The sequence below is a fragment of the Serratia sp. X10 genome, assembly GCF_017811775.1.
Lineage (GTDB): Bacteria > Pseudomonadota > Gammaproteobacteria > Enterobacterales > Enterobacteriaceae > Serratia > Serratia ureilytica.
The window spans coordinates 1-57,671 of the sequence record NZ_JAEIOH010000004.1; the positions used below are offsets into that span (position 1 = coordinate 1).

Here is a 57,671-nt window from a genome sequence, read left to right on the forward strand (position 1 = left end):
GCCTGGCGGCAATAGCGCGGTGGTCCCACCTGACCCCATGCCGAACTCAGAAGTGAAACGCCGTAGCGCCGATGGTAGTGTGGGGTCTCCCCATGCGAGAGTAGGACACTGCCAGGCATCAAATAAAACAACAAGCCTCATGCGAAAGCATGGGGCTTTTTGTTTTGTCTGTTATCTGGCGTTCTGCTCGAGCATGGGCATCCTGAGACGAATTGTGTAGGACAAATCCGCCGGGAGCGGATTTGAACGTTGCGAAGCAACGGCCCGAAGGGGGGCGGGCAGGACGCCCGCCATAAACTGCCAGGCATCAAATAAAGCCGAAAGCCCTGAACTGACGTTCAGGGCTTTTTGCTGTGCGTAAAACGTAAAAAAGCGCAGCGACGCTGCGCTGCTTTCCCCTCCTTATCCTCCGTCAGCGAGCCAGAGAAAAGGCCCCGAAGGGCCTTTGATTAGGGTGTGTTTGCTTTTTTCACTTATTATTCGGTCAATGCGAGCTGCCCTGAGAAATGCCCAGCCCGGTTTGCGAACGAACAAACTGCGCCCGGAAGCGTTCCCGCTCTTGCTGCCCGGCCAGTGAGCTGTCGGTGATCGAGAACAGCCAGGTGCCGACAAAGGCCACGATCATCGAGAACAGCGCAGGGTATTCGTACGGGTAAATCGGTTTATCATGGCCGAGGATCTGCACCCAGATCGTCGGGCCGAGGATCATCAGAATCACCGCTGTCAGCAGGCCTAACCAGCCGCCAATCATCGCGCCGCGGGTGGTCAAACGCGACCAGTACATCGACAGGATGATGATAGGGAAGTTACAGCTGGCGGCGATGGAGAACGCCAGCCCGACCATAAAGGCGATATTCTGCTTCTCGAACAAAATCCCCAGGGCAATGGCGATCAGGCCTAATACCACGACGGTGATCTTGGAGACCTTCAGCTCATCGCGCTCGGTCGCCTTGCCGTTTTTAATCACGCTGGCGTACAGATCGTGGGACACGGCCGAGGCGCCGGCCAACGTCAGGCCCGCCACCACCGCCAGAATGGTGGCGAACGCCACCGCCGAGATAAAGCCGAGGAAGAAGTTGCCGCCAACGGCATTGGCCAGATGCACCGCCGCCATGTTGGTGCCGCCCAGCAGCGCGCCGGTGGCGTCTTTGAACGCCGGATTGGCGCTGACCAGCAAGATGGCGCCGAAGCCAATGATAAAGGTCAGAATATAGAAGTAACCGATAAAGCCGGTGGCGTAGAACACGCTCTTGCGCGCTTCCTTGGCGTCACTCACGGTGAAGAAACGCATCAGGATGTGCGGCAGACCGGCGGTGCCGAACATCAGCGCCAGGCCAAGCGACAGCGCGGAAATCGGATCGGACACCAGCCCGCCGGGGCTCATGATGGCGATGCCTTTCGGATGCACCTTCACCGCTTCGGCGAACAGGGTATTGAAGTCGAAGTTAACCGACTTCATCACCATCAGCGCCATAAAGCTGGCGCCGGCCAGTAGCAGCACCGCTTTGATGATCTGCACCCAGGTGGTGGCCAGCATGCCGCCGAACAGCACGTACAGCACCATCAGGATACCGACCAGGATCACCGCCACATGGTAGTTGAGCCCGAACAGCAGCTGGATCAGCTTGCCGGCGCCGACCATCTGCGCGATCAGATACAACGCCACCACCACCAACGAGCCGCAGGCTGAGAGGGTGCGGATCGGTTTCTGCTGCAGACGGTAAGAGGCGACATCGGCGAAGGTATAGCGGCCGAGATTGCGCAGGCGTTCCGCGATCAGGAACAGAATGATCGGCCAGCCGATGAGGAAGCCGATGGAGTAGATCAGGCCGTCATAGCCCGAGGTATAGACCAATGCGGAGATGCCGAGGAACGAGGCGGCGGACATGAAGTCGCCGGCGATCGCCAGCCCGTTTTGCAGACCGGTGATGCGTCCGCCCGCAGTGTAGTAGTCCTGACGGGAACGGGTGCGTTTGGAGGCCCAATAGGTGATGTAGAGCGTGGCGCCGACAAACAGGATAAACATCACGATAGCCTGAATGTTCAGCGGCTGACGATGCACCTCGCCGCTAATGGCGTCGGCGCAGGCCAGGCCCGGCAGCAACAGCAGCGCGGCGGCGGACAATAAGCGCTTCATTGTTTCACCTCGCGCAGAATCTCTGCGGTGAGGCGATCGAATTCGCCGTTGGCGCGAAACACATAGATCCCGGTCAAGACGAAAGAGATCACGATCAGCCCGACGCCGACCGGGATCCCGCGGGTAATGGTCGATCCGGCGGCGATCGGCGTGCCGAGCCATTGGGGATCGAAGGCGATCAACAAAATGAAGCCGACGTACAGCGCCAGCGTAATCAGCGAAAGCAGCCAGGCGAACCGGCCGCGTTTTCTCACCAGCTCTTTAAAGCGCGGGTTTTCTTCAATCCCTTGATAAATGGTGTCATTCATCAGAGTGTCTCCAGTAGGTATTGATAGAGTACGCCGCGCCAGGGCCGCTCAACGGCGTGTTATCCGAATGAGCGGCCTGAAGCGGCGTAAATTATGACGGCACTTTCATTGATTGTTTTTCTTCCAACAGCTTGTCGACTACAGCCGGATCCGCCAGCGTGGAGGTATCCCCCAGGTTGCTGGTGTCGCCGGCGGCAATTTTGCGCAGGATACGCCGCATGATCTTGCCGGAGCGCGTTTTGGGCAGCGAGTCTGTCCAGTGCAGCACGTCCGGCGTGGCGATCGGCCCTATCTCTTTGCGCACCCAGTTGCGCACTTCGGCATAGAGCTCCGGCGTCGGTTCTTCGCCGTGGTTCAGCGTGATATAGGCGTAGATCGCCTGGCCTTTGATGTTATGAGGAATGCCGACCACCGCCGCTTCGGCGATTTTCGGGTGAGATACCAGCGCGGACTCGATCTCGGCGGTGCCCAAACGGTGGCCGGAGACGTTCAGCACGTCGTCGACGCGGCCGGTGATCCAGTAGTAACCGTCCTCGTCGCGGCGGGCGCCGTCGCCGCTGAAGTACATGCCTTTGAAGGTCGAGAAGTAGGTTTGCTCGAAGCGGTCATGATCGCCGAACAGAGTGCGCGCCTGGCCCGGCCAGGAATCGACGATCACCAGGTTGCCTTCGCAGGCGCCTTCCTGCGGCGTGCCGACATTATCGACCAGCGCCGGCTGTACGCCGAAGAAAGGCCGCGTGGCGGAACCGGCCTTCAGCTCGGTGGCGCCCGGCAGCGGGGTAATCATGAAGCCGCCGGTTTCGGTTTGCCACCAGGTGTCGACGATCGGGCATTTGGCGTTGCCTATCTTGTTGTAGTACCACTCCCAGGCTTCCGGGTTGATCGGTTCGCCGACCGAGCCCATGATGCGCAGCGAATCGCGCCGGGTGCCTTCGATCGCCTTGTCGCCTTCGGCCATCAGGGCGCGAATGGCGGTCGGCGCGGTATACAGAATATTGACCTGGTGTTTGTCGATCACCTGCGACAGGCGGTTAACGCCCGGATAGTTAGGTACGCCTTCGAACATCAGCGTGGTGGCGCCGCAGGCCAGCGGGCCATACAGCAGATAGCTGTGACCGGTGACCCAGCCCACGTCGGCGGTGCACCAGTAAATGTCGCCGTCGTGATAGTCGAACACATACTTAAAGGTCATCGCGGCGTACACCAGGTAGCCGCCGGTGGTGTGCAGCACGCCTTTTGGCTTGCCGGTCGAGCCGGAGGTGTACAGGATAAACAGCGGATCTTCGGCGTTCACTTCTTCCGGCGGGCAATCGGCGGAAACGCCCTGGGTCAGCTCATGCCACCACAGATCGCGCCCTTCCTGCCAGTAACCCGGTTTGCCGGTGCGCTGGAACACCACGACGTTGGCCACGCTGACCACGCCGGGGTTTTTCAGCGCATCGTCGACGTTCTTTTTCAGCGGCACGGCGCGGCCGGCGCGCAGGCCTTCATCGGCGGTGATCACCAGTTTGGCGTTGGAGTCGATAATGCGCCCGGCGACCGCTTCCGGCGAGAAGCCGCCGAAGATCACCGAATGTACGGCGCCGATGCGCGCGCAGGCTAGCATGGCGACCGCCGCTTCCGGCACCATCGGCATATAGATAGCCACCACGTCGCCTTTTTTCACGCCGAGCTTTTTCAGCACGTTGGCGAATTGGCAGACATCATGGTGCAGCTGTTTGTAGGTCACTTTCTTGGATTGGGTCGGGTCATCGCCTTCCCAGATAATGGCGGTCTGGTCGCCGCGCTCGGCCAAATGACGGTCCAGGCAGTTGGCCGCCAGGTTCAACGTGCCGTCTTCAAACCAACGGATGCTGACGTGGCCCGGATCGAACGAGGTATTTTTGACTTTGGTATAGGGTTTGATCCAGTCCAGGATTTTGCCATGCTCACCCCAGAAAGCTTCTGGGTCTTGAACCGACTGTTGATAATACTGTTGGTATTGTGCCGGATTTATCAGGGCGCGTTCTGCAATTGCAGAAGGAATAGCGTGTTTATGCAGTTGGCTCATAGCTTTTCTCCTTGAAGTTGTTAATGATATGTCAACTGAAGGTTAAGTATAGTTTGCTACGATTCTTTGTTTCTTTTTTGCGCGGCAGATCACGCAACAAAGATATTGATTTGTAATAGTTCTGTCGCATTTGCAGTACGTATCTATCTCTTTGGCGTTTAAATCATCATAAACCCGCTTTTTTAGCCAAAAACACTTATCTAAAGAACAAAAAAGAATAAACAAAGGCGAGGGTATTTGCCTTGCGCTTAATAAGGGTGGGAGAGACCGACATTATTTCGCGCTATAAATCTTTTTTGATTATTTTTCGCGATTAATATTCTAAGTTGGTATTAACGCGATATAACGATGGACGGCATATCGTGAAATAACGTTCTATTAACGTTTAATTCCTGATGAAAACTCGGGAAATACCGTGTGGCATTCATCCTGCGGGATCGTTCGATTTTTAATCGAAATATAAAACGGCGCTGCATTTATGGGTGAAAATGTCACTCGGCTAATTCCCATTTATTTGACTTTTGAGTAACAAAATATAAACATTTGATGCGGACTAAATATGCAGAATGGACGAAAAATAACGCATTTTAATCGCGTTCAAAAAAACGCCACCGGCGCGGTTATGTGCTTCATTATATGAAAAATTATGTTTTTAATAACAAGCAATTATGCCATTTGAAATAGTTACGCGAATTTTTTGTGATTCGATTCAGCGCTCAACCCTGACAAATCAAGGCTTGCAGAGCATGCCGCCCGGATGATACAGATTTATACTGCGTCGCACCCAGGGCAGGTGAACGCTTCCACTGAATTAACATAAGCCTGTAATAAATGATTAAGTATTCTTTTCGCCGTGTTGCGACTTTGTACGGCGCAAAGAGTCTTTGAGGACTTTTTGGGTATGAAAAGTGTAAAAATTAGCCTGGCTTGGCAAATCCTGATCGCGTTGGTGCTGGGTATTATTGTTGGCGCGGTATTGCACAACCAGACCGAATCTCGTGAGTGGCTGGTGAGCAATATTCTCAGCCCGGCGGGTGATATCTTTATTCGTTTGATCAAGATGATTGTGGTGCCGATCGTTATTTCCACGCTGATCGTCGGTATTGCCGGCGTGGGGGATGCGAAAAAGCTGGGCCGCATCGGATTGAAGACCATTATTTACTTCGAAGTGATCACCACCGTCGCCATCGTGGTGGGGCTCACCTTGGCCAACGTCTTCCAACCGGGCCACGGCATCGATATGTCGACGCTGACCACGGTGGACATTTCGCAGTATGAGAAAACCACCGAACAGGTGCAAAGCGGTTCGCACAGCCTGGTGGCGACCATTCTGTCGCTGATCCCGTCGAACGTCTTCTCGTCGATGGCCAAGGGCGACATGCTGCCGATTATCTTCTTCTCGGTGCTGTTCGGTCTGGGGCTGTCGTCGTTGCCGAAAGAGACCAAAGAGCCGCTGCTGAAGGTCTTCAAGGCAGTGTCCGAGAGCATGTTCAAAGTCACCCACATGATCATGCGCTATGCGCCGATCGGGGTGTTTGGCCTGATTGCGGTCACGGTGGCGAACTTCGGTTTCGCTTCGCTGCTGCCGTTGGCCAAGCTGGTGGTGCTGGTGTACTTCGCCATCGCGTTCTTCGCCCTGGTGGTGCTGGGGGCGGTCGCTCGGCTGTGCAACCTGCGCATCTGGACGCTGATCCGCATCCTGAAAGACGAACTGATCCTGGCTTATTCCACCGCCAGTTCGGAAACGGTACTGCCGCGCATCATCGAAAAGATGGAGGCTTACGGCGCGCCCAAGTCGATCACCAGCTTCGTGGTGCCGACCGGTTACTCCTTTAATTTGGATGGTTCGACGCTGTACCAGAGCATCGCCGCCATCTTTATCGCCCAGCTGTACGGCATCGAGCTGTCGTTGGGGCAAGAGATCGTACTGGTGCTGACGCTGATGGTGACCTCGAAAGGGATCGCCGGCGTGCCGGGCGTCTCGTTCGTGGTGCTGCTGGCGACGTTGGGCAGCGTCGGCATTCCGCTGGAAGGCCTGGCGTTTATCGCCGGCGTGGACCGTATCCTGGATATGGCGCGCACCGCGCTGAACGTCGTGGGCAACGCGCTGGCGGTACTGGTTATCGCCAAGTGGGAGCACCAGTTCGATCGCAAGAAGGCGCTGGCCTACGAAACGGAGTTCCTGGCGCAGAAGGTGAAGCCGGCCAATCAAGGCTAATCACCGGCTAGCGGGATATGAAAATCGCCCCGGGCATCCGTGCCCGGGGCGTTTTGTTTTTATGCCCTTTCAGCCTGCCACTTTCTTTTCTCTGCCCCCAATGCGTCGCTTGCATCCCCGCTTAACAGAATCTAAAGTGTTACCAAATTATTGGAAATGATAATAGATGTTATTATCATTTTCATTTGATGATGTATGGAGACACACAAAGGCCGTTGAACGGCGGGGTATCACCCGTTCGGCGCTTTTATTCAGGCTTATCAAAGGTAGGTAACATGTCGGACACCGCTTTGGCCTCTGAATGGTTGCCGCTGGCGCCAGCGCAGCTTGATTTCTGGGAAGAATACACCTTGCACCCTGGGCAGACCTTATCCACCGTCGCCCATTGCACCGAACTGTGCGGCGCAATAGAGGAAGCGGCGCTCTGCCGGGCGATCGCCGCCACCCTCGCCGAGACGCAGGCGTTTGCCCTGCGCTTTGGCGAACGGCGTGGCGACCATCCTCCGCCGCTACGGCACGAGCCACAGCGCATACCGTCATTGCAACGTATCGATCTGCAAACGCATCGCGATCCCTGGCAGGCGGCGCAAAGCCTGATGCACGAGGATATCGCGCAGCACCGGGCGCTGCACCGCGAACCGTTAGCCGCCGCCTGGCTGCTGAAGCTGGGACCGGAGCGTTACCTCTGGTACGTGCGTGCGCACCATATTCTGGTCGACGGTTTCGGCATGGCGCTGATCGAACACCGCTGCGCCGCGCTATATGCGCACTACCTCGGCCAGGGGAGCGCGGGCATCCCTTTGGGTGCTTTCGCCCCCTTTCAACAGGCCGAGTTGGCCTACGTCAATTCTGAACGCTGCGAGCGCGATCGGCGCTTTTGGCAGGCCTATCTGCCGCCGTCGCAGGCGCTGCCGACGGTGCGTAAGGGTGGCGGGGAGTATGGCGTGCGACGCCTGAGCGTCAACCGTCGGTTGCCGACAGAAGTCGCGCAACGTCTGGCGCAGCAGTCGGAACGCAGTGGCATCAATTGGCCCGACTTGCTGGTAGCGCTGTCGGCGGCCTGGCTGTTTCAGGTCATGCCGCGCCACGTCCGGCAGGGCGATGCGTTGCCGATGTGGATGCCGGCGATGAATCGCCGCGGGCAAGCCGCCACCAACGTCCCTTCGTTGGCGGTTAATACCCTGCCGCTGCTGGTATCGCCGTCGCCAACGGAGACGCTGGGGAGCTTTCTGACCACCCTGACGCAGCAGCTGCGCGAGCTGCGCAGCCACGCCGGCTATCGTCTGCGCCAACTGGCCGCCGATCGCGGCGTGGATCCGGACTCGCGCTTCTTTATTTCTCCCTTCATCAACGTGCAACCCTTCGATGCGCCCCGTTTTGTCGGCTGTCGCGGCGCCCGGCGCGTATTGGCCGGCGGTTCGGGCGACGGTTTCAACCTGACGTATCGCGGCCGCACCGACGCCTGCGATCTGCAGGTGGATATCGATATTTATCTGGAACAGTTCCCGACGGAGGATGCGCTGGACTATGGCGAGGCGCTGCAAGAATTTCTGCTGCGCGCGCTGCAGCGGGAAGCCTGGGAGCAACCGCTCGCGGCCCTGACGGCATTGCCCGCCTGATAAGATGCGGGCGGGGGATGTCCCCGCCCGAGTGATGTGGCTTCAGCTGGTCAGCAACGCCGCCACTTCGCGCGCATTCTTGCATGGCAAGAGCGCACTGCTCACCAGCCGGGTGCCGAAAGCGTCATTGAGGCGCTCCGCCACCTGTTTGATATGCGGCAGTTTCAGCCCCATGGCGATAAATGCCGTCTCTTCTCCCCATTCCGGGCGCGGCGTCACGCCGATCGCCTGCCAATAGATGGTCAGGATCTCTGCGCTGCGCGCCAGAGGCGCGTTCGGCGGCGGGGCTGCGCAGGCGTTTAACGCCGGCGCGGTTTGCTGGTGGCTCAGGTCGGCGCGGATGCGATGGCGGTCGGTTTTGCCGTTGGCAGACAGCGGCAGCGCCTCGGCGTGGATAAAGCGCGTGGGAATATGGGTACAGGGCAGATAGCCGGTGGCGAAGGCGCGGATCTCGGACAGCGGCAGCGGCTTGCCGTCGCGGGTCAGATACAGGGCGCCGAGCGCCGCCTCGTTGTTTTCTCCGCTGGGATAATCCACCACCACCATATCCCGGATCGCCGGATGGCGGCGCAGCACGTCTTCGATTTCCGGCAGCGAGACGCGCACGCCGCGGATCTTCACATAGCCGTTCACCCGGGTGGCGAACATGATGTTGCCGTCCGGACGGTAATAGCCTTGATCGCCGGTGCGGAAAGCGCGCAGCGGTTGCCCGTCCGGCCCTGCAAGGGTGACGAAGTCGTGCTGCTTCAGCTCCCCCTGCTCCAGGTAGCCCAACGCCAGGTTCACCCCGGCGGTATGGATGCGGCCGACCACGCCGGCCGGGCAGTGGCTGCCGTCGTCATGGCAGATGAAATAGCGGTTGGCCGGCAGCGGGCGGCCGTAAGGCACGGTGCCGCTCTCCTGCGGGGCGATCGGGTGCCAGATGCTCCAGATGGTGGTTTCGGTCGGCCCGCCGAGTGAGAACAGAGTGAGATCCGGGCGCAAGGTGCACACGGTTTGCACCGTCGCCGGCTTGATGTAGTCGCCGCCCTGCGCCACCAAGCGCAGCGAGCGCAGGCTGTCGGCCGTCTTGCAGGTGAGTAGCATCTCCAGAATGGCGGGCACCGAGCACCACAGGCTGACCCGATGTTTTTCCACCAACTGGTTCCAACTGATGGCGTCTTTTTCCTGATGCGGCGCCGGCAGCACCAGCGTGGCGCCGGCGCACAGCGAACCGAACAGATCGAACATCGACATGTCATGGTGCGGTGGCGTCACGGAAATAAAGACGTCGTCGGCGGTGACTCTCCAGCGCTGTTGGGTTTGGTGCACGACGTTGGCGGTGGCGCGGTTGTTGAGCACCACGCACTTGGGTTTACCGGTGGTGCCGGAGGTATACAGGTAATAGCTCGCGGCCTGGCTGGCGCTGCGTTCCATCAACGCCTGTTCATCCGGCAGCGCGGGCGCGCGATCCGTCGGCGTCAACAGGGTAGCCGGCGTCACGCCGATCGGCGTCTCCAGATCGCCGCCGTGCACCACCAGCGTCGGCCGGCAGTTCTCCAGCAGATAGGCGGTGCGCTCCGGCGGCGAGTTGATGTCGATAGGCACCCAGATCACCCCCTGCAGGGCGCAGGCGAGGCTGAAGATGATCTGTTCCGGGCTGCGCGGCAAATACAGCGCCACCACGTTGCCCGGCTGTACGCCGCGGCTCTGCAGGTTGGCGATCGCCGTGGCGATCCGCTGGCCCAGCTCGCGATAGGTCAGCGTCTGCTCGCCGCAGATCAGCGCGTTGCCGCCGTTATGCGCGCCGAACAGCCGCTCGGCCAGCTGCGCCAGATAAGGATAAGGCGCGTAATTCGCTTCGCTGTCGTTGTGGCGGTAATGCGCCAGATCGATGAAATCTCGCGGGGCGATCGCCAGATCGGCGCGTTGGCAACTGTGCAGGATGCGCCGCTGCAAGGCCGCCAGCATGGCCGCTACCTGCTCGCCGTGCAGCGCCTGCTCGGCGTAATCCACGCACAGCTGCAGGTTTTTTTCGCTGTCCAGCGTCAGACGGATATCAATGGCGACCTGCGGCGTTTGGGTCAGGCCATCGTGGAAGCGCACCGGCGCCTCGGCCGGCAGCGTTTCCCAACCTAAACAGTTGGTCAGGATCACCGGCAGCGCCGGGCCGCCCTGGCTTTGGCCGAGCAACTGCCGCGCCAGATCGACGCCGGAAAACGCCAGGTGATCGAGCGCACCAAGCACGTCGTCCTGCAAGGCTTGCGCGCGCTGGATAAAGTCTTCGCCATAGCGCGAATAGCGCACCGCCACGAAGCTGGAGGCGTTGCCCAGCGCGCCGTCGGCGGCGGGGAACGCCACCGGCACCCCGACGCACAGCTCCCCGTCGGTGGTCCAGTGGGCCAGCGTATCGAGGATCAGCGCCGAGAGCAGGCTGTTGCGCAGCAGCGCATGCGGCGATCCCAGGCGGCCGAGTTGTTTGACCGTGTCGTGCGGCAGCGTCAGGGTGGCGCGGCGATAGCGTGATGCGGTGAGATTGGCGAGCGGGGCGCGCCACGGCAACGCCGACGGGGTGGTGACATCCTGCAGCTTGTCGCGCCAATAGGCGGCATCGGCCTGGCGCTGCGCCGCCGATGCCGCAGGGGGCGGCAGCGCGGCGGCGGTCGGCGTCAGAGGGCGATCGTCGAACAGGCGCGCGATCACGGTGGAGATCCCCTGGCCGTCGAGGATCAAGGCATCAAAGCTGGTAAAGATCAGCGTATCGTACGGCGATCCCGTCGGATCCTGCTGTTCGGTAAGTTGGATCACGGCGATGCGCCACAGCGGTTGGCTCGGATCGTGGCGCTGGTGGGAGTAACGCTCGCGCAGTTGTTCCGTCTGGCGCTGCGCCGCTTCGTCATCCAGCGAGCGCAGGTCGTGGCGATCCAGATGCAGCGTGATTTCCGGGCGCACGTGCTGCGTGCCGCGCTGCACATCGATGCAGGTGCGAAGCGCCGGGTAGTGCTGTACCAGCTCGGCCAGGCGCGCTTCAAGGCGCAGCACATCCCGCTGTCGGGCGCGGTATTCGCGGAAGTCGTGCATCGCCACGCCGCCGAGCGGCCATCGATCGCTGCGGCCGAGAAGATAGGCCTGCTGCAGTGCGGTTAATGGTGTCTCCATGGTGCTTCCCTATAGTCGCTAACCGATTAAAACGTGCCGGACGTCGCGCGCCCGGAAACCGATCTCAGTGCTGCGGCGCCAGCGCGGCGAGCAGCGTTTTCGCATGCCGTCCTGCCTCGGGCGATCGTTGGCAGATCAATGCCGCCAGCGCCGCCGGAGAGGGATGCGCCGCCAGATCCTGCGCCGTCAGCGCCGCCGCCAGATATTTGTTGAGCACCGCCAGCAGCGCGTTCACCCCAGCATCCGGCAGGGCCAAGCGGTGGATATCGTCGTGGTCGTGCAAGCTGGCCTCGGGAGCCACCCGTGCCAGCAGCCGGTGCAGCACCTGGCGCACCGGTGCCTGCTGCGCCAGCGCCTCGGGCGTGCATTGCGCCAGCAGCTGCGACAGTGGGCGATCGAACACCCCCGCTTGCCGCGCGGCCAGGTGCAGCAGCGCCCGGTAACAGGCCAGCAGGCGTGGCAACACGTGCTCGGGAAACGCGTCCAGCCGCACGTCCCAGTTGATCAAAATGCCGTCGTCGACGTGGGCGACCTGCGCATCCAGCGCCACCTGCGGCCCCTGAGAGATGACCCAGCCGAGAGGACCGAAGGTGTCGGCGACCCGTTCGGAAAACAGCGTCTTGCCGCGGATGCCGAAACCGGCGGTAAATACCACCGGCGAAGGCTGCAGGCTGCCGTGCAGGCGTGACAGATCGCGCATCACACTGACGCCGGGATAATCCGCATGCTCGATCAGCTCCGCCAGCTGCGCCATCAGGCGTTGGCAGAAGGCGTTCAGGTTTTCCGTCGGGTTCAATTCCACGCCGAGCAACACCAGATTAGAGAAGTCGCCGACGAGGCGATGCGCGTCTTCCCGTTCGCTCTCGCGGTGGAACAGCGGCACGTTGAGCCGGAAGCGCGTCATGTTCCAACCCTGGCCGACGGCCAGCGCGAACAGCGCCAGAAACAGCGTCGAGAGGGAGGTGTGGTGCCGCTTGGCCACGCTCTCGAGCGCGCGGCTTTCTTCTGCATTCAACTGGATGGCCAAACGATCGCTGCGGCAGCGATCCGGCGTGCGCAGCAGGCGCGGCGCCGGCGGCACCTGCGCCAGGCGAGCACGCCACCAACGCTGGCCGCGTTCGCGCCGCTGGCGCAGCGCCTCGTCGGCGTTGCGTCGTTCGAGGTGATCGAAATAGGCCGGCGGCGCGTCATGGGCAGGGGGCGGCGGGCATTGGTGATAAAACGCTGTCAGATCTTCCATCAACAGGCGAAAGCTCATGGCATCGCCGGCGATCATGTCGAGATCAACGTGCAGGCGGCTGCGTCCCGCCGGCAGCAGGCTTAGGCTGATATCGCAGGGAACGCCCTGTTCCAGCGGCAGCAGCTGGGTGCTTTTCGCCTGGCGTTTGGCGGCGAGCGCGGCCGCCAGCGTCGCTTCATCGGCGTGTCGCCAGTCGTCGAGATGCAAGGTATGCCGGGGACCGGGGGGCGCGATCGTCTGTCGGCCATCGTCGGTAATGCGCAGGCGCAGCAGCGGATGATGCAGGTACAACATCTCTACGGCCTGGCGGAGCCGAGCGGTATCCAGCTCGCCGCCGTCGAACTCCGCATACAGATGGGCGGCCATGCCGCCCAGAGGGGGAGCGGACTGTCGGCCAACCCAATAGGCGGCCTGCATCGTGGTTAACGCTTTCATCGGGTATCCATTTTGATTCAGCCAACGAGACTGCAAGAATATATCCAAATGTTAATAGGAATGAAAATTATTATTATTTGATCCATTTGGCGCACGGGTGCTATCTATAAGGTGTTTTAGCAATACTGAGCAGAGAGGCCGTTGGGTGTGAATAATTTATCTATATTATTCTTAGCATTGAAATGATTGCTTGTTATTGCAGCGCTCGTTTTTCCTGCGAAAGCATAAGGGTTTCTGGCAGTTATCTTGTCAAGCTTCACACCTTTATTGATAATGATTTGCATTAGAAAATGCAAAATATTATCATTCTTAACATTATTTTACGTTTTTATACAAGCTGCCGGCCGCTCCGCCGGCGGCTTGGCCGTGGACGGGGCCGCGCCCGTTCGGCCGCGAAAGACATGGGTTTGCCGCAGGGATAAGCAACAGCAAGGCCGGGAAGGCCACAGCGTCATGATCTGTGTGAGTGTCGATGTAGGTTGTGTAAAAAAAATCAAATTTTGTGCACCTCTGGGATGAAAGGAGAAGACATCTATGGGCAAGCATTTTGCGGCTCAACGGCATGAAAGCGTAGGAAACGGGGAAAAGACGGGGTTAAAAGCCATTGGGGCATTTTCCTCCGTATTTTTAGGGGTTTGTTCACTGGCGATCGGTAACGTCAACGCGGCGGAAACGAAGAGCAACGAAACCTACCAGGACGCGGAAACGCTGCTGGTCACCGGTGAGAAGATCAAACGGTCCATTTTCGACACTGGCTCCAGCGTGCAGGTGTTCGACAGCAACCGCATCGCCTCGATGCCCGATGCGGTGCAGATCCCCGATCTGCTGCGCATGACCCCCAACGTGGTGGATCTGGGCATCGGCAACGAACTGCCGACCGTGCGCGGCATCGACGGTTCCGGCCCGAACGTCGGCGCCAACGCTTTCCTTAGCGGCACCCGCCCGCGCCTCAATCTGTCGTTGGACGGCCGTTCGCTGACCTATAACGAACAGGCGTTCGGCCCGCAGTCGCTGTGGGATCTGGATCGTGTCGAAGTGTTCCTCGGCCCACAAAGCTACATCCAGGGGCGCAACGCCATCGCCGGCGCCATCGTCATGGCCAGTAAGGATCCGACCTTCGAGTGGGAAAGCGCCTTCAAGGGCGGGGCCGGCAACCAGCACTCGTCACAGTTGGCCGCCATGGCGTCCGGCCCGCTGGTGGAAGATCAGCTGGCGTTCCGCGTCAGCGTCGATCGCCAGCGCCGCCGCAGCGAAGTCGATATGCCGTCGTATGCACCGGTGGGCGATCCGCGTGAAGTGGAAGCCACCACCGCCCGCGCCAAGCTGTTGTTCAACCCGGCCGGCCTGCGCGATCTGACCACCAAGCTGACCTTTACTCACTTCGGCAGCAACGCGCCGCAAAACGAAAGCCTCAACCCGCAGCCGCATCCGACCAACCCGCGCTACGAGTCGCGTCGGCCGATATTCAAAAGCAACATGAACAGCACCATCTGGGATCTGGCCTGGGAGCAGTCCGATGCGCTGACGTTGGAAAACCGCGTGATCTACACCGACTTCAACATCAACCGTCCGACTGCCTACAACATGCCTTATGCCGCCGATATCCAGGGCCAAGAAGTTCACGTGGAACCGGTGGTGCGCTTCGGCGGTGCGGACAGCCGCCTGCACGGGCTGGCGGGGCTGCGTTATTTCCACGGCACGCAGGATGAGTACGTCAATATCTATGGCGGTTCGCGCTTCAAGGATAAAACCGATACCCATTCGGCGTTCGCCGAGCTGACCTATGCGCTGACGCCGCAGGTGGACGTGACCGCCGCCAGCCGTCTGGAACGCGAACACCGTCGCCGCGACGGCGGCAGCCAGGCGGTGCGCATCGATTTCGATGAAACCTACACCGTGTTCCTGCCGAAGCTGGACGTGGCCTGGAAGCCGACGGATACCCAAACCTACGGCGCCAAGATTGCACGCGGCTATAACGCCGGCGGCGGCGGGATTACTTTCGGCACGCCGGTGGTTAGCTACACCTACGGTTCCGAGTATGTCTGGAACTACGAGCTGTACACCCGCCATCACCTGAAAGACGCCAACGTGGTGCTGACGGGTAACATCTTCTACAACGATTACAAGGATATGCAGCTGCCGTACTCGCTGGGCGAGAACTCCAGCGTGATCCGCAACGCCGACAAGGTGGAAACCTACGGCGCGGAAATCGGCGCCACCTGGCAGCCGCGCTGGGATTTCGAACTGTTCGGCAACCTCGGCCTGTTGAAAACCGACATCAAGAAGTTCTCGGGCAGCGGCGTGGAAGGGCATGAGCTGGCGCGCGCGCCGGCTTACACCGCCAACATGGGCGCCAAATATCAGTTCCTGAAAGGGTGGGAGCTGAGCAGCAACGTGGCGTTTACCGACTCCTACTATTCGCAATACGACAACGACTCGCGCGGGCGCATCGGCTCCTATTGGACGGCCAATGCCCAGCTGGCTTACACCTTCGACTACGGTCGCGCCACGCTGTATGCGAAAAACCTGTTTGATTCCGACCGCCGCGAGATGGTCAGAAGCAATGACATTTACACGGCGACGCTCCAGCGAGGCCGTCTGGTCGGCGCAGCGGTTGAGCTGACTTTCTAACGCTATCGCGGTGACGGGGGACGAATGTCCCCCGTTTTATGCGCTATCCCGGCACGGCCGGGCAAAGGAGATAACGCAGTGATCGGTGATTTTGACAGCATTCTGAGCGATGAAGAGGCCCAGCGGCTGGAGAGCGCGTTTCAGGCGCTGGGCGCGGGGGCGGCGAACGGCGAGCGGCCGGTAAGCGAAGCCGAAGAACGGGCATGGTTTGCCCATCTGCAGCAGGGTGACGCACGCGGGCAGCGGGCGCTGGCCTGGCGCCTGACGGGAGAGGTGGATATCGCCCAACTGACGGCGGCGCTGCAGGCGCTGGTGCGGGAAACGCCGGGCGTGAACGTGCATTACGTTTTTGATGACGAAAACGGTCTGATTAAACGCGCCGCCGATTCGGCGCCGTTGCCGGTGAGCCTGCGTCAGGTGGCGGATGAACAACACGCCATGGATTGCCTGCTGCAGGCGCAGGCGGCGCCGTTTGAACTGGAAGGCGAAGCGCCGCTGCGCTTCTTGCTGTTGCTCACGCCGGGCGGTGACGTGATGTTGGGCGCAGTATTGCATGACATCCTGGCGGAAGCGCTGCCGTGGCGCCACCTGCCGGCGATGCTGTCCGCCCGCTATAACGGAGATGCGATGCCTCTGCCTTTCGCGGCGGAGCCGGTCGAGTCGCCGGAAAGCCCGGGGCCGCAGCTGCCTTGGGCGCGCCAGGCGGTCTCGCTGCAGGATTACCGCAGCCCGGCGCAGCGTGCTGAAGCCTTGCCGCCGGTGGGTGGGCGCGTGGTCACGCGCATTGCGCGCTCGCTGTTGCCCGCCAACGACACGCCGCAGGCCTTGCTGGCGGCGGTGGCGGCGCGTTTTGCCGAGTTCATCGCCGCGCAGGCCGGCGGGCAAGCGGTGCAGCTGTGCGTGCCGGCGGCAGAAACGACGGCGTTCGTCGGCCTGGAGTTGGGCCTGACGGCAGCGCCGCTGATGCGTCTGACCGTGCAGCATGGCGAGGACGACGTCGGGCAGCGGCTGCTGGCGCAGGCCGTGGCTGAACAGCCGGACCCGCAGCGGGCGCAGCTGCTGGTGGCCTGGCGCGACGATCTGGCTGCAGAGTGGCGGTTGGAAGGCGTTCACGCCGAACGCCTGTTGCTGCCGCCGCTGCATACGCCGTTTGAACTGGCGCTGCTGCTGGGCTTGCCGGAAGCGGAGGCGCTGACGCTGGAGCTGGTTACCGATCCGCGTTTGTCCCCACATGCCGCGCCTTTCCTGCTGGAGCAGTTCAGCGCCTTCCTGGCCGGGCAGCAAATTGCCGTCGCATTGCCGGTGGCTGAGGCCGCTTCCCCGGCGATTACCGCGCCCGCGGCGAACGGCGATGCGGACGAAAGCGTTGCGCCGCTGATTTTGCAGGAGTTCCGCGAGGCGCTGGTGGCGCCGGAAATGAGCCTGGATGAAGACTTCTTCGATCGCGGCGGTCATTCGCTGGTCGCCACCCGGGTGATCGGCCGCTTGCTGAGCCTGCATCAGTTAGAGATCAACATTAACGACCTGTTCAGCCATCCGACGGCGCGTGGGCTGGCGGGGTATGCCAAACGCCTTAACGTCGCGCAGCCGAATGCCGCGGTGGTGACCGCCGACGATCATGATCGGGCGCAGGCGCCGCTGTCGTTGGCGCAGGAATCGTTGTGGAAGGTGTATGAAGCCTTTGGTCATGACGAGATCTTCAATCTGCCGTTCTCTCTGCGTTTCTTCGATGAGGTGGATGAAACGGCGCTGCGTCAGGCGTTTATCGACGTCATGACTCGCCATACCGTGCTGCGTTCACGCTTCGTCGAGCAGCAGGGGGAGGTGGTGCAGGTGGTGGTACCGGCTGCCGAACTGTCGGATTACCAATGGTTCCGCTTCTCTCAGGAAACGCCGGCGGGCAACGCCGCCGCCCTGTTGGCCGACGCCGGCCAGCACCGGTTCGATCTGGCCGCCGAGCTGCCGCTGCGCGTCACGCTGCTGCGCGATGCGGGCAACGGCCAGCAGCTGCTGTCGCTGCTGTTCCACCATGTGGTGCTGGATGAATGGTCGCTCAACCTGATGATGGACGAGCTGGGCGTCGCCTACCGCCATCGCGTCGTCGGCCAGGCGCCGCAGTGGAGCGGGCAACCGCCGCAGTTCCACACCTTCGCCCGGCAGCAGCGGGCCTCGGGGGTGCAGCAGCAACATCTGGATTACTGGCTCGACGCGCTGCGCGGCGCGCCGGTCGGCCAGCCGATCTTCCGGCAAGAACCGTCCACCCATCCGGCGGTGCCGGCGCCGGCGGATGTCAACGGCGGCTGGCTGGAGTTTGAGGTCGATCCCGCCGTGGCGGAAGGCCTGTATCAGCTCGCTCGCCGCAACAACGCTTCGCTGTTCAACGTAGTGTATGCCGGGATCACCTCGGCGCTGCGCCTGCTGGGCGGCCCGGCGGATCTGCTGGTGGGCACCTCGACCTCCGGCCGTAACGACGCCGAGTTCTTCGATACCGTCGGCTACTTCACCACCGTGGTGGTGCACCGCGTGCGCTTTGACGAAGGGCTGACGGTCGCCGGGTTGGTCAGTCAGGTGAAAAACACCATCAATGGCTCGCTGCCGTACACCGACATTCCGATCGACCTGGTGGAAGAAGGGCTGTTCGGCGTGGACGCCGACCGCAAAAACCACATGTTCGAAGTGTTCATCCAGATCCACAGCCGCATCAAGCTGAACGGCGAGTTCCGGCTGCAGGACGGCAGTGCGATCGCCTACCGTCAGGTGGAGCCGGAAAAAGCCGAATCGCTGCTCGGCCTGCAGTTTGAGGTGATGGAAGACGATCTGGCCGGGAAGAAATCCCTGCGGGTGATGATGACCTATCGCCAGGATCACTACAGCAGGGAGCAGGCCACTCTGATCGCCGATGGCGTTCAGCACGTCTTTACCCAGTTTGCGCAGCACATCGCTGGCGATATCGCTCTGGCGGCGCTGCCGCCTGGGCCGCAGGCATGACGTTGTTTCACTCTAACCGAAAGCATGATTTTCAAGGAGATAAAAGGATGTCTGGAACCCTAGCAACCCCGCGCGCGTTACTGTCGCTGCTGGTGGCGGCCTCTCTGGTGGTCGCCGGCGCCGCGCAGGCGGACGATGCCGGCATCAAACCGCAGGACATCAAGCGCCAGACGCTGTCGTCGGCGGTGGTGGAGATGGCCTACAGCACCTCGCAGCAGGCGCTGTTCGTCAGCGCGCCGGACTGGAAGGAAGAGGCGCGCTCTCGCGTGCTGCGGCTGGATCCCAACACCCTGGCGATCAAGGCGGAGATCCCGCTGAAGGTGAAAGGCTTCGGCGTGGCGCTGAACGATGCGGGCAATCGCCTGTACCTGACGCAGGCCTTCAACGGCGAAGTCGGGGTGGTAGACACCACCACCAACCATGCGCTCGGCAGCATCAAGCTGCTGGACAAAGCGGTGCTGGAGCAGGCCTACAAACAGGCGGGCATCAGCGGCAAGCGCCTGGATTTCCTGCTGGCGGAGCTGAAGAAGTTCAAGATCACTGAGGACTACCTGTACCGCCTCCGCGAGCTCAAGTATGACGCGCAAAGCGGCCGCCTGTTCCTGCCGGGGCTGGGCTTCGGCGTCGACAGCGTGCTGTACGTGGTCGATACCAAGGCCGGCAAGCTGGAGAAAGTGATCCCGGGCTTCGGTTACAACGCGGTGGGCATCACGCTGGATGAGAAGGGCCGCAGGGTGTTCGTCTCCAACATGCAGGGGCAGGTGATCACCCTGAACGCCGACACGCTGGCGATCGCCGCCACGCACGAGGTGCAGGCCGATCAGTTGCTGAACCTGGTGTATGACCCGGCGAGCAACCGCCTGTTGGGCGTCGATCAGGGCATCGACCGCGACGACTACCGCAACCATCATCTGGGGCGCGACTACGTGAAGCGCAGCAGCGGCCACCGAGTGTTCGCGCTGGATGCGGACAGCGGCAAGGTGCTGGCCAGCGAACTGACGGATGAAGTGCCGATCGGTCTGCTGCTCGACGAGCGCAGCCAGCGGCTGTATGTCGCCAACCGCAAGGGCGTGCGCGTGGATCACGGCGCCGGGACGCTGACGGTGTTCGACGCCAAGACCCTCAAGCGTCTGCAAACCGTGGACCTGCCGCCGCACCCTAACAGCCTGGCGTTGGATCCGAAAGGCGATGCGCTGTTCGTAACGGTGAAAAACGACGGCGCTGCCACCAAGGCCGGCAAAGCCGAAAGCGTGGTGCGCATTCAGCTACACACCAAATAACTGAATGGAAAGATAAAAAAAGGGGTGCTGAGCACCCCTTTGTCGTTGGTTCATGTCATCAGAAGTGGGTGTTGATGCTCATGTAGTAGGTGCGGCCCGGTTCGTTGTAGGTGGCCGCGCCCGCACCGGCGATGTTGATCGCGCCAGTGTTCGGGTCGCCGACGTTCTGCGCGTTGCCGGCGCGGAACTGTCGCTTGTCGAACAGGTTGTCGATGCCGGCGGTGAGGCTGACGTTTTTGGTCAGATCATAGGTCGCGCTGGCGCCGACGACGGCGTAAGGGCTAACCTCGCGGGTTTCGCCGCCGGTGGCCGGTTTACCCTGGTAGTTGTACTTCTTCGGCTTCTGCCGGCCGTACCAGGTCAGGGTGGACTGCATCGACAGATCCTGCGTGGCCTGCCAGCTGAGGGTCGAGTTGACGGTGAACTTCGGGATCACCGACAGGTAATCGCCGGTGGTCTTGTTCTTGTTCTCGATCATGTAGGTGGCGTTGTTGCTCCAGGTGACGGTCTCGCTGACCGGCACGTTCAACGAGCCTTCCAGCCCTTGCACCACCGCCTTAGGCACGTTTTCCCACTGATAGACCGCCGTGCCGGTGCTGCTGGTGGCGATGCGGGAGTTACCCGCTTCAATCTTGTTGTGGTAATCGTTGCGGAAGTAGGTCACGCCGGCCAACCAGCCGTCGTTATGGAACTCCAACCCGATCTCTTTGTTGACGCTGGTTTCCGCCTTCAGATCGTCGTTGCCGAGCAGGTAGCAGCCGTTTCTGGTATCGCTACCGGCGCATCCCTGGCCTTTGCTGTACAGCAGATAGTTGCCGTTGGTCTGGAACAGGGTCGGCGCCTTGTAGGAACGGGCGATGCCCATCTTCAGCGTGAAGTAGTCGCCCAGTTCCTGCGACAGGTTCAGCGCCGGGCTCCAGTTGTTGCCGGATTCGGAGTGCAGATCGTAACGCAGCCCCGGCGTCAGCATGGTGGTGTCGGTCAGCTCGATATTGTCTTCGGCGAACAGCGAGAAAATATGCGCGGAAGCGTAAGGGCTGCGCGTACCGGTCGTCATGCCGGGAATGGTGCCGCCCATCAGCGTTTGGCTGGTGGAGGTGCCGTCCTTCATGCGTTGTTGGCTCCACTCGGTACCCAGCGTAGCGGTTTGCGCGACGCCCAGCTCGAACGGCACGCTGACTTCGCTGTGCGCCAGGAAGTCATCCAGCTTGGTAGTGCCGAAACCAGTGTTCTTGGTATCGAAGATGCCTTCGGTACCGCCGGCCAAGCCTTCGTTCAGGCGGGTATTGCGGGTGCGTTCGAACTGCACGTAGTTGTTGGTGCTCACGCCGTTGTCCCAGGCGCCGCGGTGGGTCAGGCCGAAGGTTTCACGGTAGATGCGGTTGGTCTCTTTGCCGTAGTTGCTCTGCACCAGGGCGTTGGTGTTGGTGTTCTGAGTATCGCCGGCGTACAGGTTGCCCTGGCGGCCATAGGCGTATTCGAACTCCAGCGACTGCAGATGAGCGAAATCCCAGTGCAGCAGGGCGTCGATGTTTTTATCGACCACCCCTTCGCGGCCAGCGGGCACGCTGTTGGCGTAGGCGCCGACGCGTTCGGATTTGTGCGATTCGTTAATGTCCCAGGCATCGGCCTGCGTTTTGCTGTAGCCGCCGAACAGGCGGAAGCTCAGGGAATCGCTCAGCGGCCCGGACAGGCTGAAGTCGGTGCGCTTGGTGGCGCCTTCCTGCTTGTGCTGCGGCACGTCGAAGTAGCCGTTCAGCGAGCCGTGCAGCGCATCGCCGGCCTTCTTGGTGATGATGTTGACCACGCCGCCCGCGGCGCCGTTGCCATAGCGCGCCGCAGCCGGGCCGCGCAGCACTTCGATGCGTTCGATCATTTCCGGCGGCACCCAGGCGGTATCGCCGCGTGAGTCGCGTTCGCCGCGCCAGCCCTGACGTACCGAGTTGCGGCTGGAGGCCGGTTTGCCGTCGATCAGAATCAGGGTGTTTTCCGGGCCCATGCCGCGGATATCGATCTGGCGGTTGTTGCCGCGCTGGCCGCTGGTGGAGTTGCCGGTCAGGTTAACCCCGGGCATGGTGCGGATCAGCTCGCTGATGTCGCGCGCCGGCGGACGTTTCTTGATCTCGTCGGCGGTGATAGTGGATACCCCCGGCGCCTGCAGGTTCTGCCGGGCGGCGGTCACGACGATGGTGTCTTCGCCGCGCGGCTTTTTATCCGCTGCGCCGCTGTTTTCTTCCGTGGTGGGGGTGTCGGTCTGCTGCGCGGCGTTGGCGAACGCGGACGCGCCCAATCCCAAGCCGATAAGAGTGGCCAAAGAATAACGTGATAGCTTGCTTTTCATTTGAGTGTCCTACCTTGCTGCCCTCCCTCGCCGAATGGGGGAAAGGCGGTTGTAGTTTTTGTGTAGTCGGAATAGAAAATCGGCTGCGGCAAGGGATGCCATTGATGTATCCCCGCTCCCTGTCCGTTGCGCGCAATACCAGCACGATCTCCAAGCCTTACACACTATTGCAAATGCAAATTATTATCAATAGTATTTGGCCTACAGTGTGTTCGGGCGGTGGCCGGCGATAGGGAAAAGTCGACGTTCCCGGTGCCGCCAACTACAAAATGGGTAGGCGTTGTGAATACAGAACTAGAGTCAGAAAGCAGCAGATTATTGGCCAGCAGTAATGCGGGCAGTCCAGGGTGGTGGTTGACGGTGGCACGACGCGGTACGCCATGGGTAGAACCGGCGGGTAACGGCCGGTGGCGAACCACCTTTTTCTGGCGCGATCCGCAGGGATGCGAATTGACTTCCGCCTACCGCCGGGTGTGGATCAACATCAACTGCCTGACCGACCACCATCAGCCGAATCCGCCGCAAAGCCTGCTGCGTTTGGCCGGTACCGACGTATGGTACTGGCAGACCGAGCTGAACGGCGCCTGGCGCGGCAGCTACTGCTTTATTCCTTGTTTTGACGAGCGGCCGCCGGCGTTCAGCGACGACGACGCGCACGCCAACATGCACAACCTGCGTCACTGGTGGCACCAGGTGTTCGCCTGCGCCACTCCCGATCTGCTCAACCCCTATCGCTCCTGGCAAAGCGCCAGCGGCCACAGCGTTTCCGGTCTGCACATGCCGGATGCGCCGCCGCAGCCGGTGTGGCGCTCGTTCGATGAGTATGAGATCGCCAGCGGGCGCTGCACGCCGCCGCTGCCGGCGCGTTTGCAGCGCCATACCTGGCAGAGCGAGCGTCTGGGCAACAGCCGCGATGTCTGGATCTACACCACCGGCGACAGCAAGCCGGCCGAACGCCCGCTCGCGATCCTGCTCGACGGCCAGTTCTGGGCGAAGCAAATGCCGGTCTGGGCGCCGTTGATGCAACTGACCCGCGAGGGGGCGTTGCCGGAAGCGGTGTATGTGCTGATCGACATTATCGATCTGCCGCACCGGGCGCGTGAGCTGACCTGCAAGGACGATTTCTGGCTGGCGGTGCAGGAAGAACTGATGCCGCAACTGGCCGAATGGGCGCCGCACAGCGACAATCCGGCCGAGACGGTGGTGGCGGGGCAAAGCTTTGGTGGCCTGGCCTCTCTGTACGCCGGGCTGCGCTGGCCGCAGCGTTTCGGCGCGGTGATCACCCAGTCCGGCTCCTATTGGTGGCCGCGGCGCGACATGCTGCAGCTGCCGAGCATTCCCGACGACGCCTGCTGGCTGATGCAACAGGTCGAACGCCACGGCCTGGGCAACCACGGCGCGCTGAAGGTATTTATGGAAGCCGGTACGCAGGAAAAGCTGGTGCATCAGGTCAGCGGGCAAATGGCGGCGCGCCTGAGCGAAGCCGGCCATCGGGTGCACTACCGGGTGGTGGAAGGCGGGCACGACGCGCTGTGCTGGCGCAGCGGCCTGACCGACGGGCTGCAGGCGGTGTGGGCTTCCGCTTTCGCCACCGCTTATCCGGCATCGGTAACGACGGCGGCACAAGGAACGCAGGATGGAAAGCCTGAATCCGTTCGATGATCAACAGCAGCGCAGCCTGGTGCTGCGCAACGTACAACAACAATACAGTTTGTGGCCGGATTTCCGCGCCATTCCACCCGATTGGACGATCGTATTTGGCCCGGCGGCGCGCACCGAGTGCGCCGAGTGGCTGGAACAGCATTGGCAAGATATTCTGCCGGTCGCAGCACGCAAGGCGTGACCGGCGCCTGGTAATCACGGGAGCAATAAGCAGTGTCACACACCCCTAACTCTCTCAGCGGCCCGGCGCTTGCGGGCGAATGGCCGCTGGTCGCGGCGCAACCCGGCATCTGGGTCGCCGATCAAATCTCTCCGCATCGCAATGCTTACGCGGTGGCGCATGCCATCGAACTCAACGGCCCCGTCGCCGTGGAGCCCCTGCTGCAGGCCATCACCCAGGGTCTCGGCGAGGTGGACATGCTGCGGCTGCGTTTTGCGGAACGCGACGGCGTGCCGGTGCAATGGCTGGATGACTCACTGGCGGTGCACGCGCCGGAACTTGTCGATCTGACGACGTCGCCAGATCCCGAAGCCGCCGCTCGCGCGCTGATGGACATCGATCTGGCGAGCGATCTGCGCGCCGGCAGCGGCGCACCGCTGTATCGCCATGTGGTGATGCGCCTGGCGGACGATCGCTGGTTCTGGTATCAGCGCTATCACCATCTGCTGGTGGACGGTTTCAGCTTCACCGCCATCGCTCGCCGCGTGGCGGCGATTTATACCCATCTTTGCCGCGGCGACGCGCTGGAACCGACGCCTTTCACGGCGTTCAGCGACGTGGTGGCGGAATACCAGGCTTACCGGCAGGCGCCGGCCTGGCAACGCGACGCCGATTTCTGGCGCGAAAAAGCGCGGCAGCTGCCGCCGCCGGCCACGATCTGCCCGCAGCCGCTGGCCGGGCAAACGCCCACGCCGCGCATCCACCGGCTGGAACAGCGCTGCGATCCGCAGGCCTTCGCCGAACTGGTGCAGCGTGGCGCGCAGCAGAAGCTGAACGCCGCCGATATGGCGGTGGCGTTGGTGGCGCTGTGGGTGTCGCGTCTGAGCGGCCAACCGAGCTTCAGCGCCGGTTTTATCTTCATGCGCCGTACCGGCTCGGCCGCCCTGTGCGCCGCCGGCCCGGTGATCAACGTGCTGCCGATGGAGATGCATCTCGAGCCGCAGGCCACGCTGTATGAGGCCGCCGCCCGCATCAGCCGCGAGCTGAAAACGGTGCGCCGCCATCAGCGCTACGACGCCGAACAGGTGCAGCGCGATCTGGGGCGCATCGGCGACGGCGAACCGCTGTACGGCACGGTCTTCAACTTCAAAATGTTCGATTACCAGCTGGATTTCGCCGGCATCGAGGGCATTACCCACGATCTGGCCTCCGGGCCGGTGCGCGATCTGGAGATTGCGCTGTTTATCGATGAACACCACCAATTGAAGGTGGAGCTGCTGGCCAATGCCGAGCGTTACAGCCGTCAGGAACTGCTGGCGCATCTGCAGCGGTTGCCGCTGCTGCTGGCGCAGTTCGCCGCGCAGGCAACGTTGCCGATCGGCGAGGCCGATATGCTGACCGCCGACGATCGCGCGCTGCTGGCGCGGATCAACGACACGGCGCATCCGGTGCCGGCGACCACGCTGAGCCAATTGCTGGCGCAGCAGGCGCAAGCCACGCCGGACGCGCCGGCGTTGGCGGATGCGCATTTCAGCTTCACCTACCGCGAAACGCGCGAGCAGGTCACGGCGCTGGCGCGCCAGCTGGTGGCGCAGGGCGTGCGGCCGGGCGACATCGTGGCGGTGGCGCTGCCGCGCTCGGTGTTCCTGTCGCTGGCGTTGATGGCGATCGTCGAAGCGGGCGCCGCCTACCTGCCGCTGGACACCGGTTATCCGAACGAGCGGCTGGCGATGATGCTGGAAGACGCCGCGCCCCGCTTGATCATCACTCACCCGGCGCAGCAGGCGCGTTTCGCCGACAAGGGCGAAATCTTGCTGTATGACGCGCCGCTGGCGGCGGATCACGCCGCCGGGGTGGCGATCGCGGGCCCGACGCCGGACCATGCGGCCTATATCATCTTTACCTCCGGCTCCACCGGGCGCCCGAAAGGCGTGCTGGTCGGCCATCAGGCGATCGTCAACCGCCTGCTGTGGATGCAACACCAGTATCCGCTGGGGGCGGACGACGCGGTGCTGCAGAAAACGCCATGCAGTTTCGACGTCTCGGTGTGGGAATTCTTCTGGCCATTGATGGTCGGCGCCCGGCTGGTGATGGCGCCGCCGGAGGCGCACCGCGATCCGCAGCAGCTGCAACAGTTGATCGCACAACACCGCATTACTACGCTGCACTTCGTGCCGTCGATGCTGGCGGCCTTCGTCGCTGCCCTGGACGACGACGCAGCGGTGGCGAGCTGCGCCGCGTTGCGTCAGGTGTTCTGCAGCGGCGAAGCGTTGCCGGCGGAGCTGTGCCGCCTGTGGCAAAGCCGCACGGCGGTGCCGCTGCACAACCTCTACGGCCCGACCGAAGCGGCGGTGGACGTGACCTGGCATCCGGCCTACGGCGAGGCGCTGGCGAAGGTGACCGGCGCCAACGTGCCGATTGGCCTGCCGGTGTGGAACACCGGGCTGCGCATTCTGGACGCGCGCCTGCGGCCGGTGCCGCCGGGCGTGGCGGGCGATCTGTATCTGACCGGCGTTCAGTTGGCGCACGGCTACCTTGGCCGGCCGGATCTGACCGCCAGCCGCTTTGTTGCCGATCCGTTCGGCGAGGGCGGGCGCATGTACCGCACCGGCGACGTGGCGCGCTGGCTGCCGGACGGCGCGGTGGAATATTTGGGCCGCAGCGACGATCAGCTGAAGATCCGCGGGCAGCGTATCGAGCTGAGTGAAATCGACCACGCCCTGCTGTCGCTGCCGGGCGTGCGCCAGGCGGTGACGCACGCGTTGGTGCTGCAGGGCACGCCGGTGGACGCCGGCGGCGATGCGCGCCAGCTGGTGGGCTATCTGGTGATGCAATCCGGCGCGAGCTGGGATGCGGAAGCCCTGCGCGCGGCGCTGGCCGACCGTCTGCCGCCGCACATGGTGCCGGTGGCGTTGGTGGAAATGAGCGATTTGCCGCTGAGCGCCAACGGCAAGCTGGATCGCAAGGCTCTGCCGCAGCCGCAGGGCGGCGAGCGCAAGGCGGGGCGGCCGCCGCAGGCCGGGTTGGAAAGTGAGATCGCCGCGGTATTTGCCCGCCTGCTGCAGCGCGAGCAGGTGTTCGCCGACGACGATTTCTTCGCGCTGGGCGGCCATTCGCTGTTGGCGATGCGCCTGGCGGCGGAGCTGCGCCGCGATCTGGGCAAGGCGGTGTCCGTCGGCCAGGTGATGGTGGCGTCGCGCGTCGAGCAACTGGCCGCCTTGCTGGCGGAAGATCGCACGCAGGAAGAGGCCGATCGCAGTGGCTTCGACAGCGTATTGCCGCTGCGCGTCACCGAGGGGCCGACGCTGTTCTGTCTGCATCCGGCGTCCGGTTTCTCCTGGCAGTTCAGCGTATTGCCGCGCTATCTCGATCAGCACTGGTCGCTGGTCGGCATCCAGTCGCCGAGGCCGGACGGCCCGCTGGCGCTGAGCGAAGACATGGACCAGGTGGTGGAGGCGCACCTGCAGACGGTGCTGCAGGTGCAGCCGCACGGGCCGTACCACTTCATCGGTTATTCGCTCGGCGGCACGCTGGCCCAGGGCATCGCCGCCCGGCTGCAGGCGCGCGGCGAGCAGGTGGCGTTTCTCGGCCTGCTGGATACCTATCCGCCGGAGACCCAAAACTGGGACGTGATGCTGGACGACAACGTGTTGAAGGAAGTGCAGCGCGAGCGCGAACAGTTCCTGGCGGTGTCGCAGGATACGCTCGATCCGGCGCTGGGCGAGACGCGCACCATGATGTTCGACAACATCGAAGCCAACTACGCCGATTCGGTGCGGTTGCTGTCGCACACGCGGACCGCCCGCTTCCACGGCCAGGCGACGCTATTCGTCGCCAAACGCACGTTGCAGGCAGGGATGGACGTGCAGCAGACCTGGTCGCAGTACGTCGATGCGCTGCAGGCGCACGAGCTCGACTGCGCGCACGTCGATATCGTTTCGCCGGCGTCGTTCAAAGTGCTGGGGCCGCTGCTGAACCGGATTTTGCGCACGCTGTAATGACGCCCGTCATCTCGCCGCCAGGCACGGGGATTGCCCCGCGTTTGGCGGCGTTTCTTGCGTCCGCTCACAATTGAATATCAATGATTTCTATTATCATTATTGATTTCGTTATCTGTGCTAGCATAGCGCTCCGCAACTGCAGAATCCCCGTTTAAAGATGTGGTGAACAACCGATGAGTAGCAAACCCTCCATCCTGCTTGATTTTAGCCTGCTGAAAACCCACCGGGCCTTTCGCGCGGTATTCTGCGCGCGTTTCATCTCCATTGTGGCGCTGGGGCTGATGGCGATCGCCATCCCGGTGCAGATCCAGGCGCTGACCGGTTCCACCCTGCAGGTCGGGTTGGCGGTGACGCTGGCCGGCAGCGGTATGTTCGCCGGGCTGCTGATGGGCGGCGTATTGGCCGATCGCTATGAGCGGCGCCGGTTGATCCTGTTCGCGCGCTCCACTTGCGGCATCGGGTTCGTCGGCCTGTGCCTCAACGCCCTGTTGCCGTCACCTTCGCTGGCGGCCATTTATCTGCTGGCGGTGTGGGACGGTTTCTTCGGCGCAGTGGGGGTGACGGCGCTGCTGGCGGCCACGCCGGCGCTGGTGGGCCGCGAAAACATCGTGCAGGCGGGCGCCATCAGCATGCTGACGGTGCGCTTCGGCTCGATTCTTTCCCCGGCCATCGGCGGCCTGGTGATCGCCCATATGGGCATCGCCTGGAACTACGGCCTGGCGGCGTTCGGCACCTTGCTGACGTTGCTGCCGCTGCTGAGCCTGCCGCAGTTGATGCCGCCGCCGCAGCCGCGGGAACATCCGCTGCGCGCGCTGGCGGGCGGTTTCGCCTTCCTGTTTCAGAACAAGGTGATCGGCATGGTGGCGCTGATCGGCGCGTTGCTGACCATGGCCAGTGCGGTGCGCGTGTTGTACCCGGCGATGGCGGAAAGCTGGCGCATCGACGCAGCCCACCTCGGTTATATGTACGCCGCCGTGCCGCTCGGCGCGGCGATCGGTGCGTTCACCAGCGGGCGCGTGGCGCACGTGGCGCGCCCCGGTTGGGTGATGCTGCTGACGGCGATCGCGGCGTTTGCCGCCATCGGCCTGTTCGGCCTGATGCCGTGGTACAGCCTGGCGTTGCTGTGCCTGGTGGCGTTCGGCTACCTGAGCGCGCTGAACTCGTTGCTGCAATACGGCCTGATCCAGAGCCTGACGCCGGACAATTTCCTTGGCCGCATCAACGGCCTGTGGACGGCGCAGAACGTGGTGGGCGATGCGCTGGGCGCGTTGCTGCTGGGGGCGATGGGCGCCTTTATGCTGCCGGCGATGAGCGCCAGCGGTTTCGGCTTTGGCGCGGCGCTGCTCGGCATCCTGTTGCTGTTCGCCATGACCGGTTTGCGCCAGGTTACGCTGCACAAACCGGAGCCGCAGCCCGCCACAGAAAAGTAGTCGAACGCGTTAAAACAACGCTGTGGGATCAAATAGCAATGCTTATCATCGGCATGCGTAAAACCCACAGCGTTTATGTCATGATTTCGAAATGAAAGAAGTGCTTACGTTTATTGACATAGCAAATATCGGCGAGTAATTTAGCGCGGAATCAACTCAAATGATAATCATTATTATATTGGTTATCACTTCAAATTCTTGAGGGCGAAGCGATGGTTACTGCCGTGAACGACATCAATCGAAAGGAAATGCAGGAGCGCGAAGAACACCGGTTCGCCGCTGATTTTTCTCCGGCGTCGGGCTTCTTCTTTACCTCCCCTTACCGCAGCTTGACCACCACCGGTTGTTTCAGCCGCATTCGCCTGCCGGCCGCAGACGGCGCCAATCTGAACGGTGAGTTCCAGCGCAGCGTACGGCAGGCGTTTGCCGAGGCCCGTCAGGCCGGCATCAAAAAGCCGCTGCTGTGCGGCGCCATCCCGTTCGATACCCGGCAGCCTTCGGCGCTGTTTATTCCGCAGCAGAGCCGTTGGTTCGATCGCGCCGCCTTTATGGCCGGCGTTCGGCCTTCGGCGGACGGGCCTGAACTGGCCGGGGTGACAGAGCTGCCGCCGCAGCAGACGTTCATGAACATGGTCAGCGACGCCGTTGCCGCGATGAAGGCCGGTGAGCTGGATAAAGTGGTCTTGTCGCGCCTGCTGGAGATCGAAACGCGCCAGCCGGTGGATCGCCATGCGCTGATGGCGCGCGTGATCGCCCAGAACCCGCACGGTTTCCACTTCCATGTGCCGCTGGAGCAGGGCGCGCTGTTGGGCGCCAGCCCGGAGTTGCTGCTGCGCCAGGACGGCGGCCGTTTCTATTCCAACCCGCTGGCCGGTTCCGCCCGGCGCGAGGCCGATCCGCAGCGCGATCGCGAAGTGGGGGAGCGGCTGATGGCCTCGGCGAAAGATCGCCACGAGCACCGCATCGTCACTGAAAGCATGCGCGACGTGTTGGCCGGCCGCTGCCGCTATCTGAACGTGCCGCACACCCCTGAACTGCTGACCACCACCACGCTGTGGCATCTCTCCACGCCGATCGACGGCGAGGCGGCATCTCCGGACGAAAACGCCCTGTCGCTGGCTTGCCTGTTGCACCCGACGCCGGCGCTGTGCGGCATGCCGACGGCCCAGGCGCACGCCCTGATCGGCAAGCTGGAGCCGTTCGATCGCGGCCTGTTCGGCGGCATCGTCGGCTGGTGCGACGACGAAGGCAACGGCGAGTGGGTAGTGACTATCCGCTGTGGCACCGTTGACGGCAACCGGGTACGGCTGTTCGCCGGCGCCGGCATCGTGGAAGACTCTTCACCCGAATCTGAATGGCATGAAACAGGTACCAAACTCAGCACCATTCTGCGTGCCTTTGGTATGAATCAAGGATAACGACAAGATGAGCATTGCCTTTACCCCCTGGCCGGCGGAGTTCGCCAGCCGCTATCGCGAGCGCGGCTATTGGATTGACAAGCCGCTGACCGAGATCCTCGACCGCCAGGCCAACAACGACGCTCCGGCGATTATCGACGCCCAGGGCAGCCTGACCTACCGCGAGCTGCAGCAGCGCTCCGATCGCCTGGCGGCCGCTTTGCTGCGCCGCGGCGTAAAATCCGGCGACACCGCGCTGGTGCAGCTGGGCAACGTGGCGGAGTTCTATATCGTGTTCTTCGCGCTGCTGAAAATTGGCGTGGCGCCAGTAAACGCGCTGTTCAGCCATCAGCGCAGTGAGCTGAACGCCTATGCCGAGCAGATCAAACCGGCGCTGCTGATCGCCGATCGCCAGCACGCGCTGTTTGCCGACGATCAATTCCTGAACGCCTTCCGCGATGCGCATCCTTCGCTGCGCGTCGTGGCGCTGCGCAGCCAGGCCGAGGGCGAGCTGGCGCTGGCCGCCTGGCTGGACGAAGCGAGCGACGGTTTCGTCGCGCAGCCTTCCGCGGCCGATCGGGTGGCGTTCTTCCAGCTTTCCGGCGGCAGCACCGGCACGCCGAAGCTGATCCCGCGCACCCACAACGATTACTACTACAGCATTCGCCGCAGCGTGGAGATCTGCCGTTTCGACGCGCAGACCCGCTATCTGTGCGCGCTGCCGGTGGCGCACAACTACCCGATGAGTTCGCCGGGCGTGCTGGGCGTGTTTTATGGCGCCGGACTGGTGGTGTTCGCCGCCGATCCGGACGCCGCGCAGTGCTTCCGCCTGATCGAACAGCATCAAATCAACGTGACGGCGCTGGTGCCGCCGGCGGTCACGCTGTGGCTGCAGGCGATCGAAGAGTGGGGCGGCAATGCCCAGCTCGCCAGCCTGAAACTGCTGCAGGTGGGCGGCGCCAAGCTGGGCGAAACGCTGGCGGCGCGCATTCAGAACGAAATCGGCTGCCAACTGCAGCAGGTGTTCGGCATGGCGGAAGGGCTGGTGAACTACACCCGGCTGGACGACGACGAACGCCACATCCTGACGACGCAAGGGCGGCCGATGTCGCCGGACGACGAAGTGTGGGTGGCGGACGACGACGGCAATCCGTTGCCGGCGGGTGAGATCGGGCGGTTGATGACGCGCGGGCCTTACACCTTTCGCGGTTACTACCAGAGCCCGGCGCACAACGCCGACGCCTTCGACGCCGACGGTTTCTACTGCTCCGGCGATCTGATCAGCATTAGCGAAGACGGTTACATCACCGTGCAGGGGCGGCAAAAAGACCAGATCAACCGCGGCGGAGAGAAGATCGCCGCCGAGGAGATCGAGAACCTGCTGCTGCGTCATTCGGACGTGATCAACGCCGCGCTGGTATCGATGCCGGACGCACTGATGGGGGAGAAGAGCTGCGCCTATATCATCGCCAACGCGCCGCTGAAGCCGGTAGTGCTGCGTCGCCACCTGCGCGAACAGGGCGTGGCGGACTTCAAACTGCCGGATCGCTTTATTCAGGTGGACAGCCTGCCGCTGACTCCGGTCGGCAAAGTGGACAAAAAACGGCTGCGCCAGCAGCTCGACGCGCAACTACAGACTCAGGCTCAGGGAGATTAATTGATGGCCATTCCAAAACTTAATGATTACGCGCTGCCGACGGCGGACGAACTGCCGCAAAATAAAGTCACCTGGCAGGTAGAACCGCAGCGCGCCGCGCTGCTGATCCACGATATGCAGCAGTATTTCCTCAATTTCTGGGGCGAAGACAGCGCGCTGATCAAACAGGTGGTGGAGAACATCGCCAACCTGCGTCGCTACTGCAAACAGCAGGGCATTCCGGTGTTCTATACCGCGCAGCCGAACCAGCAGAGCGATGAAGATCGCGCGCTGTTGAACGACATGTGGGGGCCGGGCCTGAACAAGCACCCTGAGCAGCAGGCGGTGACCGCCGCGCTGGCGCCGGACGAAGACGACACGGTGCTGGTGAAATGGCGCTACAGCGCTTTCCACCGCTCGCCGCTGCAGGAGATCCTGCAGGAGTCCGGCCGCGATCAGCTGATCATCTGCGGCGTGTATGCGCACATCGGCTGCCTGACCACCGCCATCGACGCCTTCATGCGCAATATCCAGCCGTTCATGGTGGCCGACGGCCTGGCGGACTTCTCGCGTGACGAGCACCTGATGGCGCTGCGCTACACCGCCGGCCGCTGCGGCCGGGTGGTGACCACCGCGTCTCTGCTGCCGGCGGCCGGCATCGCCAGCATCGACGCGTTGCGTCAGCAGATCCTGCCGCTGCTGGATGAAGACAGCGAAGACATGGGCAACGATGAAAACCTGATCGATTACGGTCTGGATTCGGTGCGCATCATGGAGCTGGCGACCCGCTGGCGCAAGATCCGCGGCGATATCGACTTTATCGCGCTGGCGCGCAACCCGACCATCGACAGCTGGTGGGCGCTGCTTTCCGAAGAGAAAGCCTGATTTTAATAATGAAAAGAGGGCGGCCGCGCGGTCGCCCCGTTAGCTCTATAAGGAAATCTCGATGAATGCTTTGATCACCAAGGGAAAACGTGCAGCATTCCCGCTGATGCTGCTGTCTACGCTGCTGTTCTCCAACACCTTGCAGGCGCAGACCGCGCCGGACGTGCTGCGCAAACCGGTCGGCAAAGGCGCTTATGAAATGGCCTACAGCCCGAGCGAAAACGCGCTCTACCTGGCGACCTCGCAGAGCCGCAAGCTGGATAAGGGCGGCATCGTCTACCGCCTGGATCCAACCACGCTGGACGTGACCCAGATTATTCATAACGACATCAAGCCGTTTGGCGCCGCCATCAACGCCAAGAGCGGTACGCTGTTCTTCGGCAACACCGTCAATAACTCGGTAACCGCCATCGACGCCAAAACCGGTGACGTGAAAGGCCGCCTGGTGCTGGACGCGCGCCAGCGCTCCGAAACCGTCAAGCCGCTGGCGCCGCGCGAGCTGGTGGCGGATGCCGACAGCGACACGCTGTACATCACCGGGCTGGGGGATTCCAGCGTGGTGTGGGTGGTGGACGGCAAGGATCTGACCCTGCGCGCCACCGTGGCCGACACCGGCAAATACGGCACCGGTCTGGCGCTGGACGCCGCCGCCAAGCGCCTGTTCGTCACCAACGCCGACGGCGAGCTGGTGACCATCGATACCCAGAGCAACAAGGTGCTGTCGCGCAAGAAGCTGGATGAGTCTAAAGAGCACTTCTTCCTGAACATCAGCCTGGATACCGCCACTCACCGCGCCTTCATCACCGATTCCAAGCAGCCGCAGGTGCTGGTGGTGGATACCCGCAACGGCAACATCCTGAGCAAGATCGAGGTGCCGGAATCGCTGGCGGTGCTGTTCAACCCGGCGCGCAATGAAGTTTACGTCACCCACCGCCAGGCGGGCGAAGTGAGCGTGATTGACGCCAAGAGCTACAAGGTGCTGAACACCATTAAGACGCCGACCCATCCGAACAGCCTGGCGCTGTCACCGGATGGCCAGACGCTGTACGTCAGCGTCAAACAGGCTTCCAGCCGCGAAAAAGAGGCGACCGCGCCGGACGACGTGATCCGCGTCGCGCTGAAGTAATCCCGCGCAGAATAACCCTCCTCGAACAGGCGAAGCGGCGACGCTCCGCCTGTTTTTTTTTGCCGTGCGATCTGCGGTATAAAGTGTGGATTGCCTTATTATCCGAAGGAACGTTGGTTATGCCTGCCTCACGCACACCGCGGTTGTTGTCCGTTATCACTCTGCTGCTGCTGGCCGCGCTGATCCACAGCGGCATCAGCCCTTACGATCGCACCACCTGGTTGATGGAGGTGGCGCCGGTCTTGATTGTTTTGCCGCTGCTGTGGCTGACCCATCGCCGTTACCCGCTGACGCCGCTGCTCTATACGCTGATTTTCTTCCACGCGCTGATTCTGATTTTCGGCGGCATGTACAGCTACGCCCGCGTGCCGCTGGGGTTTGAGGTGCAGCAGTGGCTGGGTCTTGGCCGCAACCCGTACGACAAACTGGGGCATTTCTTCCAGGGGCTGGTGCCGGCGCTGGCGGCGCGCGAGATCCTGCTGCGCGGCGGCTATGTACAGGGGCGCAAGATGCTGGGCTTCGTGGTGTGCTGCATCGCGCTGGCGATCAGCGCCCTGTATGAGCTGATCGAATGGTGGGCGGCGCTGGCGCTGGGCCAGGGCGCCGACGAGTTTCTCGGCACCCAGGGCGACCCGTGGGACACCCAGTCCGACATGTTCTGCGCGCTGCTCGGGGCGATGTGCGGCCTGTTGCTGTTTGGGCGCTGGCAGGATCGGCAAATCGTTCGCTTAGGCTGATAAACCTCAAATGATCACATAGCAATAGCCCGCCGTATGGCGGGTTTTCTATGAAAAAAACGTAAAGTAACCAGGCGGGGCTGAAAGGCGCCGCCTTTTCACTCTTCTTTCGCATAGAGATACACCGAAGCGCGGGAAACGCCAAGGTGCTGTGCCACGATTTCCATCGCCTTTTTCACCTCGAGCAGACCTTGCTCCCTCAGTTCTTGAATCAACCGCTTTCTCTCCGGCGTTTTCAGCGCGCGCGGCGTGGTGGCGTGGCGTGCGGCGAAGCGATCGATACGGTTGCGGATGGCCTCCGCGCCGCTGGGCTCCAGGTGTTCCGTCACCGCGCCGGCCGCCGTTTGCGTGAACTGCGCCAGCGCGCTTTGCATGCCGCGGAACAGCGTCATATCAACGTTCAAACAGAGTGCGGCGACGTAGTCACCCTGTGCATTCTTGATGCCGATCGAGGTGCTTTTCGCCGGGCGACCGTCGGCGAACTGGTTGCCGTAGTTGGCGATCACGCTGGGAAACTCCGCCGAAGCGATGCGAGCCAGGCCAAGTTCCGTCGCCGCTTGGCCGACTTCTCGTCCGGACAGGTTGTTGTGGATCGCCAAAATGGCGTGTTCGGGATTTTGCAGATCGTGAACCACCACTTCGCAAAACGGCGCGAAGGTGGCGCTCAGCCCCTCGGCAATCACATTCAACTGGGATAACAGTAAATTTTCCGGCACTTCAGGCATAGGGCACTCCGATCACTCTCTTGGCGGCGTTGGCTCATTTCGAGCCAGATGAAGAACATACCACAAGTGCGGCGCACGGCGGTTTTCATCTGGCGCCTGGCGACACTAAAAATGATCCTGCTCCCAATTCTGCACTTCCCGCTTGGCATTTGACTGTCGCGCAGGTATATAACATCATTATTGGACTTATTTTCTAATTTTAGATTATTTGTTTTGAGTATGACAATGTTCGTGCGTTAAAAGCCGTATCGCACACACCGGGGTTTTTCAGCGCTAGTTTCAACGGCCCGCAAGGGCATGGAGAACAACAATGTCTGCAACTTCAGTCGTCGGTTCTGCACGAAAACCTTTTTACTCCACGCTGACCTTTCAGTTAGTGGTAGGGCTGGCGGCCGGTGGCGCGCTGGGCCTGTTGTGGCCGCAAATTGGCGCTCAGCTCAATCCGCTGGCGGCGGCCTTCGTCAAGCTGATCAAAATGGTGGCCGGCCTGATTGTGTTTCTTACCGTGGTGGCCGGTTTTGCGCAGGTTAAACGCGGTGCCGGCGTTGGTCGCCTGGGCATGATCTCGGTCTGTTATTTCGAAGCGGTCAGCACGTTGGCACTGCTGATCGGCCTGGTGATGGGCAATCTGTTTGAGCCGGGCAAGGGGCTGGCCTTGCATGTTGATGCTGCCACGGCGCTTAAACCGGCGGAGCCCCTGCAAGGCGTGGATTTCGTGATGAGCATCATCCCGAAAACGGTGGTTGATGCGTTGGCCGGCGGCGTCATGCTGCAAATCTTGTTGGTGGCTCTGCTGTTTGGCTATGCGCTGTACGCGATGGGCGATAAAAGCAAACCGGTGGTTGATTTGGTGAATCTGTTTACCGACGCCACCTTCAAAGTGGTCAATATCATCCTCAAACTGGCGCCCGTTGGCGTATTTGGCGCGGCGGCGTTCATGCTGGGCAAATACGGCATTGGCGCGCTGATGCCGGTGATGAAATTGGTGGGGCTGGTCTATCTGGGGTGTCTGTTCCTCATTGTGGTGGTGTTTTCCGTGGTGGCCTGGTTGACCCGTTTTAGCCTGTTCGGTTTCTTAAAACTCATCAGGGAAGAGCTGATCATCGCCTTTACCACCACCTCATCGGAAGCCGCTTTGCCGGGCCTGATGAAAAAACTTGAATTGGCCGGCTGCAGTAAAGCCACCGTCGGTTTTGTCGTGCCGACCGGTTACTCCTTGAATCTGGACGGCTCTTCAATCTACATGACGTTAGCGGCGCTGTTTATCGCTCAGGCCGCCGGTTTGGAGCTGAGCCTGGCGCAACAGGCCGGTCTATTGATGGTGTTTCTGCTGACCTCGAAAGGCGTAGCCGGCGTGACGGGCGGCGCTTTCGTCACGCTGTCCGCTTCGCTGTTGATGTTTCCAGAGATACCGATGGAGGGGCTGGCGCTGATTCTCGGCGTGGATCGCTTGATGGATACCATGCGTACGTTGACCAACGTGGCCGGCAACGGCGTGGCGACCATGGCGATTTCTTACTGGCAGAAAGAGCGCGTGGGTTTTCAGGCGAGGCTGCCTGAAGCTGCCGTGCGCAAACCCGTCTGAATGCCGCCCTGCGCGGTTGCCGCAGGGCTTTTCGAACCTGTGCAAGGATTAAATATGAAGCATGATGTGGTTTACAACGCCGCCGGCGGCTTTCCTCCCGCCGGTCATTATTCGCCCAGCTGCACGGCCAATGGGACGGTCTATATCTCTGGCCAATTGCCGATCGCCTTTTCCGGTGAGAGCCTTGCCGACGAACCTTTCGCGCGGCAAGTCCGTCAGGTGCTGGACAATCTGGATGCCTGCCTGGCAGGGGCTGGCGTCGGCCGCGCGCAGCTGGTTCAAGTCCGCGTCTATCTGACGGATATCGATTTGTGGCCGACCTTCAATGCGCTGTATGCCGAATGGATCGGCGAGTTTCGCCCTGCGCGCGCGGTGGCCGGCGTATCGCAACTGCATTATGGCGCCGCCGTGGAAGTGGAAGCTGTCGCGTTGGCCGCCCTTTAACCCTTACTGACAGGTAACGCTATGACCGATTTGATTTTACCCGTTTATGACGACGTGGCCGCCGCTGCCGCGCGTATCAAGGATTATGCTCACCGCACGCCGGTGCAGACTTCACGCACGGTTGACGACGATTTCGGCGCCAGCGTATTTTTCAAATGCGAGAACCTGCAGCGCATGGGCGCCTTTAAATTTCGCGGTGCGATGAATGCCTTGCTGCAGTTTTCTCCGGCGCAGCGCAAGGCCGGAGTAGTGGCCTTTTCTTCCGGTAATCATGCGCAGGCGATCGCGCTGGCCGCCAGGCTGCTCGACATTCCCGCCACGATCGTCATGCCGCACGACGCGCCGGCGGCCAAAGTGGCTGCGACGCGCGGCTATGGCGGCACAGTGGTGGAGTACAACCGTTATCATGAGGATCGCGAGCAGATCGGCCGGGATCTGGCGCAGCAACAGGGATTAACGCTGATCCCGCCTTACGATCATCCGCAGGTGATCGCCGGGCAGGGCAGCGCGGCTAAAGAGCTGTTCGACGAGGTCGGCGAACTGGACGCGCTGTTCGTTTGTCTGGGCGGCGGCGGGTTGCTGGCCGGTTCTGCGCTCGCCGCGCGTCGGCTGTCGCCGGGTTGCCGAGTCTATGGCGTAGAGCCTTTGGCGGGCAATGACGGGCAGCAATCCTTCCGCACCGGCCGCATCGTTCACATTGAGACGCCGCAGACCCTCGCCGATGGCGCGCAGACGCAGCACCTGGGCCAATATACTTTCCCGATGATCCGTCGCGACGTTGACGACATTCTGACGGTGACCGACGATGAGCTGATTACCGCTATGCGCTTTTTCGCCGAACGGATGAAAATGGTGGTGGAGCCAACCGGCTGCCTGGGGTTTGCCGCCGCCTGCGCGCAGAAATCGATGCTGCGGGGAAAACGCGTCGGTGTGATCATCAGCGGTGGCAACGTCGACATTCGCCGCTACGGCGAGTTGCTGGCAGGTCAATAGAAACAGGCGGATGACGAGAGAGAACCATGGTGACAGACAAGACGGTATTTGAGCAGGTCGTGGCGCTGCTGAGCGCCGGAGAGGCCGCATTCCGGGTGATAGAACATCCGGCGGAGGGGCGCTGCGAAGCGGTAGCGGCATTGCGCGGCACCGAACAGGGGCAGGGCGCCAAGGCACTGGTGTGCCAAACGCGCATCGACGGAACCAAGCATTACATTTTGGCGGTGCTGGCGGCAGACCGTCAGGCGGATCTGCAGCGGTTGGCGTCCGAGTTGGGCGGTAAAAAGGCGTCGTTGGTCAGCCCGGCGGAAATCACGACCCTGACGGCCTGCGTGCCGGGGGCGATCCCGCCGTTCAGCTTCCACCCGCAGCTCAGACTGGTCGCCGATCCGGAGCTGTTTGAGCGCTACGATGAAATTGCGTTTAACGCCGGCGATCTGCAACGCTCCGTGGTGCTCAATGCGCAGGATTATCTGCGTATTGCGGCGCCTGAGTTTATTCATTTCGCGCGTACGGAGACGATGGAGGAGTGAGAAAAAGAGGGGCTGTTCAGACGAGTTGAACAACAACGCTGAACTGCCGTTTACCGTCGGTTCAGCGTTTTTATGCTATATCCTTTGTTCGGAACCGCTGGCTGAACGAGAGACTGAGTTTGATCACCAATCCCCTATCCCGCAAAGAATACGCAGTATGGATGTCGTTAACGATAGGGTTCAGCTTTGCGTGGTTAAATCTTTTAGAGCTCTATAACAACGACGCATTATTCTTTCAGAAATTGACGATTTCCGTCATCAATAACGTTTCGTTCGCCGATGTCATCGCCTCTTATCTGAGGCTGATTCTGTATCTTCCTTTCGGGGTGTTGGCGATCGTGCTGACGCTGCTGTTTTGCGCCCAGCGGTTATGCGATACCCGGTTCTTCGTGCTCGCCTGGCCGGTTTCTCTGGCGATCTTCCTGGCCTTTTGGTTCATCAACGTCGCTTTCCCCGGGCATCTCAATCTGGTGCTGGCCGCCAAATCCTGTGTGCTGGCGCTGATTGGGCTGATCCCACCGAGGAAGCGGAAGACCGAATAATCGAACGCAGTTCGATGGAGAGTCCGTATCCCAGAAAGCGAAAAACCCGCCATAGGCGGGTTCTTCTGAAGATGGTGCCCGGACTCGGACAACCGGCGCTGGCGCCGCGTTGAACAGCGCTTCAGCGCTGGCCCGCAGGGTGAGGCCTCTGGCCGAATAATCGAACGCAGTTCGATGGAGAGTCCGTACCCCAGAAAGCGAAAAACCCGCATAGGCGGGTTCTTCTGAATATGGTGCCCGGACTCGGACAACCGGCGCTGGCGCCGCGTTGAACAGCGCTTCAGCGCTGGCCCGCAGGGTGAGGCCCTTGGCCGAATAATCGAACGCAGTTCGATGGAGAGTCCTGTCCCTGAAAAGCAAAAACCCAGCCATAGGCTGGGTTCTCTAAATATGGTGCCCGGACTCGGAATCGAACCAAGGACACGGGGATTTTCAATCCCCTGCTCTACCGACTGAGCTATCCGGGCAACGGGCAGCATTAAACCGTATTGGCCGAAAGCCGTCAACGGCTTTATGCGTGAAATACGCGAAAATGCCTCCGGTTGCTGGCTTTTCAGGCAAAGGGCGCAAAAAATGCGCCTGCCGGGGAGCGCACCTTGGGTTGGCTGCACCGCCGACCCTGCCGATTCAGCTCAGCGCCCCGTTACGGCGGCATTGCGCCACCTGCAAGATGTCTTCCGCCAGCCGTTTGGCGACCGATACGTCCTGGAGCTGGCGTTTTACCAGCAGTTTGCTCAGGCAACCTTCCTGAATCAGCTCCATTTGCTGCGCCACCATGTCGGCGTCGTCGGCGTCCATGTCGCGCAGCAGTTCGCGGGTCAGCTCCAGCGAAGTCAGCTTTTGCTGCTCCGCCAGTTGGTGGATCGGGTGATCCGTTTCCGGGAAGAAGCTGCAGGCGGCGATAAACAGGCAGCCGGGGTAGCGGTCTTGCTGCACGTATTCCGCCAGCACGTCATAGCGCGCCAGCAGTTTTTGCTGCGGGCTCAGGCTTTCGTCCAGCAGCAGCTGGCGGCGCCAGGTGTCAATCTGTTGGCCGTGGTAGCGCAGGCAGTCGTACAGCAGCGCTTCGCGATCCGGCCAGAACCGTTTGAGATCGCCGGGCTGAACGTCGAGTTTTTCCGCCAGCATCTCTAATGTGGCGGTCGCCAGGCCCTGTTGTTCCAACAGGCCCAGCGCGGTATCAAGGACGTGTTCACGTTGCACTTGTGCTTCCTCCCATTCGCTTCCGATCTTCAGTGTCAGTTATCGCATCACTTTCTGCAAATGCGCGTTGAAGGCTTCCGCCTTCATAAAACCGGTGACCCGCTCGGCCGTCAGCTCGCGGCCTGCCGGATCGAAGAACAGGATCGTCGGCAGCCCCAGCACCTGCAGGTGCTTCAGCAGCGCCGCCTGTTCCGCACCGTTGACGGTCACATCCGCCTGCAGCAGCACCGCGTTGGCCAGGCTTGCCTGCACCGCGGCGTCGCTGAAGGTGTATTTTTCGAACTCTTTACAGGCCACGCACCAGTCGGCGTACAGATCCAGCATCACCGGCTTGCCCCGCGCCTGTTGCAGCGCGAGATCGAGCTGTTCGACGTTGTTGATGCGGGTAAAGGCCAGGTGCGGCTGAGCCGCTTGCTGCGCCTGGTCGGCGCCGAAAGTCCAGTCCTGCAGCGGCCGCGCGGCGATCACCGCCGCTGCCAGCAGCAGCAGTTGCAGGGCGCGCGCCCAGCCGCGTGCGCTTCTCAGGCTCAGGGCGAAGGCCCAGCCGAAGAACGCCAGGCCGAGCAGGCTCCACAGGCGCATGCCCCACAGATCGCCGATCACCCGCTCCAGCAGGAACACCGGCAGCGCCAGAATGACGAAGCCGAAGGCCTCTTTCACGTACTGCATCCATGGGCCGCTGCGCGGCAGCAGGCGGTTGCCGAACAGGGTGACGATCACCAGCGGAATGCCCATCCCCAGCGCGTACAGGTACAGCGTGCCGCCACCGGCCCACAGATTACCGCTCTGGGCGATATACAGCAGGATGGCGCTGAGCGGCGCGGTGGTGCAGGGGGAACAAATCAGCCCGGCCAGCGCGCCCATCAGGAACACGCCGGTCAGCGAGCCGCCGCGCTGGGTGTTGCTCCAGTTCGCCAGCCGGGTTTGCAGCGCCGAGGGCAGCTGCAGGGAATAGAGGCCGAACATCGACAGCGCCAGCGCGATGAACAGCGCCGACAGGCCAATCAGTACGTAAGGATGCTGCAGCGCCGCCTGGAATTGCAGCCCGGCGGCGGCCACCACCAGCCCCAGCAGGGTATAGGTCAGCGCCATGCCCTGCACGTAAACCACCGCCAGCGCCAGAATGCGGCCGCTGCTTTGCGGCCGGTCGCGGCCGAGAATGATGCCGGAGATCAGCGGGTACATCGGCAGCACGCACGGCGTGAAGGCGATACCGATGCCGATCAGCAATGCCCACAGCGGCGAGAACGGCAGGCTGGCCGGTGTTGCGGATTGTTCGGCTGGCTCAGAGGCAGCCGCCGGGAGCGGCGCGGCTGCTGCGGCGCTGACCGCGTCCAACGGGATCACCCGGGTTTCCGGCGGATAGCAGAAGCCGGCCTCGGCGCAACCCTGATAGGTGACGCTGAGGCTGGCGTTGGCCGCCGCCTGTTGCAGCGGCACCTGCAGATTAAGCTGCTGTTTGAAAATCGCCACTTCGCCGAAGAACTCGTCCTTGTGGCTCAAACCTTCCGGCAGGGTAAAGGCGCCGAGCGTCGCCTGTTGCGGCACCAGTTTGATCTGCTGACGATACAGGTAATAGCCGGGGCGGATCTGCCAGTTCAGCGTTACCTGGTTGCCTTGCTGTTTGAAATCGAAAGCGAAGGCCCGATCGACGGGCACGAACTGGCTGCCGCCCGTCGGCGCGAACAGTGAAGCCTGCGCCGCCTGCGGCAGGAAGCACAGGCTGCACAGCAGCAAAATCAGTTTAATGAAGCGTGGATCCATAACAGGTAGTCTTTATCTCCGGCCATCACCGGCAAGACCAGCAGCTCAGGCGTCTGGTAAGGGTGATGTTGTTTCAGGGTGTCGAGCAGGGCCTGCTGACGGCGGCGATCGCTTTTGAACAGCATCTGCACTTCGTATTCCTGTTCCAGTTTCCCTTCCCAGTAATAGAGCGAGGTGGCACCGGGCAGCAGCGTGGCGCAGGCCGCCAGCTTATCGCCCAGGACCCGCGCCGCCAGTTCCTGGGCGCTGGCTTCATCGGGTGCGGTACAGAGTATGACGACAGCTTCGCAATCAGACATCTTCAGCCCTCTCATCGGTTCGAATGGGCACTATACCCTGAAGGCGGATTGGCTAGAAGGCGAGTTTATCGCCAGAAGGAAAACCGGGGCCGCAGCCCCGGTCGAAGCGTTACAGCATGACGCTGCCGAGCAGGAAGCCGAATACCACCGCGAAGATCACGCCCATGGTGCCGGGAATGAAGAACGGATGGTTGAACACGAAGCGGCCGATGCGCGTGGTGCCGGTATCGTCCATCTGCACCGCGGCGACCAATGTTGGGTAGGTCGGCAGGATGAACAGGCCGGAAACGGCGGCGAAGGAGGCGACGGCGGTCAGCGGCGACACGTTCAGCGCCAGCGCCATCGGCATCAGCGCCTTGGCGGTGGCGGCCTGCGAGTACAGCAGCGCCGAGCAGAAGAAGAAGATCACCGCCAGCAACCACGGGTGCGCCTGAATGACGCTGCCGGCCGTCTCTTTGATCCAATCGATGTTGGCCTGGACGAAAGTATCGCCCAGCCAGGCGACGCCGAGGATACAGATACAGGCGCTCATGCCGGCCTTGAAGGTGCTGGAGTTCAGCACCATGTCGGTGTCGACGCGGCACAGCAGGGTGGTCAGCGTGGCGACGCTCAGCATGATGATCAGAATGGCGTTGGTGGTGTTCATCAGCGGCTTGGCCACCAGGCCCAGGCCCGGGCTGTTGATGATGGCGTAGGCCACCACGCACAGCACGCCGAGCAGGAACAGCAGCACCGAGGCTTTGGCGCGCGGTTTGATCGCCAGCGCGTTGTTGCCGCGCAGGGTGATCAGGCCTTCTTCCATGCGTTTCAGGTACACCGGATCGTTAGACAGCTTGGAATCGAACAGCCAGGTCACCAGCAGCGACATCACCAGCACCGCGCAGAAGGTGGACGGGATCACCACCATCAGCAGGTGCAGGTAGCTGACGCCGTGGCCCTCCATCACCGAAGACATGTACACCACCGCGGCGGAGATTGGCGAGGCGGTGATGGCGATCTGGGCGGAGACCACGGCGGTCGACAGCGGGCGGCAAGGCTTGATGCCCTGTTCTTTCGCCACCTCGGCGATCACCGGCAGCGCCGAGAGTGAGATATTGCCGGTGCCGGCGAAGATGGTCAGAAAGTAGGTGACGATAGGGGCGAGAATGGTGATGTGCTTGGGGTTCTTGCGCAGCAGTTTTTCGGTCTGTTGCACCAGGTAGTCCATCCCCCCGGCGACCTGCATGGCGGAGATCGCCGCGATCACCGCCATGATGATGGAGATGACGTCGAAGGGAATGTTGCCCGGTTTGACGCCGATCAGCGCCAGCGCCAATACGCCCAGTCCCCCCGCGAACCCGATACCGATACCGCCCAATCTGGCCCCTAAAAAGATGGCCAGCAGAACGATAACCAATTCTACGGCTAGCATAGTGTTTACTCCTTAAAATGAGAGAAATTGAAAATCAAACGTTAAAATTTTGTGGGCGCCTAAAAGTAAAAAGGCACGCTATCCAGAGGATTTAGCGTGCCTTTCAGGGCTACCGGGTAGGTCTGTTATTGTTCATTTTCATCCGTATAGCGTTTGGCTTTATAGGCCGGGTGCATCAGGTTCTCCACGGAGAAGATGTCATCCAGCTCGGCTTCGGTCAGCAGGCCGCGTTCCAGCACCACTTCACGCACGCTCTTGCCGGTTTCGGCGCAGATCTTCCCGACGATGTCACCGTTGTGGTGGCCGATGAACGGGTTCAGATAGGTGACGATACCGATCGAGTTGAAGACGTAGTGTTCGCAGACTTCTTTATTCGCGGTGATGCCGTTAATGCATTTTTCCAGCAGGTTGTAGCAGGCGTTGGTCAGGATGTGGATCGACTCGAACATCGCCTGGCCGATCACCGGCTCCATCACGTTCAGCTGCAGCTGGCCCGCTTCAGCCGCCATGGTAACGCAAGTGTCGTTGCCAATCACCTTGAAACACACCTGATTGACCACTTCCGGCACCACCGGATTCACTTTGGCCGGCATGATGGACGATCCTGCCTGCAGCTCCGGCAGGTTGATTTCGTTCAGGCCGGCGCGCGGGCCCGAGGAGAGCAGGCGCAGGTCGTTACAGATTTTGGACAGTTTCACCGCCAGGCGTTTGAGCGCGCTGTGTACCATCACGTAGGCGCCGCAGTCGGAGGTGGCTTCGATCAGGTCTTCCGCCGGCACCACCGGCAGGCCGCTGACTTCCGCCAGTTTTTGCACCGCCAGCGGCTGGTAGCCTTCCGGGGTGTTGAGCGCGGTGCCGATGGCGGTGGCGCCGAGGTTCACTTCCAGCAGCAGCTCCGCGGTGCGGTGCAGGTTGCGGGTCTCTTCGTTCAGCAGCACGCTGAAGGCGTGGAATTCCTGGCCGAGAGTCATCGGCACCGCGTCCTGCAGCTGGGTGCGGCCCATTTTCAGGATGGTTTCGAACTCTTTCGCCTTGCGATCGAAGCCTTCGCGCAGCTGGTTGATGGCGTCGATCAGTTTCTGGTTGGAGGCGTACACCGCGATGCGGAACCCGGTCGGGTAGGCGTCGTTGGTGGACTGACACTTATTGAGGTGATCGTTCGGGTTCAGGTACTGGTATTCGCCTTTTTGATGGCCCATCAGCTCCAGGCCGATGTTCGCCAGCACTTCGTTGGTGTTCATGTTCAGCGAGGTGCCCGCGCCGCCCTGGAATACGTCCACCGGGAACTGATCCATGCACTTGCCTTTATCCAGCACCTCGTCGCAGGCCTGGATGATCACGTCGGCGATTTTGCGCGGGATGGTTTTGAGTTCTTTGTTGGCCATCGCCGCGGCCTTTTTCACCATCACCATGCCGCGAACGAACTCGGGGACATCGCTGATTTTGCTGTTGCTGATGTAGAAGTTTTCAATCGCACGCAGAGTGTGAACTCCGTAGTAAGCGTCTGCGGGGACTTCACGTGTTCCTAACAGGTCTTCTTCGATACGAATGTTGTTTGACATGAGAACCTTCTCTATGTGTTGCTGCCGAATTAATAATTTGTCAGGTCAAGGCTAGTAAGGGCACAGCCTAAATTAATGTTGCCGAAGGCTTGGGGCGTGAAACGATTAACCAAATCGCCCGTTGCTGCCCAGATCATATGCTGGTTGATAAGAAATGACTGAATCCAGATCACCTTATGGTGTTTAAGGATATGCCCTTTTTCGGTTCTGTGACTTCTTTCACGTTTGTGAACTTTAGCAATAAAAACCGGCTCTCGGTTGAAATGGTGGGGGGATGCCCTCATTGTAATGGTGTCGGCCGTTTACGGCCTCTTTTTTCGCGCCGTCGCCCCGTGGCGGCCGTGCCTTACCTACCGATAGGAGAACCAGGTGCGCTGGTTACCGCTACTGCTGATATTTCTGCTGGCTTACATAGAAATATCCATCTTTATCAAAGTCGCCGCCGTGCTCGGCGTGGCTGTCACCCTGCTGCTGGTGGTGTTCAGCTCCTGCGTCGGCATTTCGCTGGTGCGCAATCAGGGCATGAAAACCTTCGTGCAGATGCAGCAAAAACTGGCGGCCGGTGAAAGCCCGGCGGCGGAAATGGTGAAAAGCGTTTCGCTGGTGCTGGCGGGCTTCCTGCTGCTGATACCGGGCTTCTTCACCGATTTCCTCGGCCTGTTGCTGCTGCTGCCGCCGGTGCAAAAATCGCTGACGCTGAAGCTGATGCCGCACCTGTCGGTGTATCGCCCCGGCGGTTGGACGGGCGGCGACGCCGCCAACGGCAATACCTTCGACGGCGAATTCCAGCGCAAGGACGATGAACGCCCGGTGCTGGAACATCGCCCGGACGAGGATCGCAAACCTCACGATCGTTAAGCAAACGCGGCTCAGGCCGCGTTTTTCATCTCTGCGGCACTCGTCGGACCAAAAATGCGAAATTTTTTTTGTTCGCCCCCTTGAAGGGGGCTGGAACGCCCCCATCTCAAATGCCACGAGGCCGGTAATAACAACCATCCGGTGTACAACCCTAAATCTGATAGAGACCTTCTTACAGGAGAGCGTTCAATGAGTATTCGTCCATTGCATGACCGCGTTATCGTCAAGCGCAAAGAAGTTGAATCAAAATCTGCTGGCGGCATCGTCCTGACTGGCTCTGCTGCGGGTAAATCCACTCGCGGTGAAGTGGTTGCAGTGGGTAAAGGGCGTGTGCTGGAAAACGGCAACATCCAACCGCTGGATGTGAAAGTTGGCGATATCGTGATTTTCAACGACGGCTACGGCGTGAAAGCAGAGAAGATCGACAATGAAGAAGTGTTGATCATGTCCGAAAGCGACATTCTGGCAATTGTTGAAGCGTAATTGCGCTTTATCTTCTGAACTGAACGAGTTGAAGGGAAATACCAATGGCAGCTAAAGACGTAAAATTCGGCAATGACGCTCGCGTGAAAATGCTCCGCGGCGTGAATGTTCTCGCTGATGCAGTAAAAGTGACCCTGGGCCCGAAAGGCCGCAACGTAGTGCTGGATAAATCTTTCGGCGCACCGACCATCACCAAAGACGGCGTTTCCGTTGCGCGTGAAATCGAACTGGAAGACAAGTTCGAGAACATGGGCGCACAGATGGTGAAAGAAGTGGCCTCCAAAGCGAACGACGCGGCGGGCGACGGCACCACCACTGCAACCGTACTGGCTCAATCCATCATCACCGAAGGCCTGAAAGCGGTTGCTGCAGGCATGAACCCGATGGATCTGAAGCGCGGCATCGACAAAGCGGTTGTCGCTGCGGTTGAAGAACTGAAAAAACTGTCCGTACCTTGCTCCGACTCCAAAGCTATCGCTCAGGTCGGCACCATCTCCGCCAACTCCGACGAAACCGTGGGTAAACTGATCGCGGAAGCGATGGAGAAAGTGGGCAAAGAAGGCGTCATCACCGTTGAAGAAGGCACCGGCCTGCAAGACGAGTTGGACGTGGTTGAAGGTATGCAGTTCGACCGCGGTTACCTGTCCCCATACTTCATCAACAAGCCGGAAACCGGTTCTGTTGAGCTGGAAAGCCCGTTCATCCTGCTGGCTGACAAGAAGATCTCCAACATCCGCGAAATGCTGCCGGTGCTGGAAGCCGTTGCCAAAGCAGGCAAACCGCTGCTGATCATCGCTGAAGACGTAGAAGGTGAAGCGCTGGCGACCCTGGTGGTCAACACCATGCGCGGCATCGTGAAAGTGGCTGCCGTTAAGGCGCCTGGCTTCGGCGACCGTCGTAAAGCCATGCTGCAGGACATCGCGACCCTGACTGCCGGTACCGTTATCTCTGAAGAGATCGGTCTGGAGCTGGAAAAAGCCACCCTGGAAGACCTGGGTCAGGCGAAACGCGTTGTGATCAACAAAGACACCACCATCATCATCGATGGCGTGGGCGACGAAGCGACCATCCAGGGCCGCGTTGCTCAAATTCGTCAGCAGATCGAAGAAGCGACCTCTGACTACGATCGTGAAAAACTGCAGGAGCGCGTAGCGAAACTGGCCGGCGGCGTTGCCGTTATCAAGGTTGGCGCAGCCACTGAAGTTGAAATGAAAGAGAAGAAAGCCCGCGTTGAAGACGCCCTGCACGCGACCCGCGCCGCAGTGGAAGAAGGCGTGGTGGCCGGCGGCGGCGTAGCGCTGATCCGCGTTGCAGGCAAAATCGCCGCGCTGAAAGGCGACAACGAAGACCAGAACGTGGGTATCAAAGTTGCGCTGCGCGCAATGGAAGCCCCTCTGCGTCAGATCGTGATCAACGCCGGTGAAGAAGCTTCCGTTATCGCCAACCAGGTGAAAGCGGGCGAAGGCAGCTACGGCTACAACGCTTACTCTGAAGAATACGGCGACATGATCGCGATGGGTATTCTGGATCCAACCAAAGTGACCCGTTCTGCTCTGCAGTACGCGGCTTCCGTGGCTGGCCTGATGATCACCACCGAATGCATGGTCACCGACCTGCCGAAGGCTGACGCACCGGATCTGGGCGCAGCAGGCGGCATGGGTGGCATGGGCGGCATGGGCGGCATGATGTAATCATCCCCCACACGCTTGTGTGCTGAGAACCCCGGTCAAATGACCGGGGTTTTTTTTAGCTTAAAAATCAATAAAAAGAATGTTTGTTTAGCTTGTTATTAGTTTATTGAATGAATTATTGCATTATTTTGTTTTTGCCCTAAACCGTTGTCGTTTCGTACCGATATAGCCCCTACCAGGCGGGGAATTTTCCCTCGCCGGTGTGACTGTCAACGGAGACGACTTATGCTGAAAAATATGAAAATAGCCACCTGGCTGATGTTGATGCTGTTGCTGTTGGGCTTGATGCCCATGGGAACCGGCGCCATCGCCTTCTATTTCATGCAGCAAAACGGCAACAGCATCGGCAGGATGAGCACTTTTTCCGACGAGGAAGCCGCGCTGAACCGCAGTTGGCGTGCTCTGCTGCAAACGCAGACGCTGATCGACAACATGGCGTTCGAGCGTATGGCGCAGACCAGCAGAGCCGATATTCAACAGGGTATCGATGAGGCGCGCGGTGAGCTGCGCAGCGCCGACGTCGCGTTCAACCTGTTTTGGGAGACGCCGGGCCTGACGGTATCGCGCCCGGATCTGGGCGAGGCGATGAAAAAGGTCTACCTGGCGCAGCAGGCGGTGCTGAAGCAAGAACTGACGCTGTTGGCCGACACGCCGCAGGCGGCGCTGATCGAGCGGCTGCACGCCATGGCGGCAGAGAAGCGCCAGGTGCGCCAGCGGCTGGATAACCAGTTTGCTGACTACATGCGGGCCACGGTGGCTGCCCACCGTCTGGCAGTGGAAGAGGCGGAGCAGACCCAAAAAGTCTTCGCCCGTCTGCTGAGCGGCACCCTGGCGGCGATCCTGCTGCTGCTGGTCGCCGTGCAGCGTGATTTCCGCCGGCGCTTGATCCTGCCGCTGCGCGAGATCGCCGCACACTTGCAAAAGGTTGGGCGCGGCGATCTGCGCAGCGAGATCGCGGTACGCAACAACAATGAGATCGGCATGCTGTTCGCCAGCCTGCGAACGATGCAGCTGGAGCTGAGCGCCACCGTGCAGCAGGTGCGTGATGGCGTGGAGTCGATCAACCAGGGTACGCACGAGATCGCCGTCGGCAACGCCGATCTCTCCAGCCGCACCGAAGAACAGGCCAGCGCGCTGACGGAAACCGCCGCCAGCATGGAACAGATTACCGCCACGGTGCGGCAAAACGCCGATAACGCCAATCAGGCCGCCGGCATGGTCAATCAGACTGCCGGCATTGCCCGCAACGGCGAAACGCTGATGGCCAGCGCAGTCGACAAGATGCGGGCGATCAACGACAGTGCGCGTCAGGTGGGGGATATCACCGGCGTGATCGACGGCATCGCCTTCCAGACCAATATCCTGGCGCTGAACGCCGCCGTCGAGGCCGCGCGCGCCGGTGAACAGGGGCGGGGTTTTGCGGTGGTGGCAGGCGAAGTGCGCAATCTGGCGCAGCGCTGCGCGACTTCGGCCAAGGAGATCAGCAGCCTGGTCGACGGCGTGACCGGCGATATCGCCGCCGGCGTGCGGCTGGTGGAGCAGGCGGGCGAGACGATGAATGCCATCGTCGGCTCGGTGAACCAGGTGACGTCGCTGATGGATAACATCTCCTATGCGTCGCAAGAGCAAAGCAAGGGCGTTGAGCAGGTCGGGATTGCGGTAACCCAGATGGATCAGGTGACTCAGCAGAACGCCGCGCTGGTGGAGGAGGTGGCGACCACCGCCGTCGGCGTGGAGGAACAGGCGGCCCTGCTGGCGCAGGCGGTGGCGACTTTCCAACTGGCGGAGGAGGAACCGCGCCAGGGCGAAGTGGAGGTACCGACGGCGGCCGCCGGTTGGGCATAACGCCGCCGCACTGTATTTGATGATATTTTTGCCGCCCGGGGCGATTTAGCTGGTAAACTGGTAAGTCATCAGCTGTCGCTCAAGACGTTGGCCCGCTCGCGTGGCAACGGATGCTTAAGAGATGGCATCGCTTTCTGATAAGCTTTTGCGTAATTCTCAACATCGAATGGGGAACAAGATGCGGATTAAAGCCTTACTGGGTCTTTCGGCAGCGATGCTGCTGGCGGGTTGCAGCACCACTCATGAACTGACCGCTGCGGGTCAGCAGATCAAGTTCACCGACAGCAAGCCGGCGGCGGAATGCCAGCTGCTGGGGGAAGTGACCGGCACCCAGAGCAACTGGCTGTCCGGCAACGGCGGTGAAGGCAGCTCCATGCGCGGTGCGGCCAACGATCTGCGCAACAAGGCAGCGGCGATGGGCGGCAACGTCATTTACGGCGCCAACAGCCCAAGCCAGAACCTGCTCTCCAGCTTCGCGCCGCTGGACAGCAAAATGGTCGGCCAGGTTTACAAGTGCCCGTAAGGCGCTGAGGCCAAACGCCGCGAAGAGATAAAAAAAGAGGAATGCCACGGCATTCCTCTTTTCGTTCCATCAGGCCATGTGGCGCGCATCACCCCTGCATCAGGCGCAGGTCGATCGGTGTTTTGCTCGGTTCGCCGCCCACTTCACGCGTCAGGCGCGGCACCAGATAACCGGACACCTTGCTCAGCAGCGCCTGCATGATGACGCGCGCTTCATCGTCGCTGACCATGAAATGCGCCGCGCCCTGCACCTTGTCCAGCACGTGAATGTAGTAGGGTAGGATGCCGGCGTCGAACAGCGCGTTGCTGAGCGCGGCCAGCGTGTCGGCGTCATCGTTGACGTCGCGCAGCAGCACGCTTTGATTGAGCAGCGTGACGCCGGCGAGGCGCAGCTGAGCCATGGCACTCTGCAGCTCGCGGTCGATTTCGTTGGCGTGGTTGATATGCGTGACCATCAGCACCTGCAGGCGCGAGGCCGACAGCAGGCGGCACAGCGCCGGCGTAATGCGCGCCGGGATCACCACCGGCAGACGGGTGTGAATGCGCAGGCGTTTCAGGTGCGGGATGGCCTCCAGCTCGCCGACCAGCCACTCCAGCTCGCTGTCTTTGGCCATCAGCGGATCGCCGCCGGAAAAAATGATCTCGTCCAGTTCCGGGTGTTGGCGGATATAATCCAGCGCCTGCCGCCAGTTGTTCTTGTTGCCCTGATTATCCTGATAGGGGAAGTGACGGCGGAAACAGTAACGGCAGTTGACCGCACAGCCGCCTTTGACCAGCAGCAGCGCGCGATTGCGGTATTTGTGCAGCAGGCCCGGCACCACGCTGCGCTGTTCATCCAGCGGATCGGTGGTGAACCCTGGGGCGTTGATGAACTCCTCTCTGGCGGTCAGCACCTGGCGCAGCAGCGGGTCGTTGGCATCGCCGGGGCGCATGCGCGCAGCGAAGGCGCGCGGCACGCGCAGGGCAAACAGCCGACGGGCATCGCGCCCCTGCGGCAGTTCCGGATGCGTATTCAGTGACAAAAGCTGCAGTAATTCATCGGGATCGGTAATAACATCGGCGAGTTGATGCAACCAATCTTCTCTATGTGCCGTACTTTGGGTTATAATGTGTGCCATTTTTTTGGCTAAGCTACCAGTTCAAATATTCAGAGGGCCATCATGGCGACTTATTCTAGCAACGATTTCCGTCCGGGTCTTAAAATCATGTTCGAGGGCGAACCTTACGCCGTCGAAGCCAGTGAGTTCGTTAAGCCGGGCAAAGGCCAGGCGTTCGCGCGCGTGAAAATGCGCCGTCTGCTGACCGGCACCCGCGTGGAAAAAACCTTCAAGTCTACCGATTCTTGCGAAGGCGCAGACGTGATGGACACCAACATGAACTACCTGTACAGCGACGGTGAGTTCTACCACTTCATGCACCCTGAGTCTTTCGAACAGCATCAGGTTGACGGCAAAACCGTCGGCGACGCGGCCAAATGGCTGCAGGATAACGCAGAGTGCATCATCACCCTGTGGGATGGCCGTCCAATCGCCGTTCAGCCGCCGAACTTCATCGAAGCGGAAATCACCGATACCGATCCTGGCCTGAAAGGCGATACCGCAGGGACTGGCGGCAAGCCGGCTACCCTGAGCACCGGCGCCGTGGTAAAAGTGCCGTTGTTCGTCCAGATCGGCGAAGTGATCAAGGTTGACACTCGCTCTGGCGAATACGTCTCTCGCGTCAAGTAAGTTTTAAAACAGAGGAACCTCCGCGGTTCCTCTGTTTTATCCCATCCCCGTTCGTTGGCAGAAAATCCGCATGTTCAAGAAAACGCTGTTGGCCGTGCTCTCCCTGTTGTTCCTTTTCTCCCTCAGCAGTTGCAATACGTTTCGCGGTTTCGGCGAAGACGTTCAGCATCTCGGCGGCGCCATCTCCCGCACGGCCAGCTGATCCCGCCTTTAACCCGATGTATTTGCGCCACAAAGCCGGTCACGATCCCACACCCTCCGTCAATTTTGACTACGCTTAGAAAGCCGTACTTTTTCATCAACGACCAATAAGGACTTTCTTATGCTGAAGAAAAGTATTATCGCGATCTTCTCTTTGATGATTTTGAGCTCGCTGACCGCCTGTAATACCACCCGCGGTGTGGGTGAAGACATTCAGGCCGGCGGCAAGGCTATTCAGCGCAGCGCGGAATAATCCGCATTCCACCCGGCGGCATTCCGGCTGCGGAGAGCCGCCACATTTCTATCCCTTGCCTGAGCGTTAACGCTGCTGCTATCCTGCCGCAGTGCGGGTGAGGTTACCCGTCATGCATCACCTCGCTAAACGGGACGACCCGTTTACGCGTCATTTTATCGGGGACGACCCCAGTGGTAGGGAGGCCGTCTCATGGCCTGGATTATTCTGCTTATCGCCGGTTTGCTCGAAGTGGTTTGGGCTATCGGTCTGAAATACACCCACGGTTTTACCCGGCTGACGCCGAGCATCATCACCATCGCCGCGATGGTGGTCAGCATGTTGCTGTTGGCCAACGCCATGAAAACGCTGCCCGCCGGCACCGCTTATGCGGTGTGGACCGGCATCGGCGCGGTGGGCGCGGCGATCATGGGCATGGTGCTGTTGGGCGAATCGACCAATATCGCGCGCATCATCAGCCTGTGCCTGATCGTGGTCGGCATACTCGGGCTGAAGTTCAGCAGTCACTGATCGGCGGACTGCTGCACCCAGATCAGCTTATCGGTGGCGAAACCGTAGCCTTTGGCTGTCTGCAATAAGCGGTCGCGCACGGCGGCGTCAAGCGTCGGCGTGCGCGACAGGATCCATAGATAGTCGCGGTTTGGGCCGCAAACCAGCGCGTAGCGATAGTCCGGATCCAGGGCAATCACGTTGTAGCCGCCATAGAAGGGGCCGAAGAACGACACTTTCAGCGCCGCGACCTGCGGTGAACCGATAAAGTAGGCTTTGCCTTCGCTTTCTTGCCATTGCTGTTTTTGCGGATTGAAGCCGCGATTGATGACTTTCAGTCCGCCGTCGGCGCGCGGGCTGTAATGGGCGGTCACCTGCTGCAAACCGCGTTCAAAACGATGATCCAGACGCGCGATCTCATACCAGGTGCCGAGATAGCGTTGGCTGTCGAAATTGTTCACGACCTTGATGTCTTTAGGCGGGGAGACGCTGCAGGCGACGGAGAGCAGGGCGGAAAGCATGACGCAAAGCTTTGACCATAAACGCATCGGTGACTCCTGTTTACCGGGGGCGAGTAGACAGTGTAGCCGATGAGAAAAGGGCGGCCAACGGGCGTTGGCCACCCGAGCGGTTTACAGCGTGACGACGCCGATGACGGTGACCACGCTGAGGATTGCTGCCAGACCGTAGAACACCCACTTGCCGGCCGGCACGTGGATCTTCAGATCGTGCATCGCATGGTGGATGCGGTGCAGGCCGCACCACAGCGGCAGAATGATCATCAGCAGCAGGAACAGGCGGCCGATCAGGCTCTGGCAGAACGCCAGCACGCGCTCGTAACCCAGCGCTTCACCGGGGAACAGCCCCAGCGGCAGCAGAATGCCGACCAGCAGCACGATGGCCGGCGCGACGATCGCGCCCCACATGCCGCCGGCGCCGAACAATCCCCAGAAAACCGGCTCGTCGGAGCGTTTAGGTGCTTGATTTATCATGTTTCCTCCGGATTAGATCAGGGCCACGGCCAGGATGACCACGCTGACGACGATGGTGACGGCCCACAGCCCTTTCACGATGGGGCCCGGCCCCATTTTCTCGCTGTTGACCACGATATTGGCGGCCTTCGGCGCCAGATCGAACCAGGTTTTGGTATGCAGCGCCGCCGCCAGCAGGGCGACGACGTTGATCAACAGCACCAGCGGATTCTGCAAGAAACCGACGAAGCCGGCCCAGCTTTCGGCGCCGCCCTTCAGCGCGAACACGCCGTAGAGCAGCACGATGCTGAACCACACCGCCAGCACCGAGGTGCCTTCGCGCAGCATGTAGAAACGGTAGAAGCCGAGCTTTTGCCACCAGGTGGGCGTCATGGTGCGCACATAGGGCTTACGTTGAGTTGTCATGGCAATTTTTCTCCCTTATTGCGGCTTCAACATGGCGATCATGAAGTCTTTGGCGCTCTCCACCTTGCCCTGCTGGATGGCGGCGGCGGGATCGACGTGTTTCGGGCAGACTTCAGAGCAATAGCCGACGAAGGTGCAGCTCCAGACGCCGTTTTGGCCGTTGAGCTGCGGCATGCGCTGTTTCTTGCCGTGGTCGCGGTTGTCCAGGTTATAGCGGTGCGCCAGCGTGATCGCCGCCGGGCCGATAAACTCGGGGTTGAGGCCGAACTGCGGGCACGCGGCGTAGCACAGGCCGCAGTTGATGCAGCCGGAGAACTGGTGGTACTTGGCCATCTGCGCCGGGGTCTGCACGTTCGGGCCATCCTCCGGTTTGCGATCGTTGCCGATGATGTACGGTTTGATCGCCTCCAGGCTTTCGATGAAGTGGGTCATGTCGACCACCAGATCGCGCTCGATCGGGAAGTTGCCCAGCGCTTCGACCTTCATGCCGCCGACGTAGTCGCGCAGGAAGGTTTTGCACGCCAGCTTCGGCACGCGGTTGACCATCATGCCGCAGGAGCCGCAGATCGCCATGCGGCACGACCAGCGGTAGGAGAGATCCGGCGCCAGGTTATCCTTGATGTAGCCCAGCGCGTCGAGCAGCGAGGTTTGTTCGTCGTAAGGCACGGCGTAAGTGACGAAATGCGGCTCGGCGTCGCTTTCCGGGTTATAGCGCATGACGTCGATCTTCAGGGTTTGCATCTCAGCCATTTGCCTGCTCCTTATTCTTTTTCTCCTGCGCTTCGGCTTCTGCGCCGTAGACGCGTTTGGCCGGCGGCAGCTTGGTGATTTTCACGTCGCTGTATTCAAGACGCGGCGCGCCCTGCGGATTGTGGAACGCCAGCGTATGCTTGAGGAAGTTGACGTCGTCACGCTCGGTGCAGCCTTCGTCCAGGCGCTGGTGGGCACCGCGCGATTCTTTGCGGTTAAACGCCGAATGCGCCATACACTCGGCGACGTCCAGACCGTAGCCCAGCTCGATGGTGTACAGCAGATCGGTATTGAACACGCTGGAGTTGTCGGTGATGTTGACGCGCTTGAAACGTTCTTTCAGCTCGGCCAGCTTATCGATGGTTTTTTGCATCAGCTCCGGTGTACGGTAGATGCCGCAGCCTTCTTCCATCGACAGCCCCATCTCGTCGCGGATCTTCGCCCAGTTTTCGTTGCCTTCCTGCTTCATCAGGTTGCTCAGGCGGGTTTCGACGTCGCGGGTTTGCGCATCCAGCGCGCTGCCGTTGGCCGGCGCGGTTTCCAGCGCGCGGCGCGCGGCGTGTTCACCGGCGACGCGGCCGAATACCACCAGTTCCGCCAGCGAGTTGGAGCCGAGACGGTTGGCGCCGTGCAAGCCGACGGAGGAACATTCGCCGACCGCGAACAGCCCCTTGATGCGGGTTTCGCAGTTCTGGTCGGTTTCAATGCCGCCCATGGTGTAGTGCGCGGTAGGGCGCACCGGGATCGGATCTTTCACCGGATCGACGCCGACGTAGGCCTTGGCCAGTTCACAGATGAACGGCAGCCGTTCCAGCAGCTTTTTCTCGCCCAGGTGGCGCAGATCGAGGTAGACCACGTCGCCGCGCGGGGTGGCGATGGTGCGGCCGGCGCGCCATTCGTGCCAGAAGGCCTGGGACACTTTATCGCGCGGGCCCAGCTCCATGTATTTGTTCTTCGGCTCGCCCAGCGGGGTTT

At 61.2% G+C, this 57,671-nt stretch carries 46 protein-coding genes, 1 tRNA gene and 1 rRNA gene (1 of these 48 running past the window's edge); 29 read left to right on the plus strand and 19 right to left on the minus strand.

The window, feature by feature from the left end; genetic code table 11:
- The first annotated feature begins 1 nt into the window (after position 1).
- Positions 2-117 (plus strand): 5S ribosomal RNA (gene rrf, locus J9788_RS14315).
- A gap of 367 nt (positions 118-484) precedes the next feature.
- Here rrf and actP read toward each other — a convergent pair.
- The 3 genes from actP to acs all read right to left on the minus strand — a co-directional run bounded on the left by actP (position 485) and on the right by acs (position 4,495).
- Complete coding sequence (actP, locus tag J9788_RS14320) at positions 485-2,137, minus strand: cation/acetate symporter ActP (RefSeq protein ID WP_182265136.1); 1,653 nt, start codon at positions 2,135-2,137, stop codon at positions 485-487.
- Positions 2,134-2,445 carry a DUF485 domain-containing protein gene (locus J9788_RS14325; protein ID WP_004930047.1) on the minus strand — a complete coding sequence of 104 codons (312 nt, stop codon included), beginning with the start codon at positions 2,443-2,445 and terminating at the stop codon, positions 2,134-2,136. Before J9788_RS14325 ends, actP begins: the two co-directional genes overlap by 4 nt.
- 91 nt (positions 2,446-2,536) lie before the next feature.
- On the minus strand, positions 2,537-4,495 hold the full coding sequence (gene acs, locus J9788_RS14330; protein WP_033652607.1) for an acetate--CoA ligase: 1,959 nt from the start codon (positions 4,493-4,495) through the stop codon (positions 2,537-2,539).
- A gap of 901 nt (positions 4,496-5,396) precedes the next feature.
- Here acs and gltP point away from each other — a divergent pair.
- Both gltP and J9788_RS14340 read left to right on the plus strand, forming a co-directional pair.
- On the plus strand, positions 5,397-6,713 hold the full coding sequence (gene gltP / locus J9788_RS14335; protein WP_004930041.1) for a glutamate/aspartate:proton symporter GltP: 1,317 nt from the start codon (positions 5,397-5,399) through the stop codon (positions 6,711-6,713).
- 275 nt (positions 6,714-6,988) lie between these two features.
- Positions 6,989-8,332: a condensation domain-containing protein gene (locus tag J9788_RS14340; protein WP_046897881.1), complete on the plus strand. Its 1,344-nt coding sequence runs from the start codon at positions 6,989-6,991 to the stop codon at positions 8,330-8,332.
- A gap of 42 nt (positions 8,333-8,374) precedes the next feature.
- Here J9788_RS14340 and J9788_RS14345 read toward each other — a convergent pair whose 3' ends face one another.
- Together J9788_RS14345 and J9788_RS14350 are read right to left on the minus strand one after the other, a co-directional pair.
- A complete protein-coding gene (locus tag J9788_RS14345) occupies positions 8,375-11,470 on the minus strand; it encodes an amino acid adenylation domain-containing protein (RefSeq protein WP_182265137.1) in 3,096 nt (1,031 codons plus the stop codon).
- Positions 11,471-11,534: 64 nt separating this feature from the next.
- Positions 11,535-13,145, minus strand: a complete 1,611-nt coding sequence (locus J9788_RS14350; RefSeq protein WP_182265138.1) for a condensation domain-containing protein — start codon at positions 13,143-13,145, stop codon at positions 11,535-11,537.
- 534 nt (positions 13,146-13,679) lie between these two features.
- Here J9788_RS14350 and J9788_RS14355 point away from each other — a divergent pair.
- The 3 genes from J9788_RS14355 (at position 13,680) to J9788_RS14365 (ending at position 20,044) form a co-directional block, all read left to right on the plus strand.
- Positions 13,680-15,776, plus strand: coding sequence for a TonB-dependent receptor (locus tag J9788_RS14355; RefSeq protein WP_046897884.1), 2,097 nt, complete (start codon positions 13,680-13,682; stop codon positions 15,774-15,776).
- A 78-nt stretch (positions 15,777-15,854) separates the two neighbouring features.
- Positions 15,855-18,764 carry a condensation domain-containing protein gene (locus J9788_RS14360; RefSeq protein WP_182265139.1) on the plus strand — a complete coding sequence of 970 codons (2,910 nt, stop codon included), beginning with the start codon at positions 15,855-15,857 and terminating at the stop codon, positions 18,762-18,764.
- Positions 18,765-18,811: 47 nt separating this feature from the next.
- Complete coding sequence (locus tag J9788_RS14365; protein WP_046897886.1) at positions 18,812-20,044, plus strand: YncE family protein; 1,233 nt, start codon at positions 18,812-18,814, stop codon at positions 20,042-20,044.
- A gap of 58 nt (positions 20,045-20,102) precedes the next feature.
- Here J9788_RS14365 and J9788_RS14370 read toward each other — a convergent pair whose 3' ends face one another.
- Positions 20,103-22,385, minus strand: a complete 2,283-nt coding sequence (locus J9788_RS14370) for a TonB-dependent siderophore receptor (RefSeq protein WP_182265140.1) — start codon at positions 22,383-22,385, stop codon at positions 20,103-20,105.
- 282 nt (positions 22,386-22,667) lie between these two features.
- Between J9788_RS14370 and fes the strand changes: the two genes are divergently transcribed.
- The 9 genes from fes to J9788_RS14415 all read left to right on the plus strand — a co-directional run bounded on the left by fes (position 22,668) and on the right by J9788_RS14415 (position 35,419).
- Positions 22,668-24,047 carry an enterochelin esterase gene (fes, locus tag J9788_RS14375; RefSeq protein ID WP_080273360.1) on the plus strand — a complete coding sequence of 460 codons (1,380 nt, stop codon included), beginning with the start codon at positions 22,668-22,670 and terminating at the stop codon, positions 24,045-24,047.
- Positions 24,022-24,228, plus strand: a complete 207-nt coding sequence (locus tag J9788_RS14380) for an MbtH family protein (protein WP_033644173.1) — start codon at positions 24,022-24,024, stop codon at positions 24,226-24,228. The genes fes and J9788_RS14380 overlap by 26 nt, the downstream gene beginning before the upstream one ends.
- 32 nt (positions 24,229-24,260) lie before the next feature.
- The gene (locus tag J9788_RS14385) at positions 24,261-28,205 is read left to right on the plus strand and encodes an enterobactin synthase subunit F (RefSeq protein WP_182265141.1); all 3,945 of its coding nucleotides are present in this window, start codon (positions 24,261-24,263) and stop codon (positions 28,203-28,205) included.
- 176 nt (positions 28,206-28,381) lie between these two features.
- Positions 28,382-29,638, plus strand: a complete 1,257-nt coding sequence (gene entS / locus J9788_RS14390) for an enterobactin transporter EntS (protein WP_182265142.1) — start codon at positions 28,382-28,384, stop codon at positions 29,636-29,638.
- Positions 29,639-29,850: 212 nt separating this feature from the next.
- Complete coding sequence (locus tag J9788_RS14395; protein ID WP_182265143.1) at positions 29,851-31,056, plus strand: isochorismate synthase; 1,206 nt, start codon at positions 29,851-29,853, stop codon at positions 31,054-31,056.
- Positions 31,057-31,063: 7 nt separating this feature from the next.
- The gene (locus J9788_RS14400; protein ID WP_046897891.1) at positions 31,064-32,692 is read left to right on the plus strand and encodes a (2,3-dihydroxybenzoyl)adenylate synthase; all 1,629 of its coding nucleotides are present in this window, start codon (positions 31,064-31,066) and stop codon (positions 32,690-32,692) included.
- A 3-nt stretch (positions 32,693-32,695) separates the two neighbouring features.
- Positions 32,696-33,556, plus strand: a complete 861-nt coding sequence (locus tag J9788_RS14405; RefSeq protein WP_004930014.1) for an isochorismatase — start codon at positions 32,696-32,698, stop codon at positions 33,554-33,556.
- Between the two features lie 106 nt (positions 33,557-33,662).
- Positions 33,663-34,682, plus strand: coding sequence for a PQQ-binding-like beta-propeller repeat protein (locus tag J9788_RS14410; RefSeq protein ID WP_370571443.1), 1,020 nt, complete (start codon positions 33,663-33,665; stop codon positions 34,680-34,682).
- A gap of 119 nt (positions 34,683-34,801) precedes the next feature.
- Entirely contained in the window at positions 34,802-35,419 is a 618-nt protein-coding gene (locus J9788_RS14415; protein WP_182265144.1) for a DUF2238 domain-containing protein, read from the plus strand.
- 98 nt (positions 35,420-35,517) lie between these two features.
- Here the strand turns inward: J9788_RS14415 and J9788_RS14420 are convergent, their stop codons facing one another.
- Positions 35,518-36,144, minus strand: coding sequence for a transcriptional regulator (locus J9788_RS14420; protein ID WP_004929586.1), 627 nt, complete (start codon positions 36,142-36,144; stop codon positions 35,518-35,520).
- 310 nt (positions 36,145-36,454) lie between these two features.
- Between J9788_RS14420 and J9788_RS14425 the strand changes: the two genes are divergently transcribed.
- The 5 genes from J9788_RS14425 to J9788_RS14445 all read left to right on the plus strand — a co-directional run bounded on the left by J9788_RS14425 (position 36,455) and on the right by J9788_RS14445 (position 40,241).
- Positions 36,455-37,729 (plus strand): cation:dicarboxylate symporter family transporter, encoded by a 1,275-nt coding sequence (locus J9788_RS14425; RefSeq protein WP_182265145.1) that lies wholly within the window; start codon positions 36,455-36,457, stop codon positions 37,727-37,729.
- 54 nt (positions 37,730-37,783) lie between these two features.
- Positions 37,784-38,173, plus strand: coding sequence for a RidA family protein (locus J9788_RS14430; protein ID WP_046897895.1), 390 nt, complete (start codon positions 37,784-37,786; stop codon positions 38,171-38,173).
- Between the two features lie 21 nt (positions 38,174-38,194).
- On the plus strand, positions 38,195-39,166 hold the full coding sequence (locus tag J9788_RS14435; protein WP_182265146.1) for a threo-3-hydroxy-L-aspartate ammonia-lyase: 972 nt from the start codon (positions 38,195-38,197) through the stop codon (positions 39,164-39,166).
- A gap of 26 nt (positions 39,167-39,192) precedes the next feature.
- Entirely contained in the window at positions 39,193-39,699 is a 507-nt protein-coding gene (locus J9788_RS14440) for a YbaK/prolyl-tRNA synthetase associated domain-containing protein (protein ID WP_182265147.1), read from the plus strand.
- A gap of 119 nt (positions 39,700-39,818) precedes the next feature.
- Entirely contained in the window at positions 39,819-40,241 is a 423-nt protein-coding gene (locus J9788_RS14445; protein WP_227414590.1) for a hypothetical protein, read from the plus strand.
- Between the two features lie 391 nt (positions 40,242-40,632).
- On the opposite strand, the gene J9788_RS14450 is transcribed toward J9788_RS14445, so the two are convergent.
- The 6 genes from J9788_RS14450 to aspA form a co-directional block, all read right to left on the minus strand.
- Positions 40,633-40,708 (minus strand) — tRNA-Phe (locus J9788_RS14450).
- Positions 40,709-40,868: 160 nt separating this feature from the next.
- Positions 40,869-41,444, minus strand: coding sequence for a transcriptional regulator (locus tag J9788_RS14455; protein ID WP_004929655.1), 576 nt, complete (start codon positions 41,442-41,444; stop codon positions 40,869-40,871).
- A 39-nt stretch (positions 41,445-41,483) separates the two neighbouring features.
- Complete coding sequence (locus tag J9788_RS14460; RefSeq protein ID WP_182265148.1) at positions 41,484-43,208, minus strand: protein-disulfide reductase DsbD; 1,725 nt, start codon at positions 43,206-43,208, stop codon at positions 41,484-41,486.
- The gene (gene cutA / locus J9788_RS14465; RefSeq protein ID WP_182265149.1) at positions 43,184-43,507 is read right to left on the minus strand and encodes a divalent cation tolerance protein CutA; all 324 of its coding nucleotides are present in this window, start codon (positions 43,505-43,507) and stop codon (positions 43,184-43,186) included. The genes J9788_RS14460 and cutA overlap by 25 nt, the downstream gene beginning before the upstream one ends.
- Positions 43,508-43,616: 109 nt before the next feature.
- The gene (locus tag J9788_RS14470) at positions 43,617-44,918 is read right to left on the minus strand and encodes an anaerobic C4-dicarboxylate transporter (RefSeq protein WP_094143661.1); all 1,302 of its coding nucleotides are present in this window, start codon (positions 44,916-44,918) and stop codon (positions 43,617-43,619) included.
- A 125-nt stretch (positions 44,919-45,043) separates the two neighbouring features.
- Entirely contained in the window at positions 45,044-46,480 is a 1,437-nt protein-coding gene (gene aspA, locus J9788_RS14475; RefSeq protein ID WP_004929659.1) for an aspartate ammonia-lyase, read from the minus strand.
- Between the two features lie 369 nt (positions 46,481-46,849).
- Here aspA and J9788_RS14480 point away from each other — a divergent pair, with 369 nt between their 5' ends.
- The 5 genes from J9788_RS14480 (at position 46,850) to J9788_RS14500 (ending at position 51,880) form a co-directional block, all read left to right on the plus strand.
- Positions 46,850-47,338 (plus strand): FxsA family protein, encoded by a 489-nt coding sequence (locus J9788_RS14480; protein ID WP_004929660.1) that lies wholly within the window; start codon positions 46,850-46,852, stop codon positions 47,336-47,338.
- A gap of 189 nt (positions 47,339-47,527) precedes the next feature.
- Positions 47,528-47,821 (plus strand): co-chaperone GroES, encoded by a 294-nt coding sequence (locus J9788_RS14485; RefSeq protein WP_004929661.1) that lies wholly within the window; start codon positions 47,528-47,530, stop codon positions 47,819-47,821.
- Between the two features lie 44 nt (positions 47,822-47,865).
- Complete coding sequence (gene groL, locus J9788_RS14490; protein ID WP_046897953.1) at positions 47,866-49,512, plus strand: chaperonin GroEL; 1,647 nt, start codon at positions 47,866-47,868, stop codon at positions 49,510-49,512.
- Positions 49,513-49,737: 225 nt separating this feature from the next.
- Positions 49,738-51,357 (plus strand): methyl-accepting chemotaxis protein, encoded by a 1,620-nt coding sequence (locus J9788_RS14495; protein WP_182265150.1) that lies wholly within the window; start codon positions 49,738-49,740, stop codon positions 51,355-51,357.
- 178 nt (positions 51,358-51,535) lie between these two features.
- Positions 51,536-51,880 (plus strand): DUF4156 domain-containing protein, encoded by a 345-nt coding sequence (locus tag J9788_RS14500; RefSeq protein WP_025305007.1) that lies wholly within the window; start codon positions 51,536-51,538, stop codon positions 51,878-51,880.
- 88 nt (positions 51,881-51,968) lie between these two features.
- Here J9788_RS14500 and epmB read toward each other — a convergent pair whose 3' ends face one another.
- Positions 51,969-52,997, minus strand: coding sequence for an EF-P beta-lysylation protein EpmB (epmB, locus tag J9788_RS14505; protein ID WP_182265151.1), 1,029 nt, complete (start codon positions 52,995-52,997; stop codon positions 51,969-51,971).
- A 42-nt stretch (positions 52,998-53,039) separates the two neighbouring features.
- Between epmB and efp the strand changes: the two genes are divergently transcribed.
- From efp to sugE, 4 genes are all read left to right on the plus strand, one after another.
- Entirely contained in the window at positions 53,040-53,606 is a 567-nt protein-coding gene (gene efp, locus J9788_RS14510; RefSeq protein ID WP_004929666.1) for an elongation factor P, read from the plus strand.
- Positions 53,607-53,676: 70 nt separating this feature from the next.
- Complete coding sequence (locus J9788_RS14515; RefSeq protein ID WP_004929667.1) at positions 53,677-53,808, plus strand: entericidin A/B family lipoprotein; 132 nt, start codon at positions 53,677-53,679, stop codon at positions 53,806-53,808.
- A gap of 120 nt (positions 53,809-53,928) precedes the next feature.
- Positions 53,929-54,060, plus strand: coding sequence for an entericidin A/B family lipoprotein (locus J9788_RS14520; protein WP_004929668.1), 132 nt, complete (start codon positions 53,929-53,931; stop codon positions 54,058-54,060).
- Positions 54,061-54,252: 192 nt separating this feature from the next.
- Positions 54,253-54,570: a quaternary ammonium compound efflux SMR transporter SugE gene (sugE, locus tag J9788_RS14525; protein ID WP_004929669.1), complete on the plus strand. Its 318-nt coding sequence runs from the start codon at positions 54,253-54,255 to the stop codon at positions 54,568-54,570.
- Here sugE and blc read toward each other — a convergent pair.
- The 5 genes from blc to frdA all read right to left on the minus strand — a co-directional run.
- Positions 54,564-55,097, minus strand: coding sequence for an outer membrane lipoprotein Blc (blc, locus tag J9788_RS14530; RefSeq protein ID WP_046897955.1), 534 nt, complete (start codon positions 55,095-55,097; stop codon positions 54,564-54,566). The genes sugE and blc overlap by 7 nt on opposite strands.
- A gap of 84 nt (positions 55,098-55,181) precedes the next feature.
- The gene (gene frdD, locus J9788_RS14535; RefSeq protein ID WP_004929672.1) at positions 55,182-55,541 is read right to left on the minus strand and encodes a fumarate reductase subunit FrdD; all 360 of its coding nucleotides are present in this window, start codon (positions 55,539-55,541) and stop codon (positions 55,182-55,184) included.
- A 12-nt stretch (positions 55,542-55,553) separates the two neighbouring features.
- Positions 55,554-55,946, minus strand: coding sequence for a fumarate reductase subunit FrdC (frdC, locus tag J9788_RS14540; protein WP_004929673.1), 393 nt, complete (start codon positions 55,944-55,946; stop codon positions 55,554-55,556).
- A 15-nt stretch (positions 55,947-55,961) separates the two neighbouring features.
- Positions 55,962-56,696 carry a succinate dehydrogenase/fumarate reductase iron-sulfur subunit gene (locus J9788_RS14545; protein WP_004929676.1) on the minus strand — a complete coding sequence of 245 codons (735 nt, stop codon included), beginning with the start codon at positions 56,694-56,696 and terminating at the stop codon, positions 55,962-55,964.
- A protein-coding gene (gene frdA / locus J9788_RS14550; RefSeq protein WP_046897956.1) for a fumarate reductase (quinol) flavoprotein subunit crosses the window boundary here: on the minus strand, positions 56,689-57,671 show its 3' portion. The gene runs 814 nt beyond the window's last position; 983 of the gene's 1,797 nt are visible here — the last part of the coding sequence; its start codon lies beyond the right edge, outside the window — the gene reads right to left on this strand; its stop codon occupies positions 56,689-56,691. Before frdA ends, J9788_RS14545 begins: the two co-directional genes overlap by 8 nt.

Excerpts from the sequence above, each read along its gene's own strand:
- actP (WP_182265136.1), bottom strand. The coding sequence starts at position 2,137 with ATGAAGCGCTTATTGTCCGCCGCCGCGCTGCTGTTGCTGCCGGGCCTG.
- J9788_RS14325 (WP_004930047.1), bottom strand. The coding sequence starts at position 2,445 with ATGAATGACACCATTTATCAAGGGATTGAAGAAAACCCGCGCTTTAAA.
- acs (WP_033652607.1), bottom strand. The coding sequence starts at position 4,495 with ATGAGCCAACTGCATAAACACGCTATTCCTTCTGCAATTGCAGAACGC.
- gltP (WP_004930041.1), top strand. The coding sequence starts at position 5,397 with ATGAAAAGTGTAAAAATTAGCCTGGCTTGGCAAATCCTGATCGCGTTG.
- J9788_RS14340 (WP_046897881.1), top strand. The coding sequence starts at position 6,989 with ATGTCGGACACCGCTTTGGCCTCTGAATGGTTGCCGCTGGCGCCAGCG.
- J9788_RS14345 (WP_182265137.1), bottom strand. The coding sequence starts at position 11,470 with ATGGAGACACCATTAACCGCACTGCAGCAGGCCTATCTTCTCGGCCGC.
- J9788_RS14350 (WP_182265138.1), bottom strand. The coding sequence starts at position 13,145 with ATGAAAGCGTTAACCACGATGCAGGCCGCCTATTGGGTTGGCCGACAG.
- J9788_RS14355 (WP_046897884.1), top strand. The coding sequence starts at position 13,680 with ATGGGCAAGCATTTTGCGGCTCAACGGCATGAAAGCGTAGGAAACGGG.
- J9788_RS14365 (WP_046897886.1), top strand. The coding sequence starts at position 18,812 with ATGTCTGGAACCCTAGCAACCCCGCGCGCGTTACTGTCGCTGCTGGTG.
- J9788_RS14370 (WP_182265140.1), bottom strand. The coding sequence starts at position 22,385 with ATGAAAAGCAAGCTATCACGTTATTCTTTGGCCACTCTTATCGGCTTG.
- J9788_RS14380 (WP_033644173.1), top strand. The coding sequence starts at position 24,022 with ATGGAAAGCCTGAATCCGTTCGATGATCAACAGCAGCGCAGCCTGGTG.
- entS (WP_182265142.1), top strand. The coding sequence starts at position 28,382 with ATGAGTAGCAAACCCTCCATCCTGCTTGATTTTAGCCTGCTGAAAACC.
- J9788_RS14395 (WP_182265143.1), top strand. The coding sequence starts at position 29,851 with ATGGTTACTGCCGTGAACGACATCAATCGAAAGGAAATGCAGGAGCGC.
- J9788_RS14400 (WP_046897891.1), top strand. The coding sequence starts at position 31,064 with ATGAGCATTGCCTTTACCCCCTGGCCGGCGGAGTTCGCCAGCCGCTAT.
- J9788_RS14405 (WP_004930014.1), top strand. The coding sequence starts at position 32,696 with ATGGCCATTCCAAAACTTAATGATTACGCGCTGCCGACGGCGGACGAA.
- J9788_RS14410 (WP_370571443.1), top strand. The coding sequence starts at position 33,663 with ATGCTGCTGTCTACGCTGCTGTTCTCCAACACCTTGCAGGCGCAGACC.
- J9788_RS14415 (WP_182265144.1), top strand. The coding sequence starts at position 34,802 with ATGCCTGCCTCACGCACACCGCGGTTGTTGTCCGTTATCACTCTGCTG.
- J9788_RS14420 (WP_004929586.1), bottom strand. The coding sequence starts at position 36,144 with ATGCCTGAAGTGCCGGAAAATTTACTGTTATCCCAGTTGAATGTGATT.
- J9788_RS14425 (WP_182265145.1), top strand. The coding sequence starts at position 36,455 with ATGTCTGCAACTTCAGTCGTCGGTTCTGCACGAAAACCTTTTTACTCC.
- J9788_RS14430 (WP_046897895.1), top strand. The coding sequence starts at position 37,784 with ATGAAGCATGATGTGGTTTACAACGCCGCCGGCGGCTTTCCTCCCGCC.
- J9788_RS14435 (WP_182265146.1), top strand. The coding sequence starts at position 38,195 with ATGACCGATTTGATTTTACCCGTTTATGACGACGTGGCCGCCGCTGCC.
- J9788_RS14440 (WP_182265147.1), top strand. The coding sequence starts at position 39,193 with ATGGTGACAGACAAGACGGTATTTGAGCAGGTCGTGGCGCTGCTGAGC.
- J9788_RS14460 (WP_182265148.1), bottom strand. The coding sequence starts at position 43,208 with ATGGATCCACGCTTCATTAAACTGATTTTGCTGCTGTGCAGCCTGTGC.
- cutA (WP_182265149.1), bottom strand. The coding sequence starts at position 43,507 with ATGTCTGATTGCGAAGCTGTCGTCATACTCTGTACCGCACCCGATGAA.
- J9788_RS14470 (WP_094143661.1), bottom strand. The coding sequence starts at position 44,918 with ATGCTAGCCGTAGAATTGGTTATCGTTCTGCTGGCCATCTTTTTAGGG.
- aspA (WP_004929659.1), bottom strand. The coding sequence starts at position 46,480 with ATGTCAAACAACATTCGTATCGAAGAAGACCTGTTAGGAACACGTGAA.
- J9788_RS14485 (WP_004929661.1), top strand. The coding sequence starts at position 47,528 with ATGAGTATTCGTCCATTGCATGACCGCGTTATCGTCAAGCGCAAAGAA.
- groL (WP_046897953.1), top strand. The coding sequence starts at position 47,866 with ATGGCAGCTAAAGACGTAAAATTCGGCAATGACGCTCGCGTGAAAATG.
- J9788_RS14495 (WP_182265150.1), top strand. The coding sequence starts at position 49,738 with ATGCTGAAAAATATGAAAATAGCCACCTGGCTGATGTTGATGCTGTTG.
- J9788_RS14500 (WP_025305007.1), top strand. The coding sequence starts at position 51,536 with ATGCGGATTAAAGCCTTACTGGGTCTTTCGGCAGCGATGCTGCTGGCG.
- epmB (WP_182265151.1), bottom strand. The coding sequence starts at position 52,997 with ATGGCACACATTATAACCCAAAGTACGGCACATAGAGAAGATTGGTTG.
- efp (WP_004929666.1), top strand. The coding sequence starts at position 53,040 with ATGGCGACTTATTCTAGCAACGATTTCCGTCCGGGTCTTAAAATCATG.
- J9788_RS14515 (WP_004929667.1), top strand. The coding sequence starts at position 53,677 with ATGTTCAAGAAAACGCTGTTGGCCGTGCTCTCCCTGTTGTTCCTTTTC.
- J9788_RS14520 (WP_004929668.1), top strand. The coding sequence starts at position 53,929 with ATGCTGAAGAAAAGTATTATCGCGATCTTCTCTTTGATGATTTTGAGC.
- sugE (WP_004929669.1), top strand. The coding sequence starts at position 54,253 with ATGGCCTGGATTATTCTGCTTATCGCCGGTTTGCTCGAAGTGGTTTGG.
- blc (WP_046897955.1), bottom strand. The coding sequence starts at position 55,097 with ATGCGTTTATGGTCAAAGCTTTGCGTCATGCTTTCCGCCCTGCTCTCC.
- frdD (WP_004929672.1), bottom strand. The coding sequence starts at position 55,541 with ATGATAAATCAAGCACCTAAACGCTCCGACGAGCCGGTTTTCTGGGGA.
- frdC (WP_004929673.1), bottom strand. The coding sequence starts at position 55,946 with ATGACAACTCAACGTAAGCCCTATGTGCGCACCATGACGCCCACCTGG.
- J9788_RS14545 (WP_004929676.1), bottom strand. The coding sequence starts at position 56,696 with ATGGCTGAGATGCAAACCCTGAAGATCGACGTCATGCGCTATAACCCG.